Source organism: Bradyrhizobium sp. URHA0013, from assembly GCF_000518345.1.
Lineage (GTDB): Bacteria > Pseudomonadota > Alphaproteobacteria > Rhizobiales > Xanthobacteraceae > Bradyrhizobium.
The window spans coordinates 224272-280639 of sequence record NZ_JADK01000009.1 but is presented as its reverse complement, the minus strand read 5'-3'; the positions used below and the strand labels follow the sequence as shown (position 1 = coordinate 280639).

The following is a 56368-nucleotide window of genomic DNA, read 5'->3' as shown; positions in this document are numbered from 1 at the left end:
CAATGACGACCCTTGCTTCAAGGCGTTGTTCGGTCTTGACCGGATCACGCTGACGCTCGCCGGCCGGGAGGATGGCGACACGGCGGAATTCGAAGGCACCGCACTGCAACTGCCGGGCGTTGCCTTCAGGGCCGTGCTGAGCCGGATCAGCGACTAACCGTCCGGCTCCTGATCCTTCGGGTCTTAGCGGCCTCAGGTTTTTGGCAGCTTCGGAATGCTCTCGGCAAAGCCGTTGAAGCAGGCCAGCCGCTCGTCCTCTTCCTTGAAGAAACGGCAATCGGCGTAGCCCTTGGCCTTCGCCGGCTTCGGCTTCGGCGTCGGCGCAATCACGGCGTCGTAGCAATTGAGCCGGTCCTTGGTGCCGTCGTCGAGATCGAGGCAGGCCTGGAGCCGCGCTGCGATGGATTGCGGCTTGCCCTTCGGCGCCGCAGCCGGCTTAGCCGCAGCCTCCTTGGTCCCTGCCTTGGTGCCCTTGGGCTTGACCTGCACCAACGGCTTGTCCCCGATCATTGGTGGCTTGTCGGCTTGCGCGAAAGCGGAAGCTGAATAGAGCACCGCGGCAACCGCCAGAATCATCCTCATCTCAGTCAACCCTCTTTGGTCCCCATGACCGGCCTTCTAGCCTCCCGGCGCGCGGTTTGCCAAGCACCTTGCGCACACAGACACGCTTCCGTTCAGGCCGGGGCGGCTGTTGCCGGCCGGGGCCGGGTCAGGACCACCAGGATCAATGCCAGCACGACGAAACCGACCGCGACGAAGCCGAGCGTATGCAGGAGCTCGCGGGCGAACAGCAGTCCGCCGACGGCAGAGCCGACCGCCTGGCCGATATAGAGGACGGAGGTGTTGAGTGCGACGGTCGCCGATGCCAGCGACGGTGCGGCCGAGACCAGCCGCACCTGCTGCATCGAATTGGTCGAGGCAAAGCCGAGGCCCCAGATCGCGACCGCACCCGCCATCAACGCGAGCGTGCCGGCGCCGAGCGCCCAGCCGGTGATTCCTGCAAGCAGCAGCCAGGTGAACAGCAGCGAGGTGCGATAGGGTCCCGAGGTGTCGACGATGCGGGTCGCGATGACAACGCCGAGGAAGCCGCAAACGCCATAGAGAGCGAACACCATGCCGATCGCATCGGGCCCTGCGCCGGTCAGCTTGTTGAGCAGCGGCCCCATGAAGGTGAACACCACGAACTGCCCGGACATCTGCAACATCGTGATCGCAAGCAGCAGCAGGATCGTCCTGTTGCCACCGACCGCGCTCCAGGTCTTCAGATCCACCGGCGTGCCCTTCAGGCCCGCCGGCAGTCGCATCAGCAACAGCAGGAGGCTGACGCAGCCGAGCGCGCCGATCCCGCCATAGGCCGCGCGCCAGCCATAGCGGCTGGCGATGAACGTGATCAGCGGCAGGCCGACGGCGGCAGCGAGCGACCAGCCGAGAAAGATGTAGGCAATCGTGCTGCCGCGACGCTCCACCGGCACGATCAACGCCGCCGTACCGGCGGCCTGCGGCGTGTAGAGCGCGCCGACCGCGAGCATCACCAGGCGGATGACGAGGAGGCTTGCATAATCGGGCGCAAAGGCAGAGGCGAGATTGCCAAAAGCGAGCACCGCGAGCGTCGTGGTGAGCAGCGTCCGGCGTTCGATCCGGCTGGTGAGCCAGGCCGTCAGCGGCGAGCCGATGCACAGGATGACAGCCCCGAAGGTGATCAGGAGCGCGGCCGCATGGATGCTGACGTCGAGCCCCGTCGCCAATTCCGGCAGCATGCCCGCCGGTGCCAAGACCGAGCAGCCGGTGACGAGATTGCCGAGCATCAGGGCGGTTGGCGCGAAACGGCCCGCGCGTGCATTTTCCATGCAAACGCATGTAGAGCGGGCTTGCGACCAGTTAAAGGGCGTTGCCCGGAATAGTTCGTGCAGCGCCCCCGCTTTTGCGCGCCGGTTTCTTGGAAATGCCGGATTGCGCAGGCCGAATCGCCTGATATATCGCTCGTTCCCGCTTACCTGCGCTCGTTCGCAGGAGTGAGCCTCAGGAGACACGCCATGACCGACCAGCCCAACGACCAATCCAAGGACCAGTCCAAGGACCAGTCCAAGTCCGAGCAGCCCAAATCCGAATCCGGCTTCCAGTACAGCCTCAGCAATTTGAGACCCGTGACCCCGCCGGAAAAAATCACCCTCACCTTCCCCGACGGCGCCCGGCGCGAATATGCCAAGAGCATCACCGGCCTCGAACTTGCCAAGGGCATTTCGCCGTCGCTGGCCAAGCGCACGGTCGCGATGGCGCTCGACGGCGTGGTCTCCGACCTCGACGATCCCATCGAAGCCGACGCCAGGATCGAGCTGATCAACCGCGACGATCCGCGCGCGCTTGAGCTGATCCGCCATGACTGCGCCCACGTACTTGCCGAAGCCGTGCAGACGCTGTGGCCGGGCACCCAGGTCACCATCGGTCCCGTGATCGAGAACGGCTTCTATTACGATTTCTTCCGCAACGAGCCGTTCACGCCGGAGGACTTTGCCGCGATCGAGAAAAAGATGCGCGAGCTCATCGCGCGCGACAAGCCTTTTACCAAGGAGGTTTGGGATCGCGAAAAGACGAAACAGGTGTTCCGCGACAAGGGCGAAGCGTTCAAGGTCGAGCTGGTCGACGCCATTCCCGGCAACGAGCCGATCAAGATCTATTACCAGGGCGACTGGTTCGATCTCTGCCGCGGCCCGCACATGACCTCGACCGGCAAGGTCGGCAACGCCTTCAAGCTGATGAAAGTGGCCGGCGCCTATTGGCGCGGCGACAGCAACAACCCGATGCTGACCCGCATCTACGGCACGGCGTTCGCCAAGCAGGAGGACCTCGACGCTTATCTGAAGCAGATCGAGGAAGCGGAAAAGCGCGACCATCGCAAGCTCGGCCGCGAGCTCGACCTCTTCCATTTCCAGGAGGAAGGCCCGGGCGTCGTGTTCTGGCACGCCAAGGGCTGGACCATCTTCCAGCAGCTGATCGCCTATATGCGCCGGCGCCTGGCCGGCGACTATAGCGAGGTCAACGCCCCGCAGATCCTCGACAAGTCGCTGTGGGAGACGTCCGGCCATTGGGGCTGGTACCGCGAGAACATGTTCGCGGCGCAGTCGGCCGGCGAGGAGGCCGAGGACAAGCGCTGGTTCGCGCTGAAGCCGATGAACTGCCCGGGCCACGTGCAGATCTTCAAGCATGGCCTGAAGAGCTACCGCGACCTGCCGCTGCGGCTCGCCGAGTTCGGCGTGGTGCACCGCTACGAGCCGTCCGGCGCGATGCATGGATTGATGCGCGTGCGCGGCTTCACCCAGGACGACGCGCACATCTTCTGCATGGAGGATCAGCTCGCCGACGAGTGCCTGAAGATCAACGAGCTGATCCTGTCGACCTACGCCGATTTCGGGTTCACCGGCGATCTCACCGTCAAACTGTCGACCCGGCCGGAAAAACGCGTCGGCACCGACGCGATGTGGGATCACGCCGAGCGCGTGATGGCGACGGTGTTGCGTGAGATCCAGTCGCAGAACAATCACATCAAGACCGAGATCAATCCGGGCGAAGGCGCCTTCTACGGGCCGAAGTTCGAATATGTGCTGCGCGACGCCATCGGCCGCGACTGGCAGTGCGGCACCACGCAGGTCGACTTCAACCTGCCGGAACGGTTCGGTGCGTTCTACATCGACCACGACAGTGGCAAGAAGCCGCCGGTCATGGTGCACCGCGCGATCTGCGGTTCGATGGAGCGCTTCATCGGCATCCTGATCGAGCACTATGCCGGCAACTTCCCGCTCTGGCTGTCGCCGGTGCAGGTGGTGGTCACCACCATCACGTCGGAAGCCGACGAGTATGCCAAGCAGGTGCTGGAGCAGGTCCGGCGTGCGGGACTTCGGGCCGAGATCGACCTGCGCAACGAAAAGATCAACTACAAGGTCCGCGAGCATTCGCTGGCCAAGATTCCGGCACTGCTCGTGGTCGGCAAGAAAGAGGCCGAGACGCAGTCGGTCTCGATCCGCCGGCTCGGCAGCGACGGTCAGCAAGTGACGACGACGGTGGAGGCCATCGCCGCCCTCGTCGACGAGGCGACCCCGCCGGATGTGAAGCGGGCGCGCGGCGCGGCCTGACATCTGAAATCGGTCTAAACTCGCTTTCGGTTGCGGGCGTGCATTCCTATGTGGGGATTGCACGCCCGACGACCAGCCGAAGAGGAAACCGCAGTGCCCGACGCCATCGAACTCCTGAAGACCCGCCGCTCGGTCAAGCCGCGCGAGATGTCCGGGCCCGGCCCCTCCCCGGCCGAGCTCGAGACCATCCTCACCATCGGCGCGCGCGTGCCCGACCATGGCAAGCTCGCGCCCTGGCGCTTCATCATCTTCGAGGGCGATGCGCGCGAGCGCGCCGGCGAGGTGATCGCGAAGGTGTTTGCCCGGAAGAATCCCGGCGCGGCAGCGGCCGATGTCGAGACCGAGCGCAAACGCCTCACGGATGCGCCGCTGGTGATCGGCATCGTCAGCTTCACCAAGCCGCATCCGAAAGTGCCGGCCTTCGAGCAGGAATTGTCGGCCGGCGCCAGCGTCATGAACATTGTCACGGCCGCGACCGCGCTCGGCTACGGCGCCTGCTGGCTGACCGGCTGGTTCTCGTTCGATCGCGACGTGCTGGACGGCCTCGGCCTCAAGCCGGATGAGAAACTTGCCGGCTTCGTCCATATCGGCAAGCCGACCAGGCCGAGCGAGGACCGTCCGCGACCGGTCCTTTCTGAAATCGTGACGCGATTTTAACCGAAGGCGTGTTGACGCCTTCGACGTCTTGCGGCTTTGATCCCGGCAAGGGAGGAAGCCCGGATGAAGCGTCGTGAATTTCTGGTCGGAGCCGCGCTGCTGGCCGGCACGATGGCGCGAAGCCGCGCCGCCGACATCCCCGCGCCGTCGTCCGACGGGCTCGACCGTATCACCGCGTATTTTGACAACGAGGTGACGAGCGGCCGGCTGCCGGGCGTGGTGGTGCTGGTCCAGCAGCACGGCAAGCCGGTCTATCTGAAGACTTTTGGCGTGCGCGACACCAGAACGGGCCTCGCGATGACGTCCGATACGATCTTCGCCATCCACTCGATGACCAAGCCGGTCACGTGCCTCGGCGCGATGATGCTGATCGACCAGGGCAAGCTTGCGCTCACCGACTCCGTGTCGAAATACATTCCCCTCTTTGCCGACACCAAGGTAGGCCTCGAGGTCACCAATCCCGACGGCACGCTGAAGGTGGATCTCGTGGCCCCGGTCCGTCCCGTCAACATCGAGGATCTGCTGCGGCACACTTCGGGCATCAGCTACGACTATATCGGCGGCAAATGGGTCGAGCAGGCCTACAAGGCCGCCAACATCTTCGAAGGTCAATTCGACAACAGGGAGTTCGCCCAACGAATCGCGAGGCTGCCGCTGGCACGGCAACCGGGAACGCTGTGGCGCTACGGTCATTCCACCGACGTGCTCGGCAGCGTCATCGAGATCATCTCGGGCCAGACGCTGTACGCATTCCTCAAGCAGCGCATCTTCGATCCGCTCGGCATGAGCAGCACAAAATTCGCGCTGGCGACCGAGGACGAGCTCGCGCGGATGGCGCGGCCCCTGCCGAACGACAACATCCTGCTCGCCGCCGAGCGCGAGCGCCTCGACCATCCCGAATGGCAGTCCGGCGGCGGCGGGCTGCTCTCGACCATCACCGACTATCAGCGCTTCTCGCAGATGCTGCTCAATGGCGGCGAGTTCGACGGCAAGCGCTATCTCAGTCCTGCGGCCTTCAAGGCCATGACGACCGATCACGTCGGGCCGGGCTCGGGCGTCGGACGCGACTATTTCTATTTTCCGGGCGACGGTTTCGGCTATGGCTATGGCCTTGCGGTGCGGACCGATCCCGGCAACGCCAAACCGCCGCCGCCGGGCTCGCTCGGCGAGTTGAAATGGGACAGTGGCAGCGGCACCTATTTCGGCGTCGATCCCAAGCTCGACATGGTCTACCTGCTGATGCAGCAGACCCAGAACGAGCGCAGCCGCATCACGCCCGCCTTCAAGGCGCTGGTCTATGAGTGTTATCCGTCCGAGTTACGCCGCCCGTGAAGCACGCTGGCTGAAAGCGGCGAGCAGCTTTGCGATCTCGGCGCCGGGCACTTCCATCATCCCCGTCATTTCGAGCGCAGCACAGCAATCCAGAATCTTTCCGCGGCGGCAGACTGGATTGCTTCGCTGCGCTCGCAATGACGGAGTCTGTGGGTGGCAGCGTCGCGCTTCCATTCGCATTCCGGATCGCAGACACACCTTCGCATCCTCGCGGCTTGCTCGCCCGAGCTTTGCTTCGTCGTTTACCCTCAATTGAAAGAGGGCGCAGGGAAGACCGGGTGCCGGCTGGCACCCGCGGTCCACTGTGCGAGATTGTCGTAAGAATATTGCACAGCGGCATACAGGTGAAGCCCAACATCCAGCCTTCCCTGCGCAGTGGCTTTACAGCTTATGTCGCGCTCTCCCCGGGGAGCGATGCACTATTGCCCCCGTCGCCTTGCGGATGGCTGACGCGTGCGCCCGGTTGGGCAACCCACATCACCGCAAGGCTTGGCGCACAGACCCCGGGCGCCAGGACCACACGATTTTGCCGTACGCGGATCACACCCGTCGTGTGCGCGAGGCCTTCACTCACGGTTGCCCGCCCTGCGAAGCCGTTCGCGCCGATGTCACCCACGTCCACCGCCGTCCGGCCCGCGTTCGTGACGATCGCGATACGCCCCTCTTCCTTGGGCCGGGTTACGGCGAGACATACGCCGTTTCCGAATTTCGGTAAAGCGGAATATTTTGAGGTCAGGAATTGACCGACAGCTTGGGTGTTTCGCCTGACGGGCGCCGCAAGGTCTTGTAACCCGGATGAGCCCAGCGCAATCCAGCTCGCGCCGCACCTGTCCCGGGTATCGCTGCGCACACCCTGGCCACGGCAGCGTGTCAAGAGCCATCACCCTGCCAATCGATCGATCACGAGATCGAGCAGCGCGCGCAGGCGAGCGAGGCGCCTGAGATCGCGGTGATAGCCGACATAGGTGTCGCGGCCGGGTGGCGTCGCGCCGATGTCGAGCGCGACCAGCCGGCGGTCGCGGTCGCCGAGGGGACGCGGCAGCACTGCCAGCCCGCCGCCGCTCGCGCAAAGCTCCGCCTGCGCCTGCCTATTATTGCTGCGCGAGGCGATTTGCATATTCGGCAGCGTGCGCTTCAACCAGAGGGCATCGGGCATGTCGGCGAATTCGGCGTTCATGGTCACAACACGGATACCGCTTCCGTCGCCGGCGCGTGGCGGCTTGCTGCCTTTCTTGCCGTAGAGAGCGTAGGGAATATGGAGCAGCTTCCGGGAGATCACTTCAGGCTCGTCGAACGGTTTGATGCGGAAGACGAGATCAGCCTCGCGGCGCGGCAGACTGTAGAGGCGCGCATCGGTCAGAAGCTCGACGGTCACCTTGGGATGGCGCTTGCCGAACGCGGCAATCAGCGGCGAGAGTATCACCGTCCCGAACCAGTCCGACGACGACAGACGCAGCAAGCCATCGAGCTGCGTCTCCGCGCCGGATGCACGCCGCTCCAAGGCGAGCGCCTCCTCTTCAATCCGCTCGGCATGGCGCAGCACAGCTGTGCCCTCGTCGGTCAGCACGAAGCCATCCGCCGTGCGCTGGAACAGCGTTTGTCCGAGCGACTTTTCGAGCGCACGAAGTCTCCGTCCCATCGTCGGCTGGGTCTGGCCGATCTTCCGTGCGGCCGCGCCGAGAGTGCCTTCGCGCGCAACCGCCAGGAAGATGCGCAGATCGCTCCAGTCCACCGGAAGCCTCCTCATACAAAAACGCACGACAATCGTACATTCTCATTCCTTCCCATGCAAAAAATCATGGGCATATTGGAGGCCGACAACGGAGCAAGACGATCATGACGAGACAATCGACGATGCGCGCGGCTGTCCTGGAGACCCACAACGCGCCGCTGCGCCCCTCAACCGTCCCCACGCCCGAGATCGGTCCGCGCGAGGTGCTGGTGCGACTCCGCGCGAGCGGGATCAATCCGCTCGACACCAAGATCCATGCGGGCGCGGCGGCGCATGCGCGCCATCCGCTGCCTGCAATCCTCGGGCTGGATCTCGCCGGCGTGATCGAACAGACCGGTCGTGACGTCTCGCGGTTCAACCGGGGCGACGAGGTCTATGGCATGACGGGAGGCGTCGGCGGTGTGCAGGGATCGCTCGCCGAATTCGCCGCTGTCGACGCCGACCTGCTGGCGTTGAAGCCTGCCAATCTCAGCATGCGGGAGGCAGCCGCCCTGCCCCTCATCTTCATCACGGCCTGGGAAGGACTGATCGACCGCGCGGCGCTGAAGGCCGGACAAAAGGTGTTGATCCATGGCGGCGCAGGCGGCGTTGGGCACATGGCAATCCAGATCGCGCGCGCGTTCGGGGCAGAAATGTTCGCGACCGGCTCGGCATCGCAGCGCGCCACCATCGAAGGCTTTGGCGCGACCTTCATCGATCGCGATACCGCCATCGCGACTTATGTTGCAGAGCATACGGGCGGCCGCGGCTTCGACGTCGTCTACGACACCGTCGGCGGTCAGGTACTCGACGCTTCCTTCGAAGCCGTGCGCCGCTTCGGCCATGTCGTGAGCGCGCTCGGATGGGGCTCGCACGCGCTTGCGCCGCTCTCGTTCCGCTCCGCCACCTATTCCGGCGTGTTCACGCTGCTGCCGCTGCTCTCAGGGGAAGGCCGCGCGCATCACGGAGTGATCATGGCGGAAGCCACGCGCCTGGTTGAGGCCGGCAAGCTCTTGCCGACGCTCGATGCCCGGCACTTCACACTGGAGAACGTCGGCGATGCCTATGCGCTGATCCGCGATCACGCGACGCAGGGCAAGCTCGTTGTGGACATCTGACGGCGCTCGCAGAGAAGTCTAGTCGCCGGATGAAGCGAAGCGCAAGCCGGGCTGCGGAGACCCGCACGCGCTGAGGCGACTAGTCCTCGCTGGACGTCGCCAAGCGGTTGCGCAGATGGGCCTGCGACAACAGAAAGAACAATGCGCGCTCGCCATGATATTTGGCGGACGGCCGGGTGCGCTCGAAGCCATCGGCGAATTTCTTGCCGGATTGGTCGCACACCTGCCACCGCCAGCCGAACCGCTTACGCCTGGTGAGGATCACTTCGAACATGCCGACGAGCTTGGTCCCCTGCTCCTTGCCGGTCTCGCAGACGCACGAGCCTGCTCCGGCCTCCTCCGTTGGAGGGATGCCCGACATATAACGCAGCAGGATGGAAAGCGAATAAAATTGATTATCGGAAATAGGTATCTTGCACCGGCTGTGAGGAAGTCGCGGCGCCGCTGGAATAAGCCGGGGGTGCCGGTGTTTGTCGGTCCTGCCTGGTAGCGCTGACAAAGCTATTCAAATCGCAACACCAAACGGAGCAGCGGAGAGCATCCGCTTTCGCACGTGACGAGGACTGGCGGTAATAAGATATGGGAGATCCGTGCGCTGAATGAGACGTGTTCGCCAGACACGAAGACCAGCGTCAGGCCGCATGCGGTATCACCGCTCAAGCACTACCGCGCGACGACTTCCACTTCGCCGTCGACGCCGTTGACGACGTTGAACCCGCGCTCGTAGACCTTGCCCTCGTTCTTGGCGATGGCGCGGTATTCGCCTTCCGAGAGCACGACGCGCGGGAAGGCGCCGATCGATTCCTTGATGACGTCGCCGCCCGGGGTCAGCACCGACCAGGCGGTGTTGGCGAGCGCCTCGCCGCCCCTGTCGCTGACCAGCTTGAGCGTGATGACGGCGGCGCGGTGGGTGATGGTGACGTCGGTGAGCTTGCTGGCCTGAACGCGGATGTCCGAGCGCACCACCGAATTGGCATCGCCGTAATTCGAGATGATGTAGTAGGTGCCCTCCGGCAGCAGCACGACGTCACCGGCGGCGACGTTCGGCACCAGGGAGGCGCGCTCGCCGGATTCGAACTGGCTGCCCTTGTAAATCGCGAACGAGATCTGGTTCTGCGGAATGCGGCTGGTGCCGACGCGGCCCTCGATGCGCAAGCCGCCGGCGGGCAGCACGAAGGACTCGCGGTCGGTCTCGGCCTTCAGGCTGACGGTGCGCACCGCGCTGACGAGGCCAAAGGCGACATGCACGACGTAATTGCCGGGCGGCAGCACGATGTTCGGCGTGGCATTGCGGTCCTCGCGGATCAGCTTGAAGGTGCCGTTCTCGTCGGGACGATCGGCAAACACGCGCCAGACCAGGCCGCTGGTGATCGGGGGGGTGTCCTTGCCGTATTTCGCCGTCAGTGACAGCACGCCCTGCCCGGGCACGGCCGCGTTGAGCGGCGCGGCGGACGGCACGGTCGTGACCGCGGGCGGCGGCATGCTGGGCGTGGTCGGCTGCAACAGGGTCGGCGGCAGGCTCGGCGGTCCGGCACCCGGGCCGGAGGGCGGCGCCAGACTGACCGCGCCGCCGGGATCGGGCACCGATGCGGGCGGCACCGGCGGTGGACGATCGGAGAAAAGCTGCGCCTGCGCAGCATTTTGGCCAAAGGCATAGAGGCAGGCAGCAAGGATCAGCGCCGGCAGCAGCGATGCGCTGCGCCGCCATCCGATGATGCCGTCACCCCCGAGAGTCATGCCACCTGCTTTTCACCGAAAACGCGGCAAATTCAAGCCTCCGAAACCCCGAGAAATACGGCCCGACACGGCTTTTGGAACCCGGTTGACGCCTGCGTGATTACCCCAGGGGCAACCGCGCCTCGCCATACTCCTGCCCCGTGCCCTTCCCAAACCGGCATAAACCATGCTTCGGCCCGGTTCTGGCGGAGCGCGACTGCGGTGCCTAGTCTGATGGCGGGTCCCGGCGTAGGAGAGTTTCGGTGCTGGACATATTGAAGGGTCGGGGTTCGAACAGCGACAAGGTCGCCGAGAAAGTCGGCCTGGGCAGCATCCGCCGGCCGGTCATCGGCCTTGCGCTTGGCGGCGGCGCGGCGCGCGGCTTCGCTCATATCGGCATTATCCGGACCCTGCTCGCCAACGGAATAGTGCCTGACGTCGTGGTCGGCACCTCGATTGGCGCCGTGGTCGGCGGCCTCTATGCGGCCGGCCGGCTCGATACGCTGGAAGAATGGGGCCGCAGCCTGCAAGGGATGCGCAACATCCTCGGCTATCTCGACATCCGCCTCAACGGCTCCGGCCTGATCGGCGGCGAGAAGCTGGCGACCCGGCTCGAGGCTGCCTGCGGCCAGAGCCAGATCGAGGATCTCCCGGTCAAGTTCGCCGCCGTCGCGACCGAGGTCCGCACCGGCCACGAGATCTGGCTGACGCGCGGCCGCGTGGTCGACGCGATGCGCGCCTCCTATGCGCTGCCCGGCATCTTCTCTCCGGTCCTGATCGGCGATCGCTGGCTGGTCGACGGCGCATTGGTGAACCCGGTGCCGGTCTCGGCCGCGCGCGCGCTCGGCGCAGAAATCGTCATCGCCGCAAATCTTTCCAGCGACATCTTCACCTATTCGACGACGGTCTATTCGCACGGCGCGATACCCGAGCCGGTGATCCCCGCGGCGGAAGAGCAGACGTCAAAGCGGCGCTTCCCGAGATTCTTCTCGCCTGAGAAGACGGTGAAGCGCGAGTTCTTCGGCGGCGGCAGCGCCCGGCCCGGCCTCTCTTCGGTGATGGTCGACGCCTTCAACATCATGCAGGACCGCATCACCCGGGCCCGCCTCGCCGGCGATCCGCCCGATATGCTGATCACACCGCGGATCGGTCAATTCGGCTGGTTCGATTTTCACCGCTCCGAGGACCTCATCGCCCTGGGCACCCGCGCTGCCGAGCGTGCGCTGGAGTCCATCCAGGAGGCAATCCACGAGCTCGCGCCCGCGCCGGAGGGCGCCGCGCCCAAAGCCGACCAGCAGGCCTGATCAGGCGGTCTTGATGTAGTCGCGCAGGGCTTCCTGCTCGGACTCGTATTCCTGCACCCGACGCTTGACGATGTCGCCGATCGAGATCAGGCCGACCACCTTGCCGTTGTCGACCACGGGCAGATGGCGGAACTTGCCGGTGGTCATCATCTCCATGAGCTCGGCGACCGTGTCGGTCTCCTTGCAGGTGACGACCTTGCGGGTCATGACCTGCGAGACCGGCTCCTCCAGTGCGCCGGCGCCGCGTTCGCCGATCACCCGCACGATGTCGCGCTCCGACAGGATGCCTTCCAGCCGGCTCTGGTTCATCACCAGCACCGCGCCGATCTTCTTCTCACCGAGCAATTTAACCGCGACCGCCAGCTTGGCGTCCGGTTCGACGCTCATGATCTGGTGGCCCTTGGTGTTGAGAATCGAACGTACCGTCATTGTCGCCTCCCTGAATCGAAACCGTCCGCTGTTCGCGGTCCGGACTTGTTCTTCGAGTCTTCAACTAACAGTTTCAGCGCCGGTTTCACGCTCAGGCGCTTTGCGAAGCATCGCCGCTAGCGGCCTGTCGCTTCGGAACATTCTTCTCGGGAATGATGGATGAATTCGGGCGGCGCCGCAAGCACCGCTTCAAATACGGTCCGAAATGTCCTGTGATGACGCATCCGCAGCATCGCTTCGCGCGCGCGGCACGGGATCGAACAGCGTGAACAGCAACAGGCCGGCAAGGAAGCCGCCGATATGCGCCTGCCAGGCAACGCTCGTGGTCTCGCTGTCGACGCCGATCGCGCCGACGCCGAAGACGATGTTGACGCCGAACCACACCGCGAGGAAACCGAGCACCCGCCCGTCGCGCAGCGCGCGCGACAGCGGCAGCGCCGGAACTCTTGCGGCGGTATCGGCATCCGATCGGCTGAAAGACAGGAAGCTGCCGCGAACGAAGGCGAAGCGGATCGCCGCCGCCATCGCGCCGGACACCGAGGCCGAGGCGCCGATCATCGGCGCCACCGCGTGCTCATGGGTGACGAGATGGGCGACCGCGCCGGCCGCCGCCGTCACCGCCAGGAACAGGAAGAACCTGATGGCGCCAAAGCGCCGCGCCAGCGCGCTGCCGAACGGCAACAGCCACAGCACGTTGAAGCCGAGATGGGTGAGATTGGCGTGCAGCAGCGAATAAGTGACGAAGGTCCAGACCTTGGCGCCCGCCCCACCGGGAATCTCCAGATTGAGCAGCGAAGAATCGTAGCGCTTCGGGATGAAGCCGAAGACGTCGATGGTCCAGTTCTCGAGCTCCGGCGGCAGCAGCACCCGCAGATGGATCACCGCGAGCAAGAGGATATAGGCCGTCAGCGCGAACGGCAGCGTCAGGATCGGCTCGCGCGGAGCCTCCTCAACGACGGCCGGCACCCCCAGCGAAGCATCTTGCGACGGAGGATCTTGCGGCGGAGAATTTGGCGGGGAATCCAAGGCGGCTTCGCTTTCAGGCGCGTCGGAGCAACAGGCGTAACAACAGGCCTTGGAGATAGTCGCCTTTGCCCGCCCTGCGCAAGTGCACAAAAGGAAAAGGCAGGGCCCTGGGAAAGCCCTGCCTATCCGTGTCGGACTTCCGGTACCCAGAGAGACGGGAGTATCCCCACCCCTCCCCGCGGCCGGTGACCAAACTGTTTGACGCCTGTGTACAGGCCTCGCCGAGAACCTGGAGAAAGCGGCGAAGCTTGCGACCGCGATCACCATAGCAGCGGGGCGGCGCACGGAAAGGGCATAGTTAATTTAACGTTAACGACGCAAAGGCAGCGCCAGGGACGCCGAAAACGCCGCTGCGGCATGGACGCTGCAAAGCCCCTCCTGCACAACAACACAGGGATCGCGGCTGCACTGAAGCGGGACAGGTTTGTCCCGCAAGGTTGCGCCCCGGGGTAAGCGTTCAGTCATGAAACATCCGTCGAGCCGCGAGTTCTCCGCATATTGGAACGAGAAGCGCGGCACTGCGCGGGCGCCAGACCGGGCTGATATCGATCCGGCCGCCGTGCGCGGCCTGCTCGGTGACATCTTCGTGCTGTCCTGCGAGCCCAATCTCGGCTTCCCGTTCCGCGTCGCGGGCACGCGCGTCTGCGCGCTCGCCGGGTGCGACCTCAAGGATTCGAGCTTTGCGGCGCTGTTCAACGAAGCCAGCCGCCGCGAGATCGAAGAGATCACGACCATCGTCGCCGACGAGAGCCTCGGCGCAATCGCCGGCGTCACCGCCACACGCGAGGACGGCAGCAAGGCCTATCTCGAGCTGCTGCTGCTGCCGTTCAACGCCCGCCCGCATACACCAGTGAGCGTGACAGGCGTGCTCGCGCCGTTCGACGACGAATGCGGCGCGCTTGGCCCGTTCGCCCTCACCTCCTGGCGCTATCTGCACCAGCCGGAAAAACTGTTGCCGCGCGCGATCCGCAAGCTGCAGATCGCACGCGGGCTGATGGTGTATGAGGGGCTGCGCTAGCAGTGGACCCTACTCACGGCATCGCCAGATGCCAGGCGCCGTTCAGAAAGCCGTCGCCGGTGACGTCGCCGGGCTTGGTGTCCTTGGCGAAGGTGTAGAGCGGCTTGCCCTTGTAGGCCCACTGCTTCGAGCCGTCGTCGCGCGTGATGACGGTGTAGCCGTCGGCGGCGGCATCGCTCGCCTCGGCCTTCAGCACCGGCCAGTTGGTCGCGCACGGACCATTGCAGGCCGACTTGCCGTCCGCATCCTTGTCGAAAGTATAGAGCGACATGCCCTTGGCGTCGGTGAGCACGTTGCCCTTGTCGGTCTTGCCGGTCTTTGTCGGCGGTGCCGCGAAAGCGGCGGGAATCATCGCCAGCGATATTGCGAGCGTGAGCGCGAGGCGGATCGAGGATGTCGTCATGGTCTCTCCTGTCATGCAATGGGCTTGCATGGGTAGGACGCCGCGCGAGCCGTCGTATTCCTGAGATGGCGGCAAGGATTTTTTTCGCTGCGCGCATCGTCACATCGGAATAAACTGGGATGATGGAGACGGAACGACGGGTCGACATGAGCAAGCTGCATTGGCGTCCCGCGCACGCCTCCGATCTGCCGGCGGTCAGCACGATCGCAGCGCGGATCCATCCTGATCTGCCTGAACGTCCCGAAGTGTTCGCGGAAAAGATGCGGCTCTATCCCGATGGCTGCCGCGTGCTTGCCACGGACGACGGGATCGTCGGCTACGGTCTCGCGCATCCCTGGATGCAGCACCGGATTCCGCCGCTCGACGGCTTGCTCGAGCAATTGCCCGGCGATGCGGACTGCCTCTATTTGCACGACGTCGCGGTGCTGCCCGACTTTCGCGGCGGCGTTGCGCGCGATTATGTGTTGGCGATCGAACAGCTCGCGCGCGCGTCAGGGATCGCGACGCTCGCATTGGTGTCGGTCTACGCCACGCGGCCGCTGTGGGAGCGTCTCGGCTTTCGGCCCGTCAAGGCGGATGCGGAGCTGCGGGCAAAGCTCGCGACCTACGGCGACAGCGCAACCTACATGCTGCGCGACCTCGCTGCGACGTAGCGCCCCTCCCCGGCGACGCCGGAAGGCGGCCGTCAGGCGCGATGCTTCTTTTTCGTCTTCGGCTTCTTTCCGGCGGCGCCCTTCTCAGACCACGACGTGACCGAGGGCTCGGCGTGGCCCGGCTTGTTCTTGTGCTTTTTCTTCTTTGCGAAGGAAGGAGCATCGTCGAATTTCGGTGTGCGCTCGCCGTACGGCTTTTCGTGCGGCTTGCCATGTGGCTTGCCTTGAGGTTTGCCTTGCGGCTTGAACCCGCTCGGCTCGCGCGCGCGGTCGCGATGATCGCTGTCGCCGCTGTCGCGCCGCGGCGCGTGGGACCGCTCTTCCGAAGCCGTTTGCCGCTGCGGCGCATCCGCCATCGGCTCGAGGCGGATATTGTCTTCCTTGTCCGGACGCTTGATCTTCACGGCGAAGGATTCCGCGACCCGCTCGGAAATTTCGAACTCGGTCGTGGTGTCCATGATCTTGATTGCGCCGATATCGTTCTTGTCGATGCCGCCACGACGGCAGATCATCGGCAACAGCCAGCGCGCTTCCGCATTCTTTTTTCGTCCGATGTTGGCCCGGAACCAGACGCTGCCATCCGCCATGCCATGCTTCGACGACGATTTTCCCGCTTTGGGTCGAGCCCTTTCGGGCCGATCGTCGCCACGCGAAGCGCGGACATCGTCGCGCGGTGCGCGCATATCATTGCGGCCGCGATCCTCGCGCGGCCGGCTGCTCCGCTCGCCGGGATCCATAATGTCTTCGGGCGACGGCAGCCGCGCGCGATAGAGCCGTGCGAGTGAAGCGGCAATCTCCTCAGCGGACCGCTCGGCCAATAGGGCCTGCGCCAGCGCCAGATCGTCGGCGGTGGTCTCTTCCGTGAACAGCACGTCCTTCATGCGCTCGTGATCGAGTTTGCGGATCTCATCCGGCTGCGGCGCCGTCCCCCAGACCGCGTCGATTCCCGAAACATTCAGCAGCATTTCCGCTCGCCGCCGCCGCACGGGCGGCACCAGCAGGATGCTCGTCCCCTTGCGGCCCGCGCGGCCGGTGCGGCCGGAGCGATGCTGCATGACCTCGGCATCGTTGGGCAGGTCCGCATGAATGACGAGATCGAGGCTAGGCAGATCGATGCCGCGGGCGGCGACGTCGGTCGCCACGCAGACGCGCGAACGTCCGTCCCGCAGCGACTGCAGCGCCGTGGTCCGCTCGTTCTGCGTCAATTCACCGGACAGAGCGACCACGGAGAAGCCGCGCTCCAGCAGCGCCGCCTGCAAATGCCGGACGCCATCGCGCGTGCTGCAGAACACCAGCGCGCTCGGCGCCTCGTAGAAGCGCAACACGTTGACGACCGCGTGCTCGGCATCGCCGGGCGCGATCCGGATCGCGCGGTACTCGATATCGGCGTGACCGCCTTCGTCGCCGGCGACCTCTATCCGGAACGCCCGCTGCTGATACTGCTTGGCCAGCGCGACGATGCCGCGCGGGAATGTCGCCGAGAACATCAGGGTGCGGCGCGTGTCCGGCGTGGTCTTGAGGATGAACTCCATGTCCTCGCGAAAGCCGAGATTGAGCATCTCGTCGGCCTCGTCGAGCACGACCACCTTCAATTCCGAGATGTCGAGACGGCCGCGGCGCAAATGATCGCACAACCGGCCGGGCGTGCCGACGACGATATGAGCGCCGGCCGCAAGCTCGCGCTGTTCGCGCCTGGGATCCATGCCGCCGACGCAGGAGACGACGCGCCCACTCCCATGCTCGTACAGCCACGCCAGCTCGCGATGGACCTGCAGGGCAAGCTCGCGGGTCGGCGCCACGATCAGGGCGAGCGGTGCACCCGCCCGCTCGAACCGCTCGGCGTCGCCCAGCAGGTCCTTGGCCATCGCCAGCCCATAGGCCAGGGTCTTGCCGGAGCCGGTCTGGGCCGAAACCAAGAGGTCGCGGTCTGCGGCCTCGTCCGTGAGCACGGCGAGCTGAACGGGGGTCGGACGGTCGTAGTTGCGCTCGGCCAAAGCTCGGGCGAGCGGCGCACTCATGGTCGGAAAAGACACGGGATAAACCTTGGTTGGTCCAGGCGCGGAACGTCGAGCCGCGCGACCTGAAGCTGCGTAGGCGGCAAATGGTCCAGCCGCACGCGTGGTGATTTGATTTGGACGCTCTTTACGCCAAGTGCGGGCAAATCACCATGCCTATGACGCATGGCTTTGGTGATGCCGACAATAAGCTTACTGGCCAGCTCGACCCACTACATGCAGCGTTTTCGGGCCGTTTCGCTGCATATAGCGGGATTTTGCGCCGAAGTAGAGGGTTTTCGCGGCCACCCGGCTCACATTGTGCGCCATTGGCCTGCCGGGATGCGCAGATGACCTCTCTCGGTCGAACGGCTTGTGTGGCGACTGCACGCCTTGCGACGAGACCACAGCCGTCGAGACGCAAGTCTTGTCGCCCCAGCGCGTCGCCCCCAAATCGTGCCTCACGAGGAAGCAAAGAAGGGTGACACATGGCCGACGGCATATCGCTTGCCGACAAACTCGCGACTTTTGGGGATTTCTGGTCTCCGCGCACGATCACGACCTTCAACGACTGCGACGTGATGGTGGTGAAGGTGAAGGGAGAGTTCACCTGGCACAAGCACGACGTACCGACGATTTCTTTCTCGTCCTGAAAGGCAGTCTGGACATCGAATTGCGGGATCGCATGGTAACGCTCGGTCCGGGCGAACTCTATGTCGTGCCCAAAAGTGTTGAGCATCGCCCGGTCGCGCGCGAGGAAGTTCATCTCCTGCTGATCGAGCCGACCGGCACGCCGAACACGGGCGACACGGCCACCGCCGCGGCCCGCAAGCTCGCATAGAGAGCGACGCGCGGGCCCTAATCCTTGGAGGTCACCAGCCTGCCGAATCCGCCGGCCAGCCTGGCTCTGGCCCGCGCAACAGTGTCCCTCGCCGCGCGGCCCAAGGCGCGGACCGCGCGCCAGGCTTCGGTCGCCTGCAGCCATGCCCTTACCTCGGTAACCTTCCCATAGGCCCAGGCGAAGGCTGGAATCCTCATCAGCTTGTCACGGGTGAGATGGAACAGGCGCTCGACCAGCACCAGCTTGAGCAGCTCGCCGATGATGAACGTCACCGCCCCAATCACGACCTGGCCGGTCGCCGCGAGATAGGCCGCCACGGGCTTGACCGGCTCCAGGATAATGACGGGCACGGAAAACAGGGCGAGCGAGCAATAAGGCGACAGCGATCTGATCCAGCCGCGCAATCGCTTCAACTGGAGGTGCCGCCCGATCCAGCGCGAGATTGGCCTCGCCACAGCCATGAAGACCGCATCCACCAGGAAGTAGATGGCGGCCAGGATGTAAGTGACGGGTTTCAGGATTCGCTTCACGATGAACTCTCCCGTGAACTGAAAGCCGAAACCCGGGCCTAAGTTTCACCCCGGCGTGAATAACTCGGGGATTTTCGATGGAACTTTTCGTGCACGGCCGCCCGCTCCCGGGTTCAGATCTCCGCATAGACCTCCAAAAGATTGCCGTCGGGATCACGGAAGAACAGCGTCCGATGCCCGAACGACTGGTTCGTCGGCGGCGACAGCAGCGCCACGCCGTGGCGTGCAAGTTCGTCGGCACACGCATCGACTTCGGCCGCGCGGACCTTAAAAGCCAATTGCAGCGAGGCACTGCCCGCCGGCGTCGGTGTGTCAGTCGCGGTCCGGCCCGGTGTAGCGAGAGCCAGCGTGTTGGGGCCCAACCCGTACTCGATCCAGTTCGCCGACAGCTCCCGCAGCAGCGGAAACGCGAGGACGTCCTCATAGAAGCGGCGCATCGCCGCCATGTCGCGCACGAAGACGACGGTGTAGTCGATCGCACGGATGGCGCGGAAGGGCGAGCGGGTGGGCTGGATCGGTTCGGTTGTCATCTCGTCCTTCATTCCAAACGCCGGCCCGTAGTCCGTATGGAGCGTAGCGGAATACGGGGAGCCGCAGGCGAGAATCCCGGATTACGCTGCGCTCCATCCGGGCTACAGGGCTCGCCAGACTTTATCGCAACAAACCGCCACTGTAACGGACCGCATAGAGCGGCACGCCATCCTGCCGCGCGATCGTCTCGACACCGTGGAAACGATCGAGCGCGCCCTCGACCTCGTTCTGATAAATCATGCCTGCCTGCTCGAACAGATGCGGGCCCCAAAACGGATACTCGACGCTGACGTCCAGCAACGCCTGGCGCAGGAATTTGTAGACCGCGAGGAAGGTGTCTCGATCCGTGATCTCCGCGCGGACGCCACCGCTGTAGCTCATCGACCAAATGACGCGCTCATCCCGAGACACGGTCTCCTGCCCGACAAAGAACCCTATTCCGAAATAGATATCGCGATAGGCATAGGGTGCCGCGCGATGCTCGAGCTGCTTTGAGCCTCTGAGCAGCGGAGCGGCCACGGTGGCGTCGTCGTCGAGGCCCGCATAGGTCCGCCGCTTGGCTTCGACCAGAAACGCCGCGAGCTCGTGCGGAATCGATACCATCGCCTACTCCACCAGTTCCGGCCACGGCACGATCGTCGATTTCACCGTCTTCATCGCCATCGCGTCCCTCACCGCCTGCGCGACGCCGTCTTCCGTGAACGGATAGATCGTCTGCATCTTCAGCCAGGGATATTTGTCGCGCGTGCGGTAGAGCATGTCGACGCCGAGCGGCAGATCGTTGCCGGTAAAGCCCCAGGAGCCCAACACATTGAGATCCTTGGTGCAGATGCGGTGCCACGAAGTCTCGATCGAGCCGGCGTCGGTGAACTGGCCCATCTCGACATAGGTGCCGCCGTCGCGCAGCATCTCGATGCCTTCGGGGCCGGCTGAGGGGTGGCCCGAGCAATCCATCACCAGATCGGCGCCGAACCCACCGACGATGTCGCGCACGCGGGCGATGCGTGCCTCGGGCGATTTGATCTCCTCGATGTTCACCGTCGCCTCCGCGCCGAACTCGCGCGCGAGCTTGAGCCGCGGCTCCTCCGGCGCACCGACGCAGATGACACGCCCTGCTCCCATCTCCTGCGCGGCGGCGACCGCGAGAATGCCGATCGGGCCCGAGCCCTGGATCACCACCGTGTCGCCCCAGGAAAAACCGCCGGCGCGGCTCGCGCGATTGAAGGCACGGATGCAGGAGGTCAGCGGCTCCGACAGCGCACCCAGACGCAGCGACATGTCGTCCGGCAATTTGTAGATCTTGGTGCCCGGCAGCATATCGAGATCGACATAGACATATTCGGCCCAGCCGCCCCACATGTGAGGCGCCTTGTCGAAGCCGAGATAGCGGCCGTAATAGACCGGCGTCAGGCACTTGTTGGCGGTCAGGGGATAATGGATGCAGTAATAGCAGCGGCCGCAGGGCATCAGCGGCGGGATCATCACTTTTGATCCGACCTTGAGCGGCTTGCTCATGAAGTCCTCGGTGAATTCGTCGCCGCATTCGACGATGATTCCGCCGAGCTCATGGCCGAGCGTGAACGGCCATGGCAGCGGCCTCGGCCAATGTCCTTTCAGGATGTGCAGGTCCGTGCCGCAGACACCACAGGCCCCGACCTTGATCAGCGCGCCCCTCTTGCCGACCTTCGGCCACGGCACGGTGCGGATGACGGGCTCGCTGCCCGGTCCCGCGTGGGTGCAGACGCGGATTTGGTCCATGGCTGTTTCCTCGATGCCCGCTTGTTATGATTGGTGGTGCAGGCTTGAGGCGAAGCGTATGTGAGATGCGCGGTCGTGCCAAGTCGTGGTTGTTCGTAGCCCGCATGAGCGAAGCGATATGCGGGAAGCAGCGGCCCCGGATGTCGCTTCGCTCATCCGGGCTACGGCGCCGCCGCAACCACCGCCGTCATCCTGAGGTGCGCGCTCTTGCGCGCCTCGAAGGATGACGGTTGAGCTTGTGGCAGCCGTGCATGGCTGGTGCCCAAGCACTCCCAAGTGTCTTGAGCGCTCATCGGCGACCGTGTAGGGACGGCTCACGTCCCACCCAGGTGCCCCCTTGAACCCCCTCCCCCAAAATCCCGTGGTCGCGTCCGGCTCGTTCGCGGCGATGAAGTCGGTGCCCTACCGCCTCCAGTTCATCGCTTACGTGCTGGCGATGATGGCGGACAATATCGAGCATGTGATCAGCTACTGGGTGGTATTCCAGAAATTCCATTCGCCGACGCTGGGGGGCTTTGCAGTGCTGTCGCATTGGCTGCCGTTCCTGCTGTTCTCGGTCGCGGTTGGCGGGCTCGCCGACCGGGTCGATCCGCGCCGCATCATTCAGTGCGGCATGCTGCTATTTATTGCTGCCTCGGCTGGATGGGGTTTCTTCTTCATCACCGACACCATCGAGATGTGGCACGCGATGCTGCTGCTGGTGATCCACGGCTGCGCCGGTGTGCTCTGGCAGACGCCGAACCAATTGCTGCTCTATGATCTCGTCGGCCCCGCCGATCTTCCGAGCGCGGTGCGGCTGAACGCGATGGCGCGCTATCTCGGCATTCTGGTCGGGCCCGCCGTCGGCGGAATCATCATGCTCACGCTCGGCACCTCGCATGGCATCATCTTCAACACGCTGTTCTATCTGCCGATGCTGCTGTGGCTGTTCTGGGCGCCGGTGCGCGACAACAGCGTGGCCGTGCGGCGCTTCGCCGTGCGCGGCCTTGCCGACATCATGCTGACCATCCGCGCCATCGGCACGCAGCCGGTGCTGACGGCGATGACATGGCTTGCCGGCCTCACCTCCTTCATGATCGGCAATGCCTATCACGCCCAGATGCCGGGCTTTGCCGGCGATCTCGGCCATGGCGATCCCGGAATCTCCTACAGCGTGCTGCTCGCGGCCGATGCGGCTGGCGCGCTGCTCGCCGGCATCGCGCTGGAATCCTGGGGGCGGCTCAAGGGCACGCCGCGCACCGCGATCATGCTCGCCATGCTGTGGAGCGTGGCGCTGATCGGCTTCGCCTCGGTGCGGATCTATCCGGTCGCGATCGTGCTGTTGTTCTTTGCAGGCTTCTTCGAGCTGTCGTTCAACACCATGGCGCAGGCGCTGGTGCAGTTGAACGCGCCGTCCGACATTCGCGGCCGCGTCGTCGGCCTCTACAACATGGCGGGGCTCGGGATGCGAGCCTTCAGCGGCATCACGGTCGGACTGTTCGGCGCGGCGATCGGCATTCACTGGTCGCTCGGGCTCTCGGCCGCGGTGCTGCTGGCGCTGCTATGTTTTCTCTATGGGCGCGCGGCGAGGAATACGACCGGTTGACTCCGGCGTCTCCCCACCGCACGCTCGATACAGGGCTTGGGGAGATGACGCGTTGCGCAATCGCTGGGGCATTCTTGCGATCCTGTTCGTCGTTCGCCTCACCATCGCGTTCCAGTTCCAGAGCGTGGCCGCGGTCGCGCCGCTGCTGCAGCAGAGCTTCGGCGTCGGGCTCGCCGATATCGGCATCCTGATCGGACTCTATTTCACACCGGGCATCGTGCTGGCGCTGCCGGGCGGCGCGATCGGCCGGACCCTCGGCGACAAGCCCACCACGATCGTCGCGCTGCTGCTGATGACGTCGGGCAGCCTCGTCATGGCCACCACGGACATCTGGGGCTGGCAGATGGCGGGCCGGCTCGCCTCCGGCGCCGGCGGCGTGTTGCTGACCGTGCAACTCACCAAGATGGGCACCGACTGGTTTTCGGGTAAGGAGATCGCCACCGCGATGGCGATCTTCGTCAACTCCTGGCCGGCCGGCGTTGCGATCTCGCTGCTGGTGCTGCCGGCGATCGGCACGGCTTACGGCGCGGGCGCCGTGTTTCTCGTGGCCGGCGCGCTGACCGCGATCGGCATTGTGCTGATCATTTTCTACCAATCGCCGCCGGGAGCAACCGCCAGCGCGGCCGGCTCAGGGCGGCTTGATCCGCTCGCGCTTCTGGCGGTGATCGTCGCGGGCGCGATCTGGGGCCTCTATAATGTCGGCTTCGCCATGATCTTCTCGTTCGGCCCCTCGCTGCTCGCCGAGCGCGGCTGGAGCATTGCCGCGGCGGGATCGGCGATCAGCCTCGTGATGTGGCTGTCGGTGATCTCAGTGCCGGCAGGCGGCTATCTCGCTGATCGCTTCAAGCGGCCGTTCGTGCTGGCGATCGCGGCCAGCCTGGTGGTGGCCGCCCTGCTGGCCTGGCTGACCCGATCCGACGCCGTGATCACGATCCTGGTCCTGATCGGCCTGATCGGCGGCCTTCCGGCCGGGCCGATCATGAGCCTCACCGCCCGCGTGCTTGCCCTTGAAACCAGGGCGATCGGGATGGGCGTGTTCTACACTCTGTTCTATGCCGCGATGATGCTGGGACCGGCCATTGCCGGCCGGCTCGCCAAATCGGCCGGCACTGCCGCGGTCGCGCTCGACCTCGGCGCGCTGACGGTGCTGGCCTGCCCGCCCCTGATGTGGCTTTTCGAACGCATTGTGTCTGTTCGTCATCGCCGCGCCCGATCCTAACGCGGCATTAACCCTGTGCACCTTAGGGTCGTCCCGGACTCCGCCAGGCGGGGGGTCGGGTTGTGAAAATGGCGTTGGCGCACAAAAAATTTCTTCCGGCCGCCGAGGAACGTCGGCGTTTCCAGCGGGTGAAGGTTCACCTGCTCGGCCGCTACATGCTGCCGGACCGCCGTGAATTCCCCTGCCAGGTGATCAACATGTCGCCGGGCGGGCTGGCGCTGCTGGCCCCCGGCATCGGCAATGTCGGCGACCGCGTGGTCGCCTATCTCGACCATATCGGCCGAGTCGAGGGCAAGATCACCCGCATCATCGACAATGGCTTCGCCATGACGGTCGGTGCCACGCCGCGAAAACGCGACAAGCTTGCGGCACAGCTGACCTGGCTCGCCAACCGCGACATCCTCAATTTGCCGGAAGACCGCCGCCACGATCGTATCGTGCCGCGCAATCCGATCGCGGTGCTGACGCTCGAGGACGGCACCAAGATGACCTGCCGCATCATCGACCTTTCGCTCTCGGGCGCCGCCATCGCCGCCGAGAACCGGCCGCCCCTGAAATCGACGGTTCTGCTCGGCCGGGTGCAGGGCCGCGTGGTCCGAAACCTCGAAGACGGCTTCGCGCTCGAGTTCATGCATTCGCAGCCAATTGAAACTCTCGAAGAGAGCGTTACCGCGCGGTAAAGCGCGAAGGCACCAAAACCCCTGCATTTCCAGTACTGAAGGCGGCCTCCGCGATGCGGACGCCGCCTTTTTCATGGGTCGTGACGGGCCTCGCGCGGGTTAACGCGGAGGCTGCGGGCGCGTGCAAACAACGGTTCCGCCAGCGTTTCCGCGTTAATCGATAAAATTTGAATCAATTGCAGTCATATCGAATTTTATTCAAGTTTGACTCAAGTATAGATCGAATTCGCCGCGTGTTTTACTTGTATTCGTCTCGACTTGACTTGACTGACTTAGCGGCAACTCAAAAGCTGCCTGCGCAATGTGGTCCCAACAAGAAACGGGGGCCGCAATGTTTGATTTCAGGGGACAGGGGAAGGGAATGGCGCTGGCCGTCATGCTCTTCGGAATGAGCGCGGCAGCGCAGGCCGGCGAAGGCCGTCTGCTCTACGCAAGCCTCGGCGACACCACGCGTGCGCCGATCGGCTGGGTCGAGTTCTGTGCGGATAATGCCGCCCAGTGCCAGGGCGCACCGACGCAACCGCGCGACATCGTGATGTCGCAGGCTGCATGGCGCGACCTCGTCAAGGTCAATCGCTGGGTCAACGAGACCGTCAAGCCTTTGACCGACCAGGAGCACTGGGGCGTGATCGAAAAATGGTCGCTGCCGTCGGACGGTTACGGCGACTGTGAAGACTACGTGCTGTTGAAGCGCAAGATGCTGATCGATGCCGGATGGCCGCGCGAGGCCCTGCTCATCACCGTCGTGCGCGACAAGAAGGGCGAAGGACACGCGGTGCTGACGGTGAAGACCGACAAGGGCGAGTTCGTTCTCGACAATCAGAACGAGAACGTCGTTGCCTGGACGGAGACCGGCTACCGCTTCGTCAAGCGCCAGTCGCAGAGCGATCCAAACGTCTGGGTCTCGCTCGGCGACACCAAGCCGGCGGTCTCCACCGCCAGCGCGAGAGATCAGTAGAGACAAGCGAAAGAGATACGCGACCCGGTCACATCCCCACCCCTCCCCGTCCCAGACCGGTTCGCGCGCGGCCAGCCATCCCCCAATGGCTGGCCGCAACTTTTTTGGGGGATGTGCTTCGCTTAGTCCTGCGGCGTCTGCCGCGACCAGGGCACGCGCGCGGCGGTGAAATCGCGCCATGTGCTTTGCAGGGCGGGCTGCACCCCGACCGACGCGCGCGCCTGCCAGCCGGCGATCGCCGCCGCGGCGATGGCGCAGTCGGGCTCGGCATCAAGCCCGTCGAGCAATGATGCCGTGACCGCCATATCGTTGAAGGCGCCAAGCTGCTCCTGCAGGCCGGCCAGCCTGCGCGAGAATTTTCGCGCGGATTTGCGATCTGCGAACAGCGGCAGCAGAAACTCGCTGAGATAGCGCAGCCGCTTGGTCGCGAGCCGCAGGCGGTGCAGACCTTCGGCGGAAAGCGACTTGAAGCGGCGGCCGCGCCTGAGCACCTTCGCATATTGCTCCGACAGAATGCGCTGCGCGAAGTTGACGGCGGGCTCGGCAAGCTGGCCGAGATCCTGCGCGGCGACGTCGTTGCGCCAGCCCCGCGTCTCGATCCAGCTGCCGAGTCCGAGCAGGAACACGGCGCAGCGGCGATCTTCGAGCGCGCCATGCGCCTTGCGATAGGCGTCGGACTGACGCCCGGCCGCAGCCCGGCCCAGCGCATCGAAGCCCGCGACCGACGGACAGGCCTTTGCGGTCGTCGGCAAGGTCTCGATCAGGAACACGTCCCAGTCGCGCGCGGCGGAGAGGTCTTGCGCCAGCCATCTGGCTTCCGACCGCAGCGCATCGAGATTGCTGAGCGCGCCGACCGACCGCATCAGACCCAGCGCAGATCGAAGCCGGCGCAGCGAGACGCGCAGCTGATGGACGCCTTCCGGATTGCGGCCGTCCTCGACCGCCGGCAGCGACTGAAGCAAATGGAGGAAGCAGGAGCGCAGGATTGTCGCGAACGCCTCATCCAGTGTCACCGACGGATCGAGACGAAGTTTTCGCGGACGCCGCGCCGAGGGCGGCTTGTCGGCGGCAAGATCGAAGCCGCGCGCCGATTTGGTGCGGATGGACGGCATTGCGTCGCCGTGCTCCGCAAGCCGCAGCGCGATCTCGTAGATCGCGCTCGCGCTGCCGCTCTTGAGCTCCAGCTCGATCTCGCTCACGGGCAGTGAACGATTGCCGGCCGTCAACTCGCCCCGGTCGAAGGCGATTTCGACCGTGCCTGACGGCAGGTCGATCATCCGCGCATGACGATGGACATCGGCGGTGACGACCGCTTCGAGCGGCTGCGCTTCCAATTGGCCGCGAAGCTTCTCCGGAATGAAGGGCATCGCCAGGGCGGGATCAGGCGCAAGCGATGGTACCCTCACCTCCCACTCGCCCCGGCGGAGCGGATCGTCCGCCGCATCGGTCTTCACGGTCTGCACGAAACGCGCGCCGCTCTGACGAACGCGCAAGCTCAAGCCGTTGCGACGCAACGTCCGCTCCGGCGTGTCGTAATAGACGGACCTGAGATGTTTGCGCGTGCCCTTGTTGCGCGCGTTCGCCGCGATGACGGGCGCAGCGTTGAAATACGCCATGCGATCGGCATCGACCAGAAGCTTGAGCTCGATCTCACCGGCATGCGCGGCAGCGTTCGACGGGTGTGGTTCCGTTGCCGGTTCCGCATCTTGCGATGGCGTCTGATCGATCACGGGCTCCGCGACGAGCTCGGCGGGTTCACGCTGCCTGAAGAAGCCGGCGACGACTTGCGTTCTCTTGTTGTCCTTCGCAACAGGATTCCCATCCCGCGCGCTCGGGTACTTGCGAACCGGCGTTGCGTCTGACTTGAGCATTTACAGGTACATGACAGTTCGATGACAGAGCGTCATCCTATAGCCGGTTCGCCTCGCGAGGAATAGTCACGTGACGTCGCAGCGCCCGACCATCGACCCGGCTTGACCGCAGGAACTAAATTGCCACTGGGCACAGCAAGCGATCGAATCGATTGCGAATCCCGCCCTTCTCGAAACCGAGATGAACGCGTCAGCGAGCTTGACTCATGCCAACCTTCCCGCAATCGGTGACGATGGCGTCGAGCGCGCTGCCCTGTCCCCCCGGCCGTTGCTTCATCGGCTAGCGGCACGGGCAATCACAAGGAGCTGCCATGACGTCGTTCCGTCCCGTCATCGCGTTGTCCAGGGGCCTCGAAGTCCTGCGGGTGATAAATCAGGAACGGCAGTCGACCGTCGGCTCGCTGCACAAGGCGACGGGGCTCAACAAGGCAACCATCGTCCGCATGCTCGAGACGCTGGAGCACGAAGGCTATGTGGTGCGCCGTACCGAGCCCACCAGCTACGCGCCGACGGGACGCGCGCTGCTGCTCAGCGCAGGCTATGACGAGCCGACCTGGATTGGCGGCATCGCCGAACCCATCCTCAATAAATCCCGCAAGCAGATCCACTGGCCGTCAGACATCGCGGTGCTCGATCAGGAGTCCATGGTCATCGCCCACACGACGCGCGTGGATGGCTCGCTGCTGTTCAGCCGCCCGCCGGGTTTTCGCTTTCCCGTCCTCGGCACCTCGATGGGACGCGCCTATCTCGCCTTCTGCGAGCCCGCCGAGCAGGAGCGCATTGCCGCGCGGCTTGCCCTCGGTCCCGAGCCCTGGAACGATCTGGCGCGCAATCCCGACAAGCTCACGAAGGCGCTGCGCACGATCCGCAAAGCCGGTTTCGCGGTGATGGACGACAGTTACAGCCGCAGTATCTTCGGCGGCGCAGTCTGGGCGCTTGGCGTTCCCGTCGCGCTTCAGAACCGGCTGTTCGGCAGCATGAACGTGATGATGCTCCGCGAAGCGGTCAGTCCGGAGGAAGGCATACGCCGCTTCGTACCTTCGATGAAGAAAGTCGCTTCCGCACTTGCGGAGGCGCTCGGGGCCAAGCTTGCCGCGCCGGGTTCTCATGCAGGTCGGCGATGATCATTTCACACAGTGAAACGATATTTTGATTTCTTGACCCTCCTCTTTGCCCGTGTGACACCTCGTTGCGGTGGCTGCCGGCTGCCCAATGACACAGGGAAAAGGGGGAGGCCGAAGTGCGGACATCCGCGAGAATTTGGGCTGCCGCGATTGCATGCCTGACGATAGCCGCTTCTGAAACGGCTTGGGCCGAAGCGTGGCCGACCCGGGCAATCAAGATCGTCGTCTCCACGCCGGCAGGCGGCATCACCGATGCCTTCGCCCGCGCCTATGGCGACTATATCTCGCAGAAGCTTGGCCAGCCGGTCATTGTCGAAAACAAGACCGGAGCCAGCGGCGCGCTGGCGGCACAGTCGGTGAAGGATTCCCCGGCCGACGGTTACACGCTGATGTACACGATCTCGTCCACCCTGCTCGGTAACCGGCTGCTGCTGAAATCGCTGGCCTATGATCCGGACAAGGATTTCACGATCGTCGCGGTGACCCCTTCGGGGCATCTACCGCTGGTGGTCCATTCCGCCACCAATGCAAAGACGATCGAAGAGTTCGTCGCGTACGCACGTGGCAACAAGGTCACGGCCGGCTCGTACGGGATCGGCTCGTTCGCGCATGTTGCGATCGCCGAGCTCAACCGCCAATTCGGTCTCGACATTTCCATCGTGCATTACCGCGGCGAAGCGCCGATGTGGCAGGATCTGGCCGCCGGGGTGATCCAGGCGGCGGTCGGCAGCTATCAGGCTGCGCTTCCGGTGCTCGATACCGGCATCGGCCGCCCGATTGCCGTGCCGACACCGGTGCGCATGAAGAAGCTGCCCGAGACCAAGACATTTGCCGAGCAAGGGGTCACGGGCAATGTCTTCCAGCTCATCAGTTTTACCGCGCTGGTAGCGCCCGCTGCGATGCCGGAAGACCGGATCGACATGCTCGCCAAGCTGATGGTCGAAGGCGGCAAGACCGAGCGCGTGCAGAAGCTGCTCGATGCCTTCGGCGTCGATTCGCCGGCCATGGATCGCGCATCCTCGATTGCGCTCTACGAAAAAGAAGGGCCGGTCTGGCTCGAGTCGATCAAGACTCTCGGATTGGAGCCGCAATAGCCGTCGCCGTGCGCATCCGGGTGCGGACGCGCCTCGTTGAGCTCAGACCCCGAGCACGTCCGCGAGCCGCAACTCGTCGGCGGCGGGATCCTTCAGGAACAGCTCGGCCTCGATCTCGTTCAGATGCGACAACATCTGCGCGCGCGCGGCCTCCCTGTCGCATTTGCGGATCGCGGCGACGATCCCGGCGTGATGATCGGTGCCGCAGGCCGGCGTGTCGTGCCGGCGGTAGAGCAGGATGATCAGCGAGGAGCGCGCAATCAGCTCCTTGAGAAAACCGAGATAGATGCTGTGGCCACTCATCTCGGCGACGAGTCGATGGAAGTCACCGGAGAGGCGGACCGAAGCACGAGCATCGCCACGCAGCTCCGCCTCGCGTTCTTCGGCAAGATGCCGCTGGAGACGCCCGATCCAGGCCGGCGATACCGCGTCAACAGCGTGATCGACGATCATCGGCTCGATCAGGCGGCGCGCCTCGAACACTTCGCGCGCGTCCGCAGGCGTCGGCCGCGCGACGAAGGCGCCGCGGTTCTTCTCGATGTTGACGATGCCCTCATGCGCGAGCTGTTGAAGCGCGGTGCGAACCAACGTTCGGCTTGCGCCGTAGATCTCGCCGATCTCGTCCTCGCCGAGTTTCGTGCCGGGCAGCAGGCGATGCTCGAGGATCGCCGCCGTCACGCCTTCCCGGATGCGGCTGACGCGGTCGCTCGCATCTGGCGCGTCGGATTTCGGTCGGGACTTGGCGGCCATGGGGGTGAGGACTCGATCGTCGAAGATGGCGTCGAATCCTAATCGACCAGCTGTATCCAATCACAGGCGAAACTTTATACAATCTGCGCCTGTTTTGTGTGCACGCAACTGCGAAAGCGGCGAGCCGCCCACGCCCGTGGGATTCGATCTAACGATCTGACTCCGCTGCACTGTTTTGGAATTCGGCCGGCCGAGAACGATTCAAGGGCGATTGGCATGGACCTTGCGGAGAGAGGCGCAGCATCGCCCTCGCCCCGGACACGCCATGGCCACTCCTGCCGCCCTCGAACTGGTCGCCGTCACCAAGCGCTACGACACGACGCTGGCGGTCGACACCGTCAATTTGAAGATCCCGGCCGGCACCTATTGCTGCCTGCTCGGCCCCTCCGGCTGCGGCAAAACCTCGACCTTGCGCATGATCGCCGGTCACGAGGCGGTCAGTGAAGGCGACATCATCCTGGGTCCGCAGAACGTCACCGATCTCGAACCCGCCAAGCGCGGCACGGCGATGATGTTCCAGTCCTACGCGCTGTTTCCGCACCTCACCGTGATCGACAACGTGGCGTTTGCCTTGAAAATGCGCGGCATCGACCGGGCGACGCGGCACAAGCGCGCCGGCGAGTTGCTCGAGCTGGTCGCGATGACGCCCTACGCGGCCCGCCTCCCCGCACAGCTCTCCGGCGGCCAGCAGCAGCGCGTCGCGCTCGCCCGCGCGCTGATCACCGAGCCGCAGATCCTGTTGCTCGACGAGCCGCTCTCTGCGCTCGATCCGTTCCTGCGGGTGAAGATGCGGGGCGAACTGAAGCGGCTGCAGCGCGAGCTTGGCATCAGCTTCGTTCAGGTCACGCACGGCCAGGAAGAGGCGATGGCGCTCGCCGACCACATCGTGGTGATGAACCAAGGCAGGATCGAACAGCAGGGAAGTGCCCGTGACATCTTCCATCACCCCCGCACCGAATTCGTGGCGCGCTTCATCGGCGGTCACAACGTCCTCAGCGACGCAGGCAAACTCATCGCCGTGCGCGCCGATCAGCTCGGCATCGTGCCGATCGCCGACGGCGCGGTCGGCGCGCCGGCGCTGCTGACCCAGACTGAATACCAGGGCTCTTACATCGCCGTCTCGCTCACGCTCGAAGACGGGACCGCCCTGTTCTCCCATCTTCCCGAGGCTGCCTTCGACGTCCACCAGTTCCGGCCGGGCGATCGCGTGCTGGCCACCTGGGATCCCGCCAAGGCGCAACGTCTGCAATAGCGCCGATCAATCACCGGAATGCGCAACAGAGGAGTGAGTGATATGACCGAAACGACCAGGAAGAAGGGCCTTAGCCGCCGCACGCTACTGAAGAGCACCGCGGGTCTCGCCGGCCTTGCCGCCGGCTCCGGCGCCATCACCGGCTTCCCCTACGTGATGTCGGCCGAGCCGAAGGTGCTGCGCTATCTCGGCACCGCCGTGAACGAGGGCGACGAGATCTCCAAGCAGTGCCTGAAGGACACCGGCATCAAGATCGAATACATCACCGCGACCACCGACGACGTCACCAAGCGCGTGATGACCCAGCCGAATTCCTTCGACGTGCTGGACACCGAATATTTCGCACTGAAGAAGATCGTGCCCTCGGGCAACATCCTTGCCCTCGACGCCAGGAAGATCAAGGAATTCGACAACATCACGCCCGTCTTCACCAAGGGCCAGACGCCCGGCGGCAAGAAGATCGGCGGCCAGGGTACCGCACCCTGGAAGGTGCTCTATCTCGAAGGCAAGGACTCCAAGAAGTTCGCGACGTCCGCGACCGAATTCGTCACCCTGATCCCGACCGTCTACAACGCCGACACGCTCGGCATCCGTCCTGATATCATCAAGCGTCCGATCAGCTCGTGGGCCGAGCTGCTCAATCCCGAATTCAAGGGCAAGGCCTCGATCCTCAACATCCCTTCGATCGGCATCATGGATGCCGCGATGGTCGTGGAAGCCACCGGCAAGTACAAATATGCCGACAAGGGCAACATGACCAAGGAAGAGATCGATCTCACCATGAAGGTGATGACCGAGGCCAAGAAGGCCGGTCAGTTCCGCGCCTTCTGGAAAGACTTCAACGAGAGCGTCAACCTGATGGCCTCGGGCGAGACCGTCATCCAGTCGATGTGGTCGCCGGCGGTGACGAAGGTCCGCTCGATGGGGATTGCCTGCACCTTCCAGCCGCTCAAGGAAGGCTATCGCTCCTGGGCCTCGGGCTTCTGCGTTTCCAAGGGCGTCTCGGGTGCAAAGCTCGAATGGGCCTATGAGTTCGTCAACTGGTTCCTGTCCGGCTACGCTGGCGCCTATCTCAACCGCCAGGGCTACTACTCCGCCGTGCTCTCCACCGCGAAGGCTCATATGGAGCCCTACGAGTGGGCCTATTGGATGGAAGGCAAGGCGGCCGAAAAGGACATCAAGGCGCCCGACGGCTCGCTGCTCGAAAAGGCCGGCGCCGTGCGCGACGGCGGCTCCTACGAGGACCGCATGGGTGGCGTCGCATGCTGGAACGCTGTGATGGACGAGAACGACTACATGGTCCGCAAGTGGAACGAGTTCATCGCGGCGTAATCTGATGGACACGTCGGAGGACATTTTGCAACAGGCATCCCCGGACCTGTTCCGGGGATCGGAGACGGCGCGCCGCAGCAAAGCGGTGCGGCTGTCGCCCTCCTTCATCTCCTGGCTTCAGGCCGGGCCGATGATGCTGGTGTTCCTCGCCTTCTTCCTGATCCCGCTCGTCTTCGTCGTCATCGTCTCGTTCTGGGACTACAACGAATATCAGTTGCTGCCGGCTTTCTCGGGCCGCGGCTACACCGACACGTTCGAGGGCTGCATCGCGCAGCTCCCCGATCTCTGCACGATCGCCAAGACTTATCTGAAGACGCTGAAGCTCTGTTTCCTCGTGTGGGTCATCACCCTCTTCATCGGCTTCTGGGTCGCCTACTTCCTCGCCTTCCACGTCAAGTCAAAGACATGGCAGATGGGACTGTCGCTACTCTGTACGATCCCGTTCTGGACCTCCAACGTGATCCGCATGATCGCCTGGATCCCGCTGCTCGGGCGCAATGGCCTTGTCAACTCAGGCTTGGTGAAGACGGGGCTGATCAACCATCCCGTTGAATGGCTGCTGTTCTCCGAATTCTCCGTGGTGCTGGCGCTGGTTCACCTCTTCACGTTCTTCATGGTGGTGCCGATCTTCAACTCGATGGTGCGCATCGACAAATCGCTGATCGAGGCCGCCTATGACGCCGGCGCGACCGGCTTCCAGACGCTCGTCAACGTCATCATCCCGCTCGCCAAGCCCGGCATCGTGATCGGCTCGATCTTCGTCATCACCATCGTGATGGGCGACTTCATCACCATCGGCGTGATGGGCGGCCAGCAGATCGCGGCCGCCGGCAAGATCATCGAGACGCGGGTGAACGCGCTGCAATTCCCGGCCGCCGCCGCGAACGCCGTGATCCTGCTCGTCATCACGTTCCTGATCATCACCATGATGTCGCGCATCGTCGACATCAAGAAGGAGCTCTAGAGCATGAAGGAAGGACGCCCGCGCTCTTTCTACGTGCTTGCGATCTTCTTCGCAGCCTACACGCTGTTTCTCTACGGCCCGATGATCGCGATCTACGTGCTGTCGTTCCAGGGGCCGCAGGGTGGCCTCACCTTCCCGATGAACGGTGTGTCGACTTTCTGGATCGCAAAACTGTTCCAGGGCACCGGCATCGTCGATCTCGGTGCGGCGTTTCGCCGTTCGCTGCTGCTCGGCATTATCGTGATGATCGTCACCGTCGTGCTGTCGGTCGCGGCGGGCATGGCGTTTCGCCGCAAGTTCAAGGCGCAGAGCATTTTGTTTTATTCGGCGATCGCGAGCCTGATCGTGCCCTCGATCATCACCTCGCTCGGCATCTCGCTCGAATTCCGCATCATCGACGACCTGATCAAGGCGCATTGGAACGAGAATTTCGAGACCTCGATGGGCCTGCTCACCTCGGGCCTCGGTGCACATTTGACCTGGACGCTGCCGTTCGGCCTGCTCATCATGTTCGCGATCTTCAACCGCTTCGATCCCAGGCTCGAGGAAGCCGCGCGCGATCTCGGTGCGACGCCGTGGCAGGCCTTCCGTCATGTCGTGCTGCCGATCATCCTGCCTTCGGTGATCGGTATCGGGCTGTTCGGCTTCACCCTCTCCTGGGACGAGCTCGCACGCTCCAGCCAGGCGATCGGTGCAGTGAACACGTTGCCGCTCGATCTCCAGGGCCTCACCACCACCGTGACCAACCCCGACATCTATGCGCTCGGCACCGTGATCTCCGCCGTCTCGTTCACGGTGATCAGCCTTGCGCTCGGCACCATCCACGTGTTGAACAGGCGGCAGGCGGCCAAAGGCTCGGACGCCGGCAAAGGGCTTGTCTGATCTGATGCGACTCCACGTCGTCAACCCCAACACCACGGCGTCGATGACGGCGAAGATCGCCGCCGCGGCGCGCAGCATCGCCCTGCCCGACACATTGATCGACGCGCGCCAGCCGGCGATGGGTCCGGTTTCGATCGAGGGATTTTACGACGAGGCCTTCGCCGTCCCCGGCATGCTCGGCTGCATCCGCGAGGCCGATCGCGACGGCGCGGACGCGCATATCATCGCATGCTTCGACGACACCGGCCTCGACGCCGCGCGCGCCGCGGCAAAGGCACCCGTGATCGGCATTGGCGAGGCCGGCTTCCACATGGCGAGCCTGATCGCCGCGCGCTTCGCCGTGGTGACGACACTCGGTGTCTCCGTCGTGCCGATCGAGCATAATTTGCGAAAATACGGCCTTGCCGAACGCTGCGCCCGCGTCCGCGCCGCCGAGGTGCCGGTGCTCGCGTTGGAGGAGCGCAACACCGACGCGCTCGCAAAAATCTCCATGGAAATCACAGCCACAATCCGCGACGACCGCGCGGAGGCCATCGTGCTCGGTTGCGCGGGCATGGCCGATCTCGCCAATGAACTCGCCGCCACGCACGGCCTGCCCGTGATCGACGGCGTCGCCGCCGCGGTGACCTTGGCGGAATCACTGGTGCGACTCGGACTGAAGACCTCCCGGCTCGGGCCCTATGCGGCGCCGCGCTCGAAGACCTATTCAGGTCCGTTTTCGCCGTTTCAGCCCTGATCTCTGCCCCTGACGGACGTTCGGAGGCCTCAAGGCCTCATGATTGTTGGTTTTTTTGCTCTTAGCCTCTTTTTGGTCCCATTCCTTGCCGAAACGTAACGCTTTCGGGACACCCGGCGGCCTCAGGGTTGCCGGTCTTCGCCACTCACCAAGTTTCAATTTGGGTTTTGTCAGCGATGATCGATCTCGCAGAGGACGCACCGTCCAACCCGCTTCTTCGCCTCGGCGCCCAGCCCATCGCGCTGACCGCCGCCGCCCTGCTCCTGCTGATCGCCGGTGTGACCTCGATCGCGATCTGGCGCGCCTATACCGGCTCAGCCCCCGAGACCGACCGGGTGGTGGCGTCGCGGCAGCTTCAGGCTCGCACCGCCCAAGCCTCCGAGCAGTTGGTCGAGAAGACCAAGGGGCTGGAAGCAACCCAGCAGGAATCGATTGACCAGCTTCAAGTCGTGCAGGACCAGCTTCAGAGTGTGAAGCGCTTGCTCGCATTCCAGCAGGCCGACACCAAGCGTCTGTCCGAGCAGGTCACGACACTCAACGATTCCATCGACGGCCTGCGGCAATCCTTTGCCAGCGCCCGGGCGAGCGAGGCGGAGACTCCCTCGGTTACCCGCAGGAAACCTGCACGGCATCGTGTCCATGCCAATGCACGCAAGCGCTCGCGCGGCTGAGCAGCCGGCCCGCCTAAATTTTTGGACTTGTGAACTGGATCACATTCGCCCTTGTGATTCCAAGCGATGCTCGCCGTTACCGGATGGCGTGAGCCGATTTCAATGTCCGGGGCTGGCAAGGTCGTTGACGGTATATTGCGTCAGCGACCTTGTTTTTTAAGGGTACCGCCGCCTATTCGCAGACATCTACGGGGCGGATGCGCCAGCCCGATGGCGTCATGACGCGCTTGCGCACAACGTAGCAGCCGCTATAGCCACCATCGTCGTAGCCGGTACCATAGTAATAGGGATCGCCGTAATACGGCTGGCCATAGCCATAATAGCTGCCGTAATAACCCGCGCCGGCGATACCCGCCCCGATGGCGACTCCCGGCCAGAAGCCGCCGCCGCGCCAGCCGCCTCCGTGGCCCCAGCCTCCGCCATGGCCCCAACCGCCGCCACCGTGGCCGAAACCGCCCCGCGCCTGGGCCGCCTGTGGGGCCGACAGCGCGACTGCCGCGACGGCGAGCGCCGCCATCATCATCTTGCGTAACATCACTCGATCCTCCGCGTGGAGACGCTCCACGCTTCAAAGCAGGACCAAGCTAATCGGCTTGAGGCGTTCCTGACAGCTTCACTGTCTCACTTCCGCGCGAGCATCAGCAGCCGCGGCAGATGCTCTTGAGCTTCTTGTCGAGCAGCCGGTTCTCCGCGTTGACGGCGGCGTCGGTGGATCCGCCTGCACCGGTCCCGGTGGTGGTTCCGGAGGAGGCATTCGCTCCCGATGACTGCGCCGTACCTAGACTGTTGGTGCCAGGCGCGGGAGCCGGAGAATTGGCGACACCTCCGGCCGATCCTGCGGAGCCGCCGGCGGCTTGCGCAAACGATACGGCCGGCATCGCGGCGAGGGCGAAGATCACGATCACGGTCTTGATTGAACGGGCTGTAGGCAAGCTGGCCATCGAAATTCTCCTTCGCCCGTCAACCGCCGCAGCCAACACCGGTTCCGGAACAAATGCCGTCGCATCAGCTTGAAACCGGGAAGGCGGGCACGATCACGCTCAAGCTGATCTTCTGCTCCGGAAAACAGAAAGGCGCAGTCACGATGAACGATCGCGATGCTTTTGCAGAAGGCGAACGCGCGGCGCGTCAAAACATTCCGGCGGAAGCCAATCCGTACCAAGACGGCAGCGACGAGCATGCTCTATGGTCCGCGGGGCACGAGAAGGTCGCAAGCGCACTAGAAGCGCGCGAGTCCGAAGGAAGCTGAGCTCACCCGATCCGCTTGAGGCCCTTCGTGAAGCGCGGGCCGTTCGCGACGTAGAACTTCGCCGCGCTGCCCATCTTCTGCACCTGTGCGTCGTCGAGCGTGCGGATGACCCGCGCCGGCGAGCCGATGATTAGGGACCGTTCGGGAAATTCCTTGCCCTCGGTGATGACGGAGCCGGCGCCAACGATGCTGTTGCGGCCGATCCTGGCGCCGTTCATCACGATGGAGCCCATGCCGACGAGTGCGCCCTCCTCGATGGTGCAGCCGTGCAGGATGACGTTATGGCCGACCGTACAGTTCCTGCCGATGTGAAGCGGAAAACCGAGATCGGTGTGGCAGGTCGAGCCGTCCTGCACGTTGGCGCCCTCGCCAATCTCGATCCACTCATTGTCGCCGCGCAGCACTGCGCCGAACCAGACACTCGCGCCCGGCTTCAGGCGCACGCGGCCGATGACGGTGGCGGTCTCCGCGATGAAGTAGTTGCCGTCGGCGGGAAGGTCGGGCGCCTGCCCGTCGAGCTCGTAGATCGCCATGAGGGTCTCCTGTCGGGTCAGTCCCAGCCATAGCGAAACGGCAGCCTTGACGCAAAGGGCCGCCGCGCAGGCAGCCCTAAGGCGCGCGCATCAGACCAGAACGCCCGCCGCGCGGAGCGTCATCAGGAAGAAGGTGCCGCTCATCATGCTCCAGAAGCCGGCGATGACGGTCGCCATCATCACGAATTCGACGCGGCGGCTCTCCACCTGCCTGCCGCGCAGGGTGTTGCGCATGATGATGAAAGGCGCCGCGAAGACCAGGAACGGAACCGCCGCGAAGGTCTTCGGCGCCACGCCGTCCTGCAATAGACCGAAGCCGGCGGGCCGCTGTGCGACCGTCTGGTATCCGCTCACGAGCGCTCCCGCGAGCGCGAAACCGATGCCGATCGAGAAGAGTGTATTGAGAGCTTCAGGTGTCATCGGAACGGTCCGCCCTTACGCAACGCCGGAGCCTTCCTGTGACAAAGAGTGCCGGTTAACGCTACATTATCCTTAAGGGAAGGTTAACGCCGCCGGCCATCCCACGCAGGCCTCTCTCCCTTCCTTGCAGCCGGTGAACGCTCCGCGAAATCGCCACCACGTGGCATATTCGCCGCTGATTCGTCGGCCATCGGCCGACTTCCGGCTCATTCGCGCGGCTCATGACGGTGTTTTCGGCAATCTCCCCTCAATCCCCCCGGGCGCGCACCCGGGCCCACGTGGTGCCGATCGTGCTCGGCGGCACTGCCGCGGTGTGCGCCGTCGCGCTCGTCGCTTATTTGTTGTGGCCGACCTGGGGTCCGAGCGGCGCGAACGGCCCGGACAAGCTGCCGGTGAGCGTCGGTGGCACGCTGTTCAACCTTCCGATCACTGCGATCCGCATGAAGATCCAACGCCACTCCGGGCCGCAGGAGCGGATCGATCTCGACTTCCTGTACCCTTCGCTGGAGCCGCCGGGCGCGCCGAAGCACGTCACCGCCGACAGCGTGGATGCGGCGATGCAGCCGATCGACCGCATCTTCCTGTCGATCGCCGCGCATCGCGATGCGCTCTCGCCCGAGCAGCGCACAGCCACGATCTATCCGCGCTATCTCGACCAGGCCGCGGCAATGCCGCAGGACGGGCTGACGATGCGGACGTTCCGCGCCGACACGCCTTACGGCAGCGAGGATCTCTATTCGGCGGCAAGCCCTCCGCTGACCGCGCGCTGCACGCGCGATGGGGCGACGCCCGGCATGTGCCTCGCCGAACGCCGCGTCGGCGGCGCCGACCTCACCTTCCGCTTTCCGCGGAGCTGGCTGTCGCAATGGCGCGATGCGGCGGAAGCGATGGAGAAGCTGACGGCGCAACTCCGCGGCCCAAAGGGCTGAGCGCGACCGCGCGGCCTGGGCCTCCAAAACAAAAACTGCGAAAACAACCCCATGCACAGTAGCCAAGCTCCTGTAATGCTTCGTATTTTTCGAAGTCAACTTCGGGCGTATGATGTCAACATGAGGCGGCTGTGAAGCTGTTGTTCGTCCTTGCGAGCGAAGCAAAGCAATCCAGAATCCCTCCGCAGAAGATTGCTGGATTGCTTCGCTTCGATGGAGGTGTCGATCCAAGCTCCCAGTTTGGAATTTTGAACCACCGGCAACCGGACCCACGCAACAATGGGACGCCGGCTACGTTGCCTTTTCATCTCAATGCACGATGCTGGGCTGGTCCGGCTCACAGACCGAACCCGGCGGGCATCCGCGACCGAGGTTGGATATGATTCTCCGCAGAAGTGACGGTGGTTGGCTAAATGAACCGGAGCGATGGGCGGCAGAGGGTGATGACCTGCGGATGCTCACGGACAAGTCCACCGATTTCTGGCGCGAAACCCATTACGGCTTCAATCGCGATAGCGGACATTTCCTGGGCTTTCCGACAGGCGAAGCGTTCACCGCAGATTTGCGTGTTCAGGGCGATTTCCGGGCGCTTTACGATCAGGCGGGCATCATGGTGCGCGTCGACGCGCATCATTGGGTCAAGGCCGGAATCGAACTGTCGGATGGCCGCGCTATGCTCGCGAGCGTGCTGACAAACGGGCAATCAGACTGGGCGACAGCACCCTATGAGCATAATGCCAGCGACTTCTGGGTCCGCGCGACCATCGCCAACGGTGTCCTTCGTCTGCAGGTTTCGGCCGACGGCAAATCCTGGCCCCTGATGCGGCTGGCGGCGTTTCCCAAAGCAAACTCCTACCTTGTGGGACCGATGGCCTGCACACCCGAACGGGCGGGGCTGGAAGTCGTATTCTCGGCGTTTCGTCTGAGACCTCCCCTCGGAAAAGACCTGCACGACCTGAGCTGAGCATCTGCCCTCGCAGATCTATGCCTTCTTGGCCCATGCGAACCCTGGTGCGGTGATCGATGTGAACGACGCAGCAGCAAACCTCCCGCCGGCCGCGCAAGTGCTGGGACGCGAATGGCTCGGCTTCGACGCGAGCGGGCAGGCGCTGATCCGCTTCAAGGCCCAGCAGTCCTTTACCAACAGGCACGGAACAATTCAGGGCGGATTTCTGGCGGCGATGCTGGACTCCGCCACCGGGATTTGCGCGCTGGCGTCACTCACGCCCGAGCTGACGGCGGTCGCCAAGAGCCTCGATACGCGCTTCCTGAGACCTGCGGCGGCCGGAGTCATCACGGCGCGGGCGCAGGTCGTCGAGCGGACGGATCGCGACATGGTCGTGCAGGTCGACCTCGTTGATGCCGAGGGCATCACCGTCGCTGATGCCACGGCGCGGCTGCGTTTTCTTGCAAGGAAGTAAAGGCATGGAGCCGCGGCCGCGCGGCCCCGTTAAGCGAGACGATCGCCGAACTATTCCTGATCGACGAGATCGTCCTCGAGGATCGCCATCTGGAACTGGAACGAGCGATCATCGTCCTCGTCGTCGACGAAGAGCACACCGATGAATTCCTCGCCGATATAGACCTCGGCGGAATCATCCTTCTTCGGCCGCGGCACGACGCGGATCTTGGAATTGCCGAATACGCGTTTCAGATACGCGTCGAGCTTCCTAACTTCCTTGACGTCCACGGCAAGTCTCCAATCGAAATCTGGGTTGGCGGGGTTTTAGGACGAGACGCGACCAACCGCCAGCATGAATTGCCAAAGAATTTTGGGGACAGGGGGCGGAAAATCCGCCCCTTCCGACAAGCTCGATGTCCTCTCTCAGAGACCCATAGCGTTGATCATCTGATCCATGGTGCGCGACGGCTCGGCGCAGCCGGCTTCGCCGACGACCTTGGCGGGCACGCCCGCGACCGTGACGTTGTGTGGCACCGGCTTGACCACGACCGAGCCCGCCGCGATGCGCGCGCAATGACCGATCTCGATATTGCCGAGGATCTTCGCGCCGGCGCCGATCAGCACGCCGTGACGGATTTTCGGATGGCGGTCCTCGTTCTCCTTGCCGGTACCGCCGAGCGTGACGCCGTGCAGGATCGAGACGTCGTCCTCGATAAGTGCCGTCTCACCGCAAACGAAACCGGTGGCATGATCGAGGAAGATGCCGCGGCCGATGCGCGCGGCGGGATTGATGTCGGTCTGGAATACCGCAGACGCCCGGCTCTGCAGATAATACGCAAAATCCTTGCGGCCCTTCAGATAGAGCCAATGCGCGAGGCGGTGGGTCTGGATGGCGTGAAAGCCCTTGAAATAGAGCAAGGGATCGATGAAGCGCGAGGTCGCGGGGTCACGGTCGTAGACGGCGACGAGATCGGCGCGGAAGGCGTTGCCGAGATCGGGATCGTCGCGCAGCGCCTCGTCATAGGTCTGGCGCACGAGATCGCCCGACAGCGCGGAGTGATCGAGCCGGTCGGCGACCCGATGGATCACCGCATCTTCCAGGCGGCTGTGATGCAGCACCGTCGAATAGATGAAGGTCGCAAGCTCCGGCTCGCGGTGGACGATGTCCTCCGCTTCGCCGCGGATCCGATCCCAGATCGGATCGAGCGTTGCGAGCTTTCCTCCCGGATTGACCTGATGCACTGCCATGAGATCTGCTCTTTCGAATTGGCTCGTTTCACTGGTTCTATAACACAGTCTAGGCGACAAAGTCCTGACGGGCTTGCCTGAGAGTGAACAGTGCGTTGCTCCGCGGAAGCATACCAACGCGTTGAATCACAACAGTTTCTTCCGACACCCGGGCGGCAAGGTCGGCTCAAAATGGTCAGGGTTTCGCCAAATTCAAGCCGGGCGGCGTCAAACTATTGGTGAATTCCGCCCCGACGGTGATTGCGGGCATGATCCGAGTGAGGACGGAGCGGATTTGACCATCACCACCGATCATGCGCGCGCGGACGCCGCGGGCTCGCTTTGGCTGCGGCTGGCCGCGGTCGCCCTGCCGCTGCTGATGATCGCGCCGGCGTTCTGGAACGGCTATCCGCTGTTGCAATGGGACACCGGAGGCTATCTGGCGCGCTGGTACGAGGGCTATCTCGTCCCGAGCCGCTCCACGGTGTTCGGCATCTATCTGCACTATGGCGAGAGTTCTGGTTTCTGGATCAACCTCGCGGTCCAGTCGCTGGCGACGCTGTGGCTGTTGCAGCTCACCTTGCGCGTGCTCTCGATGATGCAGACGTTCCGTTTCGTCGCGATCAGCCTGCTCCTGATCCTGTCGACTGCGCTGCCCTGGCTTGCGAGCATGTTGCTCACCGACATTTTTGCAGGCCTGTCGGTGCTGTCGCTATTCCTGCTGGTCATCGGTGGTCAGCGGATCTCGGTGCTTGAAAAAATCTCGCTGTTCGTCTTCACCGCCTTTGCCGCCGCGACCCACAGCGCCACGCTCGGCGTGCTGCTCGGGCTCTGCGTCGCCGGCTGGATGGCGCGGCCGTTGTTGAGGCGCCGGCTTCCAATCGCCGGATTGGCCCAAGCGAGCCTCACCATTCTCGTCGGCGGCCTGATGCTGGTGTCGGCGAACCATGCCTTGTCGGGCAAATGGGCATGGACTCCTGGCGGCACCGGCGTCGCCTTCGGCCGCATGATGCAGGACGGCATCGTTGCGCGTTATCTCAATGACCATTGCCCGCGCGAAAAACTCAAGCTCTGCCCCTATCGCGACCAACTGCCGGCGACCGCCGACGAATTTCTGTGGGGCAAGAGCATGTTCAACACTCTCGGCCGCTTCGAAGGCATGAACGAGGAGATGGGCACCATCGTCGTGGGTTCGCTCGCCGACTATCCGGCGTGGCAGGCCGGCGCGGCGTTGCGGGCGATGGGCCAGCAATTGCTGCATGTAGCGACCGGCGAAGGCACCAATGGCTGGATCCCGCACACCCGCGGCATCATCGAACGCTACATCCCCTCACAGGCCGCGCCGATGCGGGCGGCGCGCCAGCAGAACTGGGCCCTCGACTTCGGCACCATCAACTGGCTGCACGTGCCCGTCGCGCTGGCCTCGATGCTGGCGCTGGTCGCGCTGCTCGGCCACGCGCTCACGCATCGCCGGCTGGACGATCTCACACTGCTGGCGGCAACCGTCGTGCTGGCGCTGCTTGGCAACGCCTTCATCTGCGGCGTGATTTCCGGGCCACACGACCGCTATGGCGCGCGGATGGTGTGGATTGCCACCTTCGTGGTGCTGATGGCGGCGGCAAGGCGTTTAGGCGACGACAATAAAGCGGCGAAATTGGAATGAAGAGTCATCGCGCTTGGTTTCTTGTTCAAGCATGATCTCCGCATCGACGCGTTCTCCGCCCAGGCGACGACGGTCATGTTGGGTGGAGGCCTCAGCCCCGCGCGCCACGACGCCGCGAGATCCTCGGCCTGGCGTAGCGAGCTCGGGAGCAGCGGGCTCGCCGAGTTCGTCGAGATGCTGGCGGACATACTTCGTCAGGACCTCGACCAGCTTGCGATCGTCGACCTCGAGATCCGACGCCATCAGGGTCACCACGCGGACCGGCCAGGATAGCCAGGCGTCCCGCAGCTCGCGGGCCTGGTCGAAGAACGCCTTGTTGGCGGCGGCGCGCTCGACCAGCCGGCCGACGTCCTTCTCGAAGTCGACCGCACGCTGCCGCGCCAGGTCGTTCTCTTTGACGCGCTGGGCCCCGGCGAAGGGCAGCATCTTCCCGTCGGCCGGCTGCTGCTCGAAGTCCCCGTCCGTTGCATCAGGCGCTGGCGGTGCATCCGGGCGGCCGGGGCGTTGCAACGGCGGATGCAACGGCGCCGCCCCTGGCCGCGGCTTTACCGCCCTTCGGCAGGGCCGGCCGGCGCCGGGACTGCGCTAGATTTACGTTGGAGCTACAGCAACCACTTCAGCCAGCACGACTTTTCCGCCGTGGGACCGAACAGCTCCGCTCTCAACCTGGCGGCTCAAAGTGGACTCGTTGACCCCGATCTTCCGGGTCGCCTCGCTGATCGAAATCAGCTCCAACAGGAGGCCGTTGCATCAGATTTGCCCCCCGCAGCTAGCGGCCCTTTTGGGGCCGGGCCACCGGTTTTGCACAGGGCATCCGGGAGGACCCGCGGGCGACTCGACTACAGGCTGTACGCCGTACATAGTTCTGGTTTTGCAATCACCTAGTGACGACGAGGAATTTTTTCATGTCCGACAGCGATCTCGCGCCCGCCAATCAAACGCCCCCAAATCCCGTGATTGGCCGAGTTTTTCTCGACGAGCGAGCACTGAGCTCTGCGCAGCTGCCATTCGGAATATCCTTAATGGCAATATTCGCGATGCTGGTGCTGTTCACGACTCAAGCTTTCTTTGGGTTTCGTTTCAGCAGAGAGACCTTGGAAACCGATAGTGCATTGGTCCGGTTTTTGCTGCCAAACTCCATTTATATAGCTCTTTTTGTCATCGCCATTTTAGGGGCCTACATCGGTTTTCGCCTACTTATCGCTGCTGGCGCAACAACAGCAGTCGTGATCCCGCCGCAAGATTATGCACTATTGGCGCCGTTGGTCGCTGGCGGGAAAGCGGAGTCTATTGATCAATACGTGCGTCTGAGTAGTCTTTCCAAGTTCACTGGTACGTTTACGCAGCTTGGCTTGACCGGTCTCCCCCTCGCGACGATCGCGCTTACTCTGTTCTTTTCGATCTTGGCGCTTGCGCGGCCAGAGAGTTTTTTAGACCTTACGAAACTCACCTTGGGCGCTTTCATTGGATCCTTCGTTCAACGACAGGTCGAACGACGGGCAGATCAACGGGATGGCGCACAGCCTAGCGACCTTAAAGAGCTATGAAGACGTCGCAGATCTTACGGGCGTCTGGAGTCCGATAAGAGCCCTTAGCGGACTCCAGCGGTCCAAATCCTACGGGTGACGGAGATAAACCCTTGATCAGAGAGATCGAGCTAAAGTTTGGCAGCGCGCCAGGCGCGGACAACACTTCATTTCAGGTCACTCCGGTCACTATTTTTGTTGGTCCTAACAATTCAGGCAAAAGCCGGATTCTGACCGAACTCCAAGAGTTTGCGCTCACGCCCAATGGAAAGGTCGAAACTCTTTTACTCGAGCGAATTGAGTTCTCCGGCCTTTCCGCCGAGCGAGCTGCTGCGACCTTGTCCGCGATCAGAAGTGAGCCTAGGGGGAATGAGCAGGTTTATCATGACCACGCCTTTATGGAGAGTGCCCAAGGGGGCGGTCGGTTTTTGGTGCGTTCCGAGCGCCTCATACCTGCCCTGATTGACCCCGCTTCTCACAAAGACGTTCTGATACATTCGCTTCTTCGCCATCTGATCCTAAAACTAGACGGCCCCGGTCGGGTCAATCTGGTCAACCAGCAACCTGCTGGCGATCTGCAACTGCGATCCCTTCACAGTCTAGGAGTGTTGTTTACGAACAAAGTAAAACGGGAAGAGGTTCGCCGGATATTGGAGGAAGCGTTCGGCTCGTATTTCGTCATCGACCCCACGCTCTTGGGCAGCCTACGAATTCGCCTATCTTCCCGCCCCCCCACGGACGATATGGAAGAGCTAAACATTCATGCCGCCGGCGTTGCCTTTCACTCACAGGCGACGCCCATAGATGCCACCAGTGATGGCGTCAAAGCCTTCACGGGCATTACCATGGAGCTGATTGCTGGAGAGCATCCGATCATTCTAGTGGATGAACCAGAGGCTTTTTTGCATCCTGCTCTCGCTGCAAAGCTGGGTCTTGAACTCGCTCGCGCGGCTGTAGCAACTGACAAACGCGTGTTTCTCTCAACGCACAGCCCTCAACTTGTGATGGGATGCATTCAGTCCGGCGTTCCGATCAATATTGTTAGACTCACATATCGATCCGGCGTTGCGACCGCACGCTTATTACCAAGCAATGAGATATTGGAATTGATGAGAAACCCGCTACTGCGATCTACGGGTGTGCTCAATGGTTTGTTCTACGAAAACGTAGTCATTACCGAATCCGATGCAGATCGAGCCTTCTACCAAGAAATCAACGAGCGTTTGCTTCGCTATAAGCCGCACTGGGGCATCCCGAATTGCTTGTTTCTGAATTCACAGAACAAGCACACGGTCCAAACAATAATGCGTCCGCTGCGCCGACTTGGTATCCCGACAGTCGGAATCGTCGACGTGGATTTGCTGCGAGATACCGGAAGCCAATGGGCGGGCCCTCTACGCGGCGCGAACGTTGCTTCAGCACTCGAGCCATCGCTCGCCACACTCCGGACCTCCGTGACTGGAGCGATGGATAAAAGCGGCCGCGACATGAAACGAGATGGCGGGATTTTTATTCTCGACGGCGACAATCTTGCCGCAGCGAAAAGCCTGCTTTCTCAATTGTCCCAGTATGGGCTGTTTGTGGTGCCGAGCGGAGAGCTAGAGTCTTGGTTGAAACATCTCGAAGCAAAAGGACATGGACCCAGCTGGCTGATCAATATGTTCGAAAGAATGGGCGAGGATCCCGCTGCTCCAGATTATGTGCTTCCCGGCGAGAACGATGTATGGGAATTCATGCTCTGCATTAGAGAGTGGCTCATGGATCCGGAGAGACTCGGCATCCCCTCTTAGTTTGTACGACATCAGTGCGGCTGCGGCGGCACCTTTGGAGTCCGATAACAGCCCCTTTTCCAACGTTCCTTCCCGCTTTGAACTGACGTCTCGTCCCTTATCGGACCTTCATATCTCTGCGCATGAAGGAGTGGACGGTTACCCCCGAAGGGAGTGCATGGCGCCTTGCGATGGACATTTCAGGATAGCTGGGCAAGAACCTCGTCGCCCAGACAAGATCATCTCAGCCGCGGCGTGACAGGAAATCGAGCACGCCGGTCTTGTAGACCTTGTCGCCGACCGCGCGCATGTGATCGCGGTTCGGAATGTCGAGCACTTCCGAACCCGGGATGATGGCACCGAGTGCGCTGGCCGAGCCCGCGACGTCGTCGGTGCTGCCGACCGCGATCAGCACGGGCACGTCGATGCGCGCGGCTTCGTCCTTCGTCATGAGATCGCGCGTGCCGCGCAGGCAGGCGGCGAGTGCCTTGCGGTCGGAACGGGTTTGGTCTGCAAAAGCACGAAAAGTGCGTCCGACGGGATCGGACACGTCGTCGAGCGAGGGCGCTTCCAGCGCCTTCGCCACGTTCTCGCCGGGCCCGGTGCCCTCGATCAGGCCGCCGATGCCGATGCCGCCGAGGATTGCCGAACGCAGGCGCTGCGGCGCCTTGAGGGAGAGCCACGCCGTCATTCGTCCGCCCATCGAGTAGCCCATGAGATCGGCCTGCGGGATGGCGAGGTGATCCATCAGCGCGAGCACGTCGCCAGCCATGGTCGGGATCGAGTACTGCGCGGGCTCGTAGAGCTTTGCGCTTTCGCCATGGCCGCGATTGTCGAGCGCTATGACGCGGCGGCCGTTCTTGCGCAGCTCCGAGACCCAGGTCGGATAGACCCAGTTCACGTTCTTGCTGGAGGCAAAGCCGTGCACCAGGATGATCGGATCGCCCTCGCCTTCGTCGAGATAGGCAATTTCAACGGCGCCGTTGTGAAAGCTCGGCATCATCAGTTCCGCAATCTTGAGGGGAAGAGGTATCTTAGGCCGTGACGGCAGCGCTTGCCAGAACGGCTTCGGCGGCGATCCGGGCCTGGCGAAGTCGCCGCGCCCGTCTGCGATCGCACCAGGCCTGAGTCAGGCGCTCCGTCGTCGCCTTGATCGAGGACAACAGGCCGAACAGCGTCAAGGCAGCACCGAACAGCCAGAGAGCAAGATTGAACGCCCCGCCAATCAGCAGCAGCGCGCCGCGGCCGAGCAGCTTCAAGATCGCGCGCGTCTTGCCGCCTTGCGCTTCCGCGAGCCGCACGGCGCGTGCCACGTCCTTGGGACCTTCGGCGATGCGCAAGCTATCCATCGCGCCGCGCGTGCCGGTTTTCTCGACGACGCGCGTGACATCCTTGCCGAGCCGAACCAGCGCGCCAGCCTTCTCGGCGCGGAACGCGGCCTTGATCGCGCTCAAGGTTTGGCCCGGCCGCAGCACCGAGCCGGAGGCAACCGCGTTCTGGAGCATCGGCGTATCGACGATCTCGCGCGCGGACCGGCCGGCCCATGCCGCTAATCCCTCGCCGAGCCGGCCCACCTTGCGCGCGTCCTTCACCAGCGTCAGCCCGGCGCGAACCGGCGCGGCACCGCCGACGGAAACGTAGGTCACGGCCGTGACGGCGAGACCCGCGGCCGCAAGGCCCAACACCAGGCGATCGGTCTCCTCGCCCATGGCGAGGTGCTTGCCCTCGCGGACGACGTCCCGGATGTCGCCGATGACGAAGAGATCGCCGGCCACGGTCCCCGACAGGCTCGCAACATCGTCCGCGTTGCCGGTGACGAGACCGGTGGCAAACCGCTTTGCGACATGCGAGGTGGAATTTTCGGCTTTGACCGCGTCGCTGACACGGCTCAGGAGGTCGTCAGGCAGCGCGATGCTGCGGTCGCGCGCCAGCGCGACAAAACTGTCGGCGAGATCGGCATCGCCCGATGCGAGCGCGGCCTCGATGTTGTCCTGAATCAGGCGGTCGTTGTGCCGCAGCAGCGCGTCGAGCTTGATCTCGGAGAGCGCGGCGGGATCGTCCTGGGCCGCCAGAATCGCGCCAGCCTCGCGGGCATGCGGTGCTACCTGCGCGAGTATGAAGCTACATGCCGCGATACCGGTCAACGCTGTGCTGATTCGCAACCATTTCATGCGGAGAGCCTGGACGGTCCTGAGATCGTTGACGCCTGACGGTTCGTCTTTCGTCGCAATTACGCTCGTCCACAGACATAGTATGCCAAAATTGCGACACAACGTCCCCGACGAAAGAAGGGCTTCTCTCAGGCCGCAAGATTGTGTCGAATTTGCATGAGCAAATGAGCATGGGGCATTGCGGGGCTTTCGGTTCCGCTGGGCTAGCAATCATCCACACCCACCAGTATGGTCCGCGGCGCCTTAATAATGCCGCGTCAGTCGTGATTGTGTCTGCCGCCATTGCCACTCCAGGATGAGTACGATGTCCGACCATGTCGTCCCGCACTTCCACAACGATGCCGGTGTCCCCGTCATCGAAATCGGCTCGCAAGAGTTCATGTGCGTGGGCGCCAACCCTCCGTTCGATCATCCGCACGTCTTCCTCGACCTCGGCAACGACAACGAGATCATCTGCCCCTACTGCTCGACGCTGTACCGTTTCGCCGCCGACCTGAAGGCGGGCGAAGCCCGTCCGCCGGAATGCGTCCTGAAGGACAAGGTCGCCTGATCGCTTCCATCGGTCAGGGGTGGCGCTCTCCCGAACAATTGTCATCGCCGGTGCCGGCATAGGTGGACTGACGGCTGCGCTTGCGCTCGCGGCCCGCGGCTTCCGCATCGTCGTACTGGAAAAGGCCGAGCGGCTCGAGGAAGTCGGCGCCGGTCTGCAACTCTCTCCCAATGCCAGCCGCGTGCTGGTCGAGCTCGGCCTCACCGAGCGCCTCAGGCTGCGTGCCGTGATCCCGGAGGCGGTCTCGATCATGAGTGCGCGGGCCGGCGGCGAACTCTTGCGCATGCCGCTGGGAGAAGCCGCCGCCGCGCGCGCCGGCGCCCCCTATTGGGTGGTGCACCGCGCCGACCTGCAATCCGCACTCGCCGGCGCAGTCTCCGACCATCCCGATATCGATCTGAAACTCGGCGCGACCTTCGAAGACGTCGCGCCTCACGCCAAGGGGCTGACGGTCGTCCATCGCAGCGGCACGATCCGGCGCAGCGATCTCGCGAGTGCGCTGATCGGCGCGGACGGCATCTGGTCGACGGTGCGCCAGCATCTGTTTCCCGAGGTGCAGCCGCGCTTCTCCGGGCTGATTGCCTGGCGCGGCACGCTCGATGCCACGCAGCTGCCGAAGGACTACACCGCGCGCCGGGTCCAGCTCTGGATGGGCCCGAATGCCCATCTCGTCGCCTACCCGATCGCGGGCGGACGCCAGATCAACGTGGTCGCGGTGCTGCCGGGCACCTGGAACAGACCGGGCTGGAGCACGCCCGGCGATCCCCTCGAGGTGATGGACGCCTTCGCCGCGCCACGCTGGCCGCCCGCGGCGCGCATGATGCTCGCCACGGTCGATAGCTGGCGGAAATGGGCGCTGTTCGACGTGCCCGACGACTGCCCCTGGAGCAAAGGCCCGGTCGCGCTGCTCGGCGACGCCGTGCATGCGATGCTGCCGTTTGCGGCGCAGGGCGCCGGCATGGCGATCGAGGACGCCGCGGTGCTCGCGCAGCATTTGAGCCTTGAGATCGCCGAGAGCACCGCGGGCATCACAGCTGCGCTGAGACAATACGGGCGTACGCGCCAGACGCGCGTGCGGCGGGTGCAGCGGACCGCGCGGCAGCAAGGCCGCATCTACCATTTCGGTGGGCCGCTCGCATACGCGCGCGATCTTGCGGTCCGCGCCCTCGGCCCGGAACGTATGCTGGCACGGCAGGACTGGATTTACGGCTGGCGCCCCTGATGCGAGGCGCTGGTTCAGCGCACTGCTCTTGTCGATTTCGGGCCAGGCTTGATCGGGCCAGGATTGGCTGCGGGCGCCGGCGCAGCGGCCGGCTTCTCTTCGGGCGGCGTTTCCCGGCACTTGTTGCGGCGCCAAGCGTCCTCGGCCATCTGCGCCCGCCCGCGGACCGCGACGTAGTCGTTGCGATAGGCAAGCTCCGACACGACGGCGCCGCCCGCGCCGGTCTGTGCCTTGTCCATCAGCCTCTGCAACTCCATGGTGCGGCTAGCGAGCGACTTGCGCTCGCCTTCGAGCTGCTTGCAATCGTACAATTCGTACTTGCCGGGATCGGCAAACGCCGGAGCGACCGTCTCGCTCATGCCGGCGCAGCCGGACTGCGCGAAGCCGGCCGCGAGGAGCGCGGCGGCCACGCAGCACGTGCGCAGGCGATATTGGGTCAAAGCAGACATCGAATCAAAGCTGACATGTCGGATGAATAGTCCCCGTCGATTGAGAATGCCTAAAGCAACAACACATGTCCGGATTGAGGCTTTGCCTTGTGCCGCCGGCTCGCCTAAGGAAGAACCGCCCCTCCGGCCTGCAAACGCCAATTCCAGACGGCCGCAAGGGACTTAAGTGATTGATCTCGTTGGATCAAGCGGGCATGGCGGAATTGGTAGACGCAAGGGACTTAAAATCCCTCGGCGCGCAAGCGCTGTGCCGGTTCGACCCCGGCTGCCCGCACCACGAAAGCTGCGCGGAGGATCCCGCCGCGCGCCGCGACCGCGAGCACTGATACCTCATCAATTCCTGTCTGCTCCTGCACCGCCTGCCAGCCATCTCGAATCATCGCTTGTGCAACGCAGCATCGGGGTTAGACAAGGGCCTCAAATCAGAGGTGAGCTACTTGTCCGACGTCAATGCCGACGATTGGGTGTCCTCGGGACACCGCCCCATGGGTTTTCCCGAATTCGTCATCGTGATCGCGTCGATCATGGCGCTGAATCCGCTTGCCATGGACATGATGCTCCCGGCGCTGCCCAATATCGGCGCGGCCTTCAACATCCCCGTCGCCAATCATCTTCAGCTGGTGCTGTCGACCTTCCTGATCGGCTTTGGCGCGGGCCAGTTCGTCATGGGACCGCTGTCGGATCGCTTCGGCCGCCGCCCGGTGCTGCTCGGCGGGATGGCGGTCTATGCGATGGCGAGCGTGCTGGCGATTGCCGCGCCGTCGTTCGAGACACTGCTGCTGGCGCGCGCACTGCAGGGCTTCGGCACCTCGGCGACGCGCGTGATCGCGACCTCGATCGTGCGCGACTGTTACGTCGGCCGCCGCATGGCGAGCGTGATGTCGCTTGCGATGATGATCTTCATCGCCGTCCCCGTAATCGCCCCCTCGTTCGGACAGGCGGTGCTGCTGGTGACGCAATGGCGCGGCATCTTCGTCGTGCTGATGCTCTATGGCCTGCTCGCGCTCGCATGGTCGGTGCTGCGGCTTCCGGAGACCCTGCCTGAGAGCGAACGCAGGTCGCTCGCGCCGGTCGACGTGCTCACGGCCTACTGGCAGACCGTGACCCATCGCCAAACTCTCGGCTACGCGCTCGCCGCCGGCAGCGTCATGGGTGCGCTGTTCGCTTACGTATTTTCGGCCCAGCAAGTGTTTGTCGGCATCTATCACCTCGGCCATTATTTTCCGCTCGCCTTCGCCGCGATCGCGGCCGGCACCGCCATTGCCGGCTTCCTCAACGCAAGATTCGTCGGAACCCTCGGCATGCGCGTGATCTCGCACGGCGCGCTGACGCTCTACACCGCCGTGGCGGGTGTGATGCTGCTGACGGAAAGCCTCGGCGCGTTGCCGCTTCCCCTGTTCATGGTGCTCTCGGCGCTGATGATGTTCTCGTTCGGCATGATGGTCGCCAATTTCACCGCACTTGCCATGGAGCCGCAGGGCCACATCGCCGGCACGGCGTCCTCGCTCTACGGCTCGATCACCACGCTGATCGGCATCGCCGTCGGCATGGCGATCGGACAAAGCTTCGACGGCACGCTGCTGCCGTTCTCGGTCGGCTTCTTCGTGTCGTCACTCGCCGCGCTCGCGATCGTGCTGGTGGTGGAGAGGGGACGGCTGTTCAAGCCGCATCAGCGCGCCATCGGGTGAGGAACTTCGCGGCGCTCACGATGTTGTACTGCAACAATTTGAAAAGGCGCTTCAATGGAACCGAAACACCGTAAAGACCACGACGCCGCGGAGCGGGCGAAAACGGAACGCACGCCGTCGAACGCCGAAACGACCGCCTTCACCGTGCCATTCGCGAGTGAAGGGCTCGAGCGGGTCCGCGACAGCCACTGTTGAGCAAGACGTCTATTCCGTTGCGCGCCTGCTGGCGCTGAAATCGTCCGCGACGCCCTCGGGTGCCGCGCCGCTTCCACGGGGCGGCACCATCAGCACAACCACTTCCCGCGTGAGACCGGGCCGGCCCCATAGCTGCGCCTGGACCATAAATTCCCGTTTGACGAAGTGCCCGGCACGCCCGGCCACCCCGTCCATCCACCGGCTGCAATCATTCTGATCGCGGAAGCAGAGCGCGGCCCAGCCGCGGTCCAGCGTCGTCTTGCCCGGCAAGCCCCCGGGATATTGATCCTCGAACGGCTGCACGTAGTGCGGGTGGTCCGGGCTGTAGAAGGCCAACGCGAAGGCCAGCGCATCGTCGCCGCTGACGGCGGCGAGCGGCTCGCCTGTCAGTTCGCGCCACTCGCGTGTCAATTCGCTGGCCGCTTCCGCATAGAAATTGCGCCCCTCCTCGTAACCGTGATCGTTGCGGTAGACGGCATGGATCGGCGCGGCGACGAGGACGGCCGTGAGCGCAACGCCGGCCACGATCAAGGTGAGGTTGACGGTGTAAAAGCGCTCGATCGGATAATTTGTGCCGCAGACCACGAGAATGGCGAACAGAAACAATCCCTGCAAAGCCCAGAGCGACGGCAGATCGGTGCCTATCGCGAGCGAGACGAGGACCGGCAGCGCGATCGTGCCGACGGCAACGTAAAAGAGGAGCCGCAGGCCCGGATTCATCGCCGCGAAATCGTCCGGAAACTGCTTCAGCCGCGTGCCAGCGATCAACATCCAGCTGACGGCTGACACACTGATGGCCGCCAACAGCCCCAGAAGGAAGTTCCTGGCCTCACCGAGCGAGCTCACCGCAGTGCCGTTGGCATGGTTCAGCGCGTAGGTGAAGGTCGGTGCCCCCGTCGTGGCGAGCCAATGAACATGCGGTGACAGCGCCGCAAGCCCGACGACGACCGAAATCCAGGGCGAGGCGGACGTGAAATAGGCGCGTCGCGCCGGATGCGCCAGCGCGGCAAACGTGAAGCTCGCGACAAGGAAGATCGAATAATATTTGCCGGCCATGGCCAGCGCCGTCGTGACTCCCACGGCGATCGCCCACGACGCCGAGCGGGTCTCGAATGCGCGCAGGAAGCACCAGGTCGCCAGCGGCCAAACGGCTAGCAGCACCGCATTGGCATTGAAGCGCTGGGCATGGAATTGATAGGCCGGCGTCAGCATCAGGAGCAACAGCACCAGGACGCGCTTGTGCCCCGTCACGAATTGCCGCGCGATCCGGTCGACAAAGACCAGCGCAAGCCCGGCATTGGTCATCGCCATCAATTGCAGCGACCACTCGCTGAGCGGAAAGATGGCGCTCCAGCTCGCGGCAACCCAGCCGGTCAATGGCGGATGCTTGGGGTAGCCCCACGCGAAATGTCGCCCCAGCGTCCAGGCCTCCAGCGTATCGGGGTGCAGACCGCCGCCGGCATAGGCGACCACCAGATAGAGTGTCCAGATCGCGACGAAGCCGGCGATGAGAAGCGGCACGGCCCAGCCCGTCTCGACGCCATCGAGCCAACGCAGGAATGGCCGGCGCCATCGCGCCGGCGCGCGATCGGACCGTTCGGCCATCGCCTGGAATGCAAAATCGATCGGCACTGGAATCAATTGGAGGAAGGAAGGTGATGCGCAAAGACGGCACATCTAGTTCAGGACGGAAACAAATAGCAATGATTGGAAACTGGAAAAGATTGAAAACGTCCGCCTTCTCAGCCGGCGCAAGGTCGACAAAAGACTAAGATCGACAAACGACAACGGCGCCGCTGATGACAGCGGCGCCGCATGATGATTCGGACGAAAGAAAGAGCCTTCGCCCTACTCCGACTTGTCGACGTTCCAGAACAGCGGGGTCGCGGGACCGTCGAGCACGCCGGTCAGCGATTTACGCCAGCCGCTCGGCAGGAGATACTGCCCCAGCGGGATGTAAATCACCTGCTCATAGGCTTCCTTCTGGATGTCAGCGGCGATCTTCTTCTGATCGTCGAGCGAGGCGGCGCGAACGAAGTCGTCCTTGAGCTTTTCGATCTTGGCGTTCTCGGCCCAGCCGAACCAGCCCTTCTTGCCCTGGCCGCCGATCGAGAGATTGGCGATCGGGTTGGAAACGTCGGCCGCGACCCAGTTGGTGAAGAACATGTTCCAGCCGCCCTCCTTCGGAGGCTTCTGGCTGGCGCGGCGGCTCACCACCGTCTGCCAATCGGTCGCTTGCAGGTCGACCTTGAAGCCGGCCTCGCGCAGCAACTGAGCCGCAACGATCGGCTGCGCCTTCAGCGTCGTGACATCGCCGGGGGCCATGATCACGATCGGGGTGCCGTCATAGCCGGACTCGGCGAGCGCCTTTTTGGCTTCTGCCATGCCGTTGCCCTTCACCAGGGTCTCGCCACCGACCTCGGTCGCGAATGGCGTATCGCACACGAAGAAGGCGCCGCAGATCTTCTGATATTTGGCGTTGCCGACCAGCGCGTCGAGAACGTCCTTCTGGTTTATCGCCAGAAAGGCCGCACGGCGCACTTTGACATTATCGAACGGCGGATAAAGGAAGTTCATCCGGCCGAGCGTCTGGAAGCCGAATGTGTTCGAGACCTCGATCGTGATCTCCTTGTTCGCCTCCAGCAGCGGCAGCATGTCGTAAGGCAGATTTTCCACGAAGTCGATGTCGCCCGACTGCAACGCGTTCACCGCGGTCTGCGAGTCCGGCATGGTGATCCACTCGACTCGGTCGACCTTCACCACCTTGCCGCCGGAGGTCCAGCTCGAAGGCTCCTTGCGCGGCACGTAATCAGTGTTCTTGACGTAGACCGCCTTCACGCCTGGCTGGAATTCCGACTGCACGAACTTGAAAGGACCCGAGCCGATCTGCTCGGGGATCTGCTTGTCCGGCGGCGTCTCGGCCAGGCGCTTCGGCATCATGAAGGCAACGCGGGAGGACGGCTTGCCGATCGAGTCGAGCACGAGGCCGTAGGGCTCCTTCAGCTTCAGCGTGATAGTCTTGGCATCGGTCGCCTCGATGCTCGCGGTGAAGTCGAGCAGTTTCTGGCCCATGCCGTCGACCGCGGCCCAGCGCTTGAGCGAGGCAACG

At 63.8% G+C, this 56368-nt stretch carries 57 protein-coding genes, 1 tRNA gene and 1 pseudogene (2 of these 59 running past the window's edge); 32 read left to right on the top strand and 27 right to left on the bottom strand.

Annotated elements, in window-relative coordinates; all coding sequences use genetic code 11:
• Window positions 1–157, top strand: the 3' portion of a protein-coding gene (locus tag N551_RS0116230; RefSeq protein ID WP_027567819.1) for a GrlR family regulatory protein. The gene continues 170 nt to the left of window position 1, outside the view; 157 of the gene's 327 nt are visible here — the last part of the coding sequence; the start codon falls outside the window, past its left edge; its stop codon occupies window positions 155–157.
• Between the two features lie 35 nt (window positions 158–192).
• On the opposite strand, the gene N551_RS0116225 is transcribed toward N551_RS0116230, so the two are convergent.
• Window positions 193–582, bottom strand: a complete 390-nt coding sequence (locus N551_RS0116225; protein WP_027567818.1) for a hypothetical protein — start codon at window positions 580–582, stop codon at window positions 193–195.
• A gap of 92 nt (window positions 583–674) precedes the next feature.
• Window positions 675–1847: an MFS transporter gene (locus tag N551_RS0116220; RefSeq protein ID WP_027567817.1), complete on the bottom strand. Its 1173-nt coding sequence runs from the start codon at window positions 1845–1847 to the stop codon at window positions 675–677.
• 186 nt (window positions 1848–2033) lie between these two features.
• Between N551_RS0116220 and thrS the strand changes: the two genes are divergently transcribed.
• From thrS to N551_RS0116205, 3 genes are all read left to right on the top strand, one after another.
• Window positions 2034–4127: a threonine--tRNA ligase gene (gene thrS / locus N551_RS0116215; protein WP_027567816.1), complete on the top strand. Its 2094-nt coding sequence runs from the start codon at window positions 2034–2036 to the stop codon at window positions 4125–4127.
• Window positions 4128–4220: 93 nt separating this feature from the next.
• Complete coding sequence (locus N551_RS0116210; protein WP_027567815.1) at window positions 4221–4784, top strand: nitroreductase; 564 nt, start codon at window positions 4221–4223, stop codon at window positions 4782–4784.
• Window positions 4785–4847: 63 nt separating this feature from the next.
• Window positions 4848–6116 (top strand): serine hydrolase, encoded by a 1269-nt coding sequence (locus N551_RS0116205; RefSeq protein WP_027567814.1) that lies wholly within the window; start codon window positions 4848–4850, stop codon window positions 6114–6116.
• A gap of 880 nt (window positions 6117–6996) precedes the next feature.
• Here the strand turns inward: N551_RS0116205 and N551_RS0116195 are convergent.
• Window positions 6997–7848 (bottom strand): LysR family transcriptional regulator, encoded by an 852-nt coding sequence (locus N551_RS0116195; RefSeq protein ID WP_027567813.1) that lies wholly within the window; start codon window positions 7846–7848, stop codon window positions 6997–6999.
• A 104-nt stretch (window positions 7849–7952) separates the two neighbouring features.
• On the opposite strand from N551_RS0116195, the gene N551_RS0116190 reads away from it, so the two are divergent.
• A complete protein-coding gene (locus tag N551_RS0116190; RefSeq protein WP_027567812.1) occupies window positions 7953–8945 on the top strand; it encodes a zinc-dependent alcohol dehydrogenase family protein in 993 nt (330 codons plus the stop codon).
• Between the two features lie 79 nt (window positions 8946–9024).
• Here the strand turns inward: N551_RS0116190 and N551_RS38810 are convergent, their stop codons facing one another.
• Window positions 9025–9306, bottom strand: coding sequence for a hypothetical protein (locus N551_RS38810; RefSeq protein WP_027567811.1), 282 nt, complete (start codon window positions 9304–9306; stop codon window positions 9025–9027).
• 302 nt (window positions 9307–9608) lie between these two features.
• Complete coding sequence (locus N551_RS0116180) at window positions 9609–10682, bottom strand: hypothetical protein (protein ID WP_027567810.1); 1074 nt, start codon at window positions 10680–10682, stop codon at window positions 9609–9611.
• Between the two features lie 242 nt (window positions 10683–10924).
• Here N551_RS0116180 and N551_RS0116175 point away from each other — a divergent pair, with 242 nt between their 5' ends.
• Window positions 10925–11965, top strand: coding sequence for a patatin-like phospholipase family protein (locus N551_RS0116175; RefSeq protein ID WP_027567809.1), 1041 nt, complete (start codon window positions 10925–10927; stop codon window positions 11963–11965).
• Here N551_RS0116175 and N551_RS0116170 read toward each other — a convergent pair whose 3' ends face one another.
• Window positions 11966–12394 (bottom strand): CBS domain-containing protein, encoded by a 429-nt coding sequence (locus N551_RS0116170; protein WP_007611784.1) that lies wholly within the window; start codon window positions 12392–12394, stop codon window positions 11966–11968.
• A gap of 189 nt (window positions 12395–12583) precedes the next feature.
• Window positions 12584–13420 carry a rhomboid family intramembrane serine protease gene (locus N551_RS0116165; RefSeq protein WP_027567808.1) on the bottom strand — a complete coding sequence of 279 codons (837 nt, stop codon included), beginning with the start codon at window positions 13418–13420 and terminating at the stop codon, window positions 12584–12586.
• A 463-nt stretch (window positions 13421–13883) separates the two neighbouring features.
• On the opposite strand from N551_RS0116165, the gene N551_RS0116160 reads away from it, so the two are divergent.
• Window positions 13884–14438: a PAS domain-containing protein gene (locus tag N551_RS0116160; RefSeq protein ID WP_027567807.1), complete on the top strand. Its 555-nt coding sequence runs from the start codon at window positions 13884–13886 to the stop codon at window positions 14436–14438.
• Between the two features lie 13 nt (window positions 14439–14451).
• Here the strand turns inward: N551_RS0116160 and N551_RS0116155 are convergent, their stop codons facing one another.
• Window positions 14452–14841 carry a hypothetical protein gene (locus tag N551_RS0116155; protein ID WP_027567806.1) on the bottom strand — a complete coding sequence of 130 codons (390 nt, stop codon included), beginning with the start codon at window positions 14839–14841 and terminating at the stop codon, window positions 14452–14454.
• A gap of 146 nt (window positions 14842–14987) precedes the next feature.
• On the opposite strand from N551_RS0116155, the gene N551_RS0116150 reads away from it, so the two are divergent.
• Window positions 14988–15494: a GNAT family N-acetyltransferase gene (locus N551_RS0116150; protein WP_027567805.1), complete on the top strand. Its 507-nt coding sequence runs from the start codon at window positions 14988–14990 to the stop codon at window positions 15492–15494.
• 32 nt (window positions 15495–15526) lie between these two features.
• Here N551_RS0116150 and N551_RS0116145 read toward each other — a convergent pair whose 3' ends face one another.
• The gene (locus N551_RS0116145) at window positions 15527–17512 is read right to left on the bottom strand and encodes a DEAD/DEAH box helicase (RefSeq protein WP_035961425.1); all 1986 of its coding nucleotides are present in this window, start codon (window positions 17510–17512) and stop codon (window positions 15527–15529) included.
• Window positions 17513–17976: 464 nt separating this feature from the next.
• Here N551_RS0116145 and N551_RS35545 point away from each other — a divergent pair.
• Window positions 17977–18329: pseudogene (locus N551_RS35545) on the top strand (cupin domain-containing protein).
• Window positions 18330–18346: 17 nt separating this feature from the next.
• On the opposite strand, the gene N551_RS0116135 reads toward N551_RS35545, so the two are convergent.
• The 4 genes from N551_RS0116135 to N551_RS0116120 all read right to left on the bottom strand — a co-directional run bounded on the left by N551_RS0116135 (window position 18347) and on the right by N551_RS0116120 (window position 21148).
• The gene (locus N551_RS0116135) at window positions 18347–18859 is read right to left on the bottom strand and encodes a hypothetical protein (protein WP_027567803.1); all 513 of its coding nucleotides are present in this window, start codon (window positions 18857–18859) and stop codon (window positions 18347–18349) included.
• A 113-nt stretch (window positions 18860–18972) separates the two neighbouring features.
• Entirely contained in the window at window positions 18973–19401 is a 429-nt protein-coding gene (locus N551_RS0116130; protein ID WP_027567802.1) for a VOC family protein, read from the bottom strand.
• Window positions 19402–19510: 109 nt separating this feature from the next.
• On the bottom strand, window positions 19511–19993 hold the full coding sequence (locus N551_RS0116125) for a DUF5680 domain-containing protein (protein WP_027567801.1): 483 nt from the start codon (window positions 19991–19993) through the stop codon (window positions 19511–19513).
• Between the two features lie 3 nt (window positions 19994–19996).
• Window positions 19997–21148, bottom strand: a complete 1152-nt coding sequence (locus N551_RS0116120; protein ID WP_027567800.1) for a zinc-binding dehydrogenase — start codon at window positions 21146–21148, stop codon at window positions 19997–19999.
• Between the two features lie 337 nt (window positions 21149–21485).
• Here N551_RS0116120 and N551_RS0116115 point away from each other — a divergent pair, with 337 nt between their 5' ends.
• The 4 genes from N551_RS0116115 (at window position 21486) to N551_RS0116100 (ending at window position 25590) form a co-directional block, all read left to right on the top strand.
• On the top strand, window positions 21486–22733 hold the full coding sequence (locus tag N551_RS0116115) for an MFS transporter (RefSeq protein ID WP_256378996.1): 1248 nt from the start codon (window positions 21486–21488) through the stop codon (window positions 22731–22733).
• Between the two features lie 52 nt (window positions 22734–22785).
• Window positions 22786–23952 carry a CynX/NimT family MFS transporter gene (locus N551_RS0116110; RefSeq protein WP_027567798.1) on the top strand — a complete coding sequence of 389 codons (1167 nt, stop codon included), beginning with the start codon at window positions 22786–22788 and terminating at the stop codon, window positions 23950–23952.
• Between the two features lie 68 nt (window positions 23953–24020).
• Window positions 24021–24632: a PilZ domain-containing protein gene (locus N551_RS0116105; protein ID WP_007602573.1), complete on the top strand. Its 612-nt coding sequence runs from the start codon at window positions 24021–24023 to the stop codon at window positions 24630–24632.
• Between the two features lie 331 nt (window positions 24633–24963).
• The gene (locus tag N551_RS0116100) at window positions 24964–25590 is read left to right on the top strand and encodes a transglutaminase-like cysteine peptidase (protein WP_027567797.1); all 627 of its coding nucleotides are present in this window, start codon (window positions 24964–24966) and stop codon (window positions 25588–25590) included.
• 122 nt (window positions 25591–25712) lie between these two features.
• Here N551_RS0116100 and N551_RS0116095 read toward each other — a convergent pair whose 3' ends face one another.
• Window positions 25713–27461 (bottom strand): CYTH and CHAD domain-containing protein, encoded by a 1749-nt coding sequence (locus N551_RS0116095; RefSeq protein ID WP_027567796.1) that lies wholly within the window; start codon window positions 27459–27461, stop codon window positions 25713–25715.
• A gap of 311 nt (window positions 27462–27772) precedes the next feature.
• Here N551_RS0116095 and N551_RS0116090 point away from each other — a divergent pair, with 311 nt between their 5' ends.
• Window positions 27773–28585, top strand: coding sequence for a helix-turn-helix domain-containing protein (locus tag N551_RS0116090; protein ID WP_027567795.1), 813 nt, complete (start codon window positions 27773–27775; stop codon window positions 28583–28585).
• A 116-nt stretch (window positions 28586–28701) separates the two neighbouring features.
• On the top strand, window positions 28702–29679 hold the full coding sequence (locus N551_RS0116085) for a tripartite tricarboxylate transporter substrate binding protein (protein WP_027567794.1): 978 nt from the start codon (window positions 28702–28704) through the stop codon (window positions 29677–29679).
• Between the two features lie 42 nt (window positions 29680–29721).
• On the opposite strand, the gene N551_RS0116080 is transcribed toward N551_RS0116085, so the two are convergent.
• The gene (locus N551_RS0116080) at window positions 29722–30429 is read right to left on the bottom strand and encodes a GntR family transcriptional regulator (protein WP_027567793.1); all 708 of its coding nucleotides are present in this window, start codon (window positions 30427–30429) and stop codon (window positions 29722–29724) included.
• A 265-nt stretch (window positions 30430–30694) separates the two neighbouring features.
• On the opposite strand from N551_RS0116080, the gene N551_RS0116075 reads away from it, so the two are divergent.
• From N551_RS0116075 to N551_RS0116050, 6 genes are all read left to right on the top strand, one after another.
• Entirely contained in the window at window positions 30695–31681 is a 987-nt protein-coding gene (locus N551_RS0116075; RefSeq protein WP_027567792.1) for an ABC transporter ATP-binding protein, read from the top strand.
• A gap of 42 nt (window positions 31682–31723) precedes the next feature.
• Entirely contained in the window at window positions 31724–33013 is a 1290-nt protein-coding gene (locus N551_RS0116070; RefSeq protein ID WP_027567791.1) for a PotD/PotF family extracellular solute-binding protein, read from the top strand.
• 4 nt (window positions 33014–33017) lie between these two features.
• Window positions 33018–33977 (top strand): ABC transporter permease, encoded by a 960-nt coding sequence (locus N551_RS0116065; protein WP_027567790.1) that lies wholly within the window; start codon window positions 33018–33020, stop codon window positions 33975–33977.
• Between the two features lie 3 nt (window positions 33978–33980).
• Window positions 33981–34859 carry an ABC transporter permease gene (locus N551_RS0116060; RefSeq protein WP_027567789.1) on the top strand — a complete coding sequence of 293 codons (879 nt, stop codon included), beginning with the start codon at window positions 33981–33983 and terminating at the stop codon, window positions 34857–34859.
• A gap of 4 nt (window positions 34860–34863) precedes the next feature.
• Window positions 34864–35595 carry an aspartate/glutamate racemase family protein gene (locus N551_RS0116055; protein ID WP_027567788.1) on the top strand — a complete coding sequence of 244 codons (732 nt, stop codon included), beginning with the start codon at window positions 34864–34866 and terminating at the stop codon, window positions 35593–35595.
• 176 nt (window positions 35596–35771) lie between these two features.
• Entirely contained in the window at window positions 35772–36266 is a 495-nt protein-coding gene (locus tag N551_RS0116050) for a hypothetical protein (RefSeq protein WP_027567787.1), read from the top strand.
• A gap of 172 nt (window positions 36267–36438) precedes the next feature.
• On the opposite strand, the gene N551_RS0116045 is transcribed toward N551_RS0116050, so the two are convergent.
• Together N551_RS0116045 and N551_RS0116040 are read right to left on the bottom strand one after the other, a co-directional pair.
• Window positions 36439–36801, bottom strand: coding sequence for a hypothetical protein (locus N551_RS0116045; RefSeq protein WP_027567786.1), 363 nt, complete (start codon window positions 36799–36801; stop codon window positions 36439–36441).
• Between the two features lie 103 nt (window positions 36802–36904).
• The gene (locus N551_RS0116040; RefSeq protein WP_027567785.1) at window positions 36905–37207 is read right to left on the bottom strand and encodes a hypothetical protein; all 303 of its coding nucleotides are present in this window, start codon (window positions 37205–37207) and stop codon (window positions 36905–36907) included.
• Between the two features lie 53 nt (window positions 37208–37260).
• On the opposite strand from N551_RS0116040, the gene N551_RS35540 reads away from it, so the two are divergent.
• Entirely contained in the window at window positions 37261–37515 is a 255-nt protein-coding gene (locus N551_RS35540) for a hypothetical protein (protein WP_035961423.1), read from the top strand.
• Window positions 37516–37517: 2 nt separating this feature from the next.
• Here N551_RS35540 and N551_RS0116030 read toward each other — a convergent pair whose 3' ends face one another.
• Window positions 37518–38048 (bottom strand): gamma carbonic anhydrase family protein, encoded by a 531-nt coding sequence (locus N551_RS0116030; RefSeq protein WP_027567784.1) that lies wholly within the window; start codon window positions 38046–38048, stop codon window positions 37518–37520.
• Between the two features lie 90 nt (window positions 38049–38138).
• Window positions 38139–38468, bottom strand: a complete 330-nt coding sequence (locus N551_RS0116025) for a hypothetical protein (RefSeq protein ID WP_027567783.1) — start codon at window positions 38466–38468, stop codon at window positions 38139–38141.
• Between the two features lie 221 nt (window positions 38469–38689).
• Between N551_RS0116025 and N551_RS0116020 the strand changes: the two genes are divergently transcribed.
• The 3 genes from N551_RS0116020 to N551_RS0116010 all read left to right on the top strand — a co-directional run bounded on the left by N551_RS0116020 (window position 38690) and on the right by N551_RS0116010 (window position 40818).
• Window positions 38690–39397 carry a hypothetical protein gene (locus tag N551_RS0116020; RefSeq protein WP_027567782.1) on the top strand — a complete coding sequence of 236 codons (708 nt, stop codon included), beginning with the start codon at window positions 38690–38692 and terminating at the stop codon, window positions 39395–39397.
• A gap of 379 nt (window positions 39398–39776) precedes the next feature.
• Window positions 39777–40361, top strand: a complete 585-nt coding sequence (locus N551_RS0116015; RefSeq protein WP_027567781.1) for a DUF1349 domain-containing protein — start codon at window positions 39777–39779, stop codon at window positions 40359–40361.
• 28 nt (window positions 40362–40389) lie between these two features.
• Window positions 40390–40818 carry a PaaI family thioesterase gene (locus tag N551_RS0116010; RefSeq protein ID WP_245287783.1) on the top strand — a complete coding sequence of 143 codons (429 nt, stop codon included), beginning with the start codon at window positions 40390–40392 and terminating at the stop codon, window positions 40816–40818.
• Between the two features lie 50 nt (window positions 40819–40868).
• Here N551_RS0116010 and N551_RS0116005 read toward each other — a convergent pair whose 3' ends face one another.
• Window positions 40869–41087 carry a DUF3126 family protein gene (locus tag N551_RS0116005; protein WP_027567779.1) on the bottom strand — a complete coding sequence of 73 codons (219 nt, stop codon included), beginning with the start codon at window positions 41085–41087 and terminating at the stop codon, window positions 40869–40871.
• A gap of 135 nt (window positions 41088–41222) precedes the next feature.
• Window positions 41223–42047 carry a serine O-acetyltransferase gene (gene cysE / locus N551_RS0116000; protein WP_007602549.1) on the bottom strand — a complete coding sequence of 275 codons (825 nt, stop codon included), beginning with the start codon at window positions 42045–42047 and terminating at the stop codon, window positions 41223–41225.
• A gap of 274 nt (window positions 42048–42321) precedes the next feature.
• Here cysE and N551_RS0115995 point away from each other — a divergent pair, with 274 nt between their 5' ends.
• On the top strand, window positions 42322–43689 hold the full coding sequence (locus N551_RS0115995) for a hypothetical protein (protein WP_027567778.1): 1368 nt from the start codon (window positions 42322–42324) through the stop codon (window positions 43687–43689).
• Here N551_RS0115995 and N551_RS36585 read toward each other — a convergent pair.
• Window positions 43654–44211, bottom strand: a complete 558-nt coding sequence (locus N551_RS36585; protein WP_155809723.1) for a hypothetical protein — start codon at window positions 44209–44211, stop codon at window positions 43654–43656. The genes N551_RS0115995 and N551_RS36585 overlap by 36 nt on opposite strands.
• A 383-nt stretch (window positions 44212–44594) precedes the next feature.
• Between N551_RS36585 and N551_RS0115985 the strand changes: the two genes are divergently transcribed.
• Together N551_RS0115985 and N551_RS0115980 are read left to right on the top strand one after the other, a co-directional pair.
• Window positions 44595–45236, top strand: a complete 642-nt coding sequence (locus N551_RS0115985; RefSeq protein ID WP_027567777.1) for a hypothetical protein — start codon at window positions 44595–44597, stop codon at window positions 45234–45236.
• Between the two features lie 92 nt (window positions 45237–45328).
• Window positions 45329–47005, top strand: coding sequence for an ATP-dependent endonuclease (locus N551_RS0115980; RefSeq protein WP_027567776.1), 1677 nt, complete (start codon window positions 45329–45331; stop codon window positions 47003–47005).
• A gap of 223 nt (window positions 47006–47228) precedes the next feature.
• Here N551_RS0115980 and N551_RS0115975 read toward each other — a convergent pair whose 3' ends face one another.
• Window positions 47229–47984 (bottom strand): alpha/beta fold hydrolase, encoded by a 756-nt coding sequence (locus N551_RS0115975; RefSeq protein WP_027567775.1) that lies wholly within the window; start codon window positions 47982–47984, stop codon window positions 47229–47231.
• 34 nt (window positions 47985–48018) lie between these two features.
• On the bottom strand, window positions 48019–49155 hold the full coding sequence (locus N551_RS0115970) for a hypothetical protein (protein WP_027567774.1): 1137 nt from the start codon (window positions 49153–49155) through the stop codon (window positions 48019–48021).
• A gap of 304 nt (window positions 49156–49459) precedes the next feature.
• On the opposite strand from N551_RS0115970, the gene N551_RS0115965 reads away from it, so the two are divergent.
• On the top strand, window positions 49460–49705 hold the full coding sequence (locus N551_RS0115965) for a zinc-finger domain-containing protein (protein WP_007602543.1): 246 nt from the start codon (window positions 49460–49462) through the stop codon (window positions 49703–49705).
• Window positions 49706–49724: 19 nt separating this feature from the next.
• A complete protein-coding gene (locus tag N551_RS0115960; protein WP_027567773.1) occupies window positions 49725–50927 on the top strand; it encodes an FAD-dependent monooxygenase in 1203 nt (400 codons plus the stop codon).
• 14 nt (window positions 50928–50941) lie between these two features.
• On the opposite strand, the gene N551_RS0115955 is transcribed toward N551_RS0115960, so the two are convergent.
• On the bottom strand, window positions 50942–51376 hold the full coding sequence (locus N551_RS0115955; protein ID WP_027567772.1) for a hypothetical protein: 435 nt from the start codon (window positions 51374–51376) through the stop codon (window positions 50942–50944).
• A gap of 188 nt (window positions 51377–51564) precedes the next feature.
• Here N551_RS0115955 and N551_RS0115950 point away from each other — a divergent pair.
• Together N551_RS0115950 and N551_RS0115945 are read left to right on the top strand one after the other, a co-directional pair.
• Window positions 51565–51653: transfer RNA gene (locus N551_RS0115950), tRNA-Leu, on the top strand.
• A gap of 160 nt (window positions 51654–51813) precedes the next feature.
• Window positions 51814–53064 (top strand): multidrug effflux MFS transporter, encoded by a 1251-nt coding sequence (locus N551_RS0115945; RefSeq protein ID WP_027567771.1) that lies wholly within the window; start codon window positions 51814–51816, stop codon window positions 53062–53064.
• A 204-nt stretch (window positions 53065–53268) separates the two neighbouring features.
• Here N551_RS0115945 and N551_RS0115940 read toward each other — a convergent pair whose 3' ends face one another.
• Together N551_RS0115940 and N551_RS0115935 are read right to left on the bottom strand one after the other, a co-directional pair.
• Window positions 53269–54864: a glycosyltransferase family 39 protein gene (locus tag N551_RS0115940; RefSeq protein ID WP_371180064.1), complete on the bottom strand. Its 1596-nt coding sequence runs from the start codon at window positions 54862–54864 to the stop codon at window positions 53269–53271.
• A gap of 243 nt (window positions 54865–55107) precedes the next feature.
• A protein-coding gene (locus tag N551_RS0115935) for an ABC transporter substrate-binding protein (protein ID WP_027567769.1) crosses the window boundary here: on the bottom strand, window positions 55108–56368 show its 3' portion. It continues 347 nt past the right edge of the window; 1261 of the gene's 1608 nt are visible here — the last part of the coding sequence; the start codon falls outside the window, past its right edge — the gene reads right to left on this strand; the stop codon is at window positions 55108–55110.

Excerpts from the sequence above, each read along its gene's own strand:
- N551_RS0116120 (WP_027567800.1), bottom strand. The coding sequence starts at position 21,148 with ATGGACCAAATCCGCGTCTGCACCCACGCGGGACCGGGCAGCGAGCCC.
- cysE (WP_007602549.1), bottom strand. The coding sequence starts at position 42,047 with ATGGCAGTGCATCAGGTCAATCCGGGAGGAAAGCTCGCAACGCTCGAT.
- N551_RS0116170 (WP_007611784.1), bottom strand. The coding sequence starts at position 12,394 with ATGACGGTACGTTCGATTCTCAACACCAAGGGCCACCAGATCATGAGC.
- N551_RS0116105 (WP_007602573.1), top strand. The coding sequence starts at position 24,021 with ATGGCGTTGGCGCACAAAAAATTTCTTCCGGCCGCCGAGGAACGTCGG.
- N551_RS0116145 (WP_035961425.1), bottom strand. The coding sequence starts at position 17,512 with ATGAGTGCGCCGCTCGCCCGAGCTTTGGCCGAGCGCAACTACGACCGT.
- N551_RS0115955 (WP_027567772.1), bottom strand. The coding sequence starts at position 51,376 with ATGTCTGCTTTGACCCAATATCGCCTGCGCACGTGCTGCGTGGCCGCC.
- N551_RS0116095 (WP_027567796.1), bottom strand. The coding sequence starts at position 27,461 with ATGCTCAAGTCAGACGCAACGCCGGTTCGCAAGTACCCGAGCGCGCGG.
- N551_RS0116125 (WP_027567801.1), bottom strand. The coding sequence starts at position 19,993 with ATGGTATCGATTCCGCACGAGCTCGCGGCGTTTCTGGTCGAAGCCAAG.
- N551_RS0116180 (WP_027567810.1), bottom strand. The coding sequence starts at position 10,682 with ATGACTCTCGGGGGTGACGGCATCATCGGATGGCGGCGCAGCGCATCG.
- N551_RS0116015 (WP_027567781.1), top strand. The coding sequence starts at position 39,777 with ATGATTCTCCGCAGAAGTGACGGTGGTTGGCTAAATGAACCGGAGCGA.
- N551_RS0115975 (WP_027567775.1), bottom strand. The coding sequence starts at position 47,984 with ATGCCGAGCTTTCACAACGGCGCCGTTGAAATTGCCTATCTCGACGAA.
- N551_RS0116055 (WP_027567788.1), top strand. The coding sequence starts at position 34,864 with ATGCGACTCCACGTCGTCAACCCCAACACCACGGCGTCGATGACGGCG.
- N551_RS0116090 (WP_027567795.1), top strand. The coding sequence starts at position 27,773 with ATGACGTCGTTCCGTCCCGTCATCGCGTTGTCCAGGGGCCTCGAAGTC.
- N551_RS0116070 (WP_027567791.1), top strand. The coding sequence starts at position 31,724 with ATGACCGAAACGACCAGGAAGAAGGGCCTTAGCCGCCGCACGCTACTG.
- N551_RS0116225 (WP_027567818.1), bottom strand. The coding sequence starts at position 582 with ATGAGGATGATTCTGGCGGTTGCCGCGGTGCTCTATTCAGCTTCCGCT.
- N551_RS0116100 (WP_027567797.1), top strand. The coding sequence starts at position 24,964 with ATGTTTGATTTCAGGGGACAGGGGAAGGGAATGGCGCTGGCCGTCATG.
- N551_RS0115965 (WP_007602543.1), top strand. The coding sequence starts at position 49,460 with ATGTCCGACCATGTCGTCCCGCACTTCCACAACGATGCCGGTGTCCCC.
- N551_RS0116020 (WP_027567782.1), top strand. The coding sequence starts at position 38,690 with ATGACGGTGTTTTCGGCAATCTCCCCTCAATCCCCCCGGGCGCGCACC.
- N551_RS35540 (WP_035961423.1), top strand. The coding sequence starts at position 37,261 with ATGCCGTCGCATCAGCTTGAAACCGGGAAGGCGGGCACGATCACGCTC.
- N551_RS0115940 (WP_371180064.1), bottom strand. The coding sequence starts at position 54,864 with ATGGCCGAACGGTCCGATCGCGCGCCGGCGCGATGGCGCCGGCCATTC.
- N551_RS0116050 (WP_027567787.1), top strand. The coding sequence starts at position 35,772 with ATGATCGATCTCGCAGAGGACGCACCGTCCAACCCGCTTCTTCGCCTC.
- N551_RS0116190 (WP_027567812.1), top strand. The coding sequence starts at position 7,953 with ATGACGAGACAATCGACGATGCGCGCGGCTGTCCTGGAGACCCACAAC.
- N551_RS0116150 (WP_027567805.1), top strand. The coding sequence starts at position 14,988 with ATGAGCAAGCTGCATTGGCGTCCCGCGCACGCCTCCGATCTGCCGGCG.
- N551_RS0115970 (WP_027567774.1), bottom strand. The coding sequence starts at position 49,155 with ATGAAATGGTTGCGAATCAGCACAGCGTTGACCGGTATCGCGGCATGT.
- N551_RS0116130 (WP_027567802.1), bottom strand. The coding sequence starts at position 19,401 with ATGAAGGACGAGATGACAACCGAACCGATCCAGCCCACCCGCTCGCCC.
- N551_RS0116075 (WP_027567792.1), top strand. The coding sequence starts at position 30,695 with ATGGCCACTCCTGCCGCCCTCGAACTGGTCGCCGTCACCAAGCGCTAC.
- N551_RS0116155 (WP_027567806.1), bottom strand. The coding sequence starts at position 14,841 with ATGACGACATCCTCGATCCGCCTCGCGCTCACGCTCGCAATATCGCTG.
- thrS (WP_027567816.1), top strand. The coding sequence starts at position 2,034 with ATGACCGACCAGCCCAACGACCAATCCAAGGACCAGTCCAAGGACCAG.
- N551_RS38810 (WP_027567811.1), bottom strand. The coding sequence starts at position 9,306 with ATGTCGGGCATCCCTCCAACGGAGGAGGCCGGAGCAGGCTCGTGCGTC.
- N551_RS0116025 (WP_027567783.1), bottom strand. The coding sequence starts at position 38,468 with ATGACACCTGAAGCTCTCAATACACTCTTCTCGATCGGCATCGGTTTC.
- N551_RS0116040 (WP_027567785.1), bottom strand. The coding sequence starts at position 37,207 with ATGGCCAGCTTGCCTACAGCCCGTTCAATCAAGACCGTGATCGTGATC.
- N551_RS0116220 (WP_027567817.1), bottom strand. The coding sequence starts at position 1,847 with ATGGAAAATGCACGCGCGGGCCGTTTCGCGCCAACCGCCCTGATGCTC.
- N551_RS0116205 (WP_027567814.1), top strand. The coding sequence starts at position 4,848 with ATGAAGCGTCGTGAATTTCTGGTCGGAGCCGCGCTGCTGGCCGGCACG.
- N551_RS0116060 (WP_027567789.1), top strand. The coding sequence starts at position 33,981 with ATGAAGGAAGGACGCCCGCGCTCTTTCTACGTGCTTGCGATCTTCTTC.
- N551_RS0115985 (WP_027567777.1), top strand. The coding sequence starts at position 44,595 with ATGTCCGACAGCGATCTCGCGCCCGCCAATCAAACGCCCCCAAATCCC.
- N551_RS0116160 (WP_027567807.1), top strand. The coding sequence starts at position 13,884 with ATGAAACATCCGTCGAGCCGCGAGTTCTCCGCATATTGGAACGAGAAG.
- N551_RS0116030 (WP_027567784.1), bottom strand. The coding sequence starts at position 38,048 with ATGGCGATCTACGAGCTCGACGGGCAGGCGCCCGACCTTCCCGCCGAC.
- N551_RS0116065 (WP_027567790.1), top strand. The coding sequence starts at position 33,018 with ATGGACACGTCGGAGGACATTTTGCAACAGGCATCCCCGGACCTGTTC.
- N551_RS0116045 (WP_027567786.1), bottom strand. The coding sequence starts at position 36,801 with ATGTTACGCAAGATGATGATGGCGGCGCTCGCCGTCGCGGCAGTCGCG.
- N551_RS0116080 (WP_027567793.1), bottom strand. The coding sequence starts at position 30,429 with ATGGCCGCCAAGTCCCGACCGAAATCCGACGCGCCAGATGCGAGCGAC.